Origin of the sequence: Capnocytophaga endodontalis (assembly GCF_002209445.1) — a bacterium.
Taxonomy (GTDB): Bacteria; Bacteroidota; Bacteroidia; order Flavobacteriales; family Flavobacteriaceae; genus Capnocytophaga; species Capnocytophaga periodontitidis.
Genome location: NZ_CP022022.1, coordinates 173014 through 230352 on the forward strand (window position 1 = coordinate 173014; position 57339 = coordinate 230352).

Consider the following 57339-nt stretch of genomic DNA (forward strand, 5'->3'; position numbering starts at 1 on the left):
GAAGCCTATAATCTCAACACTGGAACACGCACCTTGCCTACTGCAACCACTGCCCTATTTGGCATCTCATTTAGCTTTTAGTCGCAGCAGCCGTAGCACGGCAGGCAGTTTTTATACCTTAATAATTTTACAATGAAAAGAATCATAACCACAATAATATTCAGCGCACTGTTTTTCACCGCTTGCGAAAAATATACCGACCTCACCCCTAAAGGTGAAAAGATTATCAACACTGCTGAGGAATACTACGATTTGGTAGTACTCCCCACTAAAAATTACCCTCCTTTCGACTTCCGCACTTTAGTAGACGACAATTGGGTAAAAGAGAGCTCTATTGTCGGGAAAACTCCTGATAAGAATAGTATCAACTTCTATTACGACGAGACTGCTCCCCGCGCCGATTACATCGAATCCTCTCCCTTTTATAACAACGTATACAGCTATATCGGCAGATGGAATATGATTATCTCCACCGTTGATTATGCTAAAGACAATGGTTCACTAAAAGCACGTGCTAAAGCTGAATCCCGCTTGCTAAGAGCCTTTGACTACTTTATGTTAGTAAATGTCTATGCCAAAGGCTACAACCCTGCTACCGCCGCTACCGATGGCGGGGTGTGCCTAATGCGTGAATTTGACTTAGAAGCTCATCCCACCAAAGCTACCGTAAAAGAAGTGTACGACTTTATTCAGGAAGATATCGAGGCAGCCTTGCCTCTTTTGCAAGAACATCCTGTGAATATATATCACCCTTCCTTGGCTTTTGGCTATGCCTTGAAAGCTCGAGTACACCTCTTCCGAAGAGAATACCAGCAAGCATTAGCAGCCGCCCAAAAAAGTCTCTCGTACAACAACCAACTGATAGATATGGTAGCTTATGAGGCGCACCCTACCCCTATCACGGTAGATAAAAACCCCGAAGTGCTCAACTTAGCCTATATGAACGGACATACCGAGATGAATATCTGGTACATCTACCCTGTGAGTCCTGAGTTTTGCAACCTTTTTGATGCGACAAACGATATGCGCTTCAAGCTCTTCTTCAATAAGAACCACCGTTATAACGATAGGGGATCTGGCACTGCCAACTGGGATATGCTCTCTACCAAATTCTTCTACCCTACCGTAGGAATGAAAACAGGTGAAATGTACCTTACTATGGCTGAATGTCAAGCGCGTTTGGGCGACCTCAACGGGGCGATGCAAACCGTAAATACCCTCCGTAGCAAGCGCGTGAAAGGCAGTGGTGCTACCCTCGCAACCCCTGCTACTACCGAGGAGACCGTAAAACTCATCATCAACGAGCGCCGCCGAGAGCTCGCTATGGGCTTTAATCGCTTTTTCGATTTAAAACGATTGAACACCGAACCTGCTTATGCTAAAACCTTACAACGCACCTTTCCTTTGGTGAATACCACTGTACCCCAACGCACTTATACCTTGCGCCCTAATTCCCCTATGTACATTGTTCCCTTTCCTAAGGATGTAATGGAGAAGAACCTTTCACTCACACAAAATTATTAATATGAATCAAGAGTTGAAAATAATAATCTCTGATTAACAGAATGTTGTTACTTTTGCGTCGCATCTCACCCTTTGAAGGAAATCCGCGAAAGCGAAGGATGTGAGAGGAAGGATGATTTATTAATCAATAAGTTAATTCAAACCTTGATTGGTATTGTAAAAATATGGAATTAGTAATCTCCTAATTCCTACCTCCTAACACTTGCTAATTGACAAATTATTCGTACTTTTGCCCTCAATAATAAAAAATCTAATTTTATTACAATGACGGATAAAGACTTTTCAAGATACAACCTTATCGCTGGTTGGCTGGTGTTTGCTATTGCTTTAGTTACCTATAGCCTTACCGTAGAACCTACAGTAAGTTTTTGGGATTGTGGTGAGTATATCGCTACATCGGCAAGATTAGAAGTAGGTCACCCCCCTGGAGCCCCTTTCTTCCAGATGATGGGCGCTTTCATCGCTGCTTTTGCTCCTAATAGCGACAAAATAGCTCTAATGGTGAACTATATGTCGGTGCTATCGAGTGCTTTCACAGTGTTGTTCTTGTACTTTATCATCGTTAATCTCACTAAAAAAATTGCTCAGCGCGAAGCCACAACCCTTAGCCAATCTCAAACCATTGTAGTAATGGGCAGTGGTGTGGTAGGTGCTTTGGCTTATACTTTTTCCGATAGCTTCTGGTTCAACGCTGTAGAAACCGAAGTATACGGAATGGCAATGCTTTTTATATCGGTAATGTTTTGGTTGGGCATCAAGTGGACGGATAGTCTGCACGAACCTCGTGGTGACCGCTGGTTATTGCTTATCTCGTTACTGGTAGGACTTTCCTTTGGGGTGCATTTTATGGCACTTCTCACCATTCCTGCTATCGGAATGTTGTATTTCTTCAACAGCAACTACAAGAAAACCGCAGTGAATTTCATCCTCGCCAATGTAATTTCTATCGCTATACTATTGCTTATCTTCAAACTGATATTGCCCTACACATTGGCGTATTTCGGTTATTTAGAAGTCTTTTTCGTCAATAGCTTTGGAATGCCGTTCAACTCAGGAACTATTATCGCGGGGCTCTCAGTTATTGCTTTCTTCTACTTCTCTTTAAACTACGCTTACAAGAAAAACAAAGTGCGCTTACAAACAGGCATCTTGTGTTTGCTATTTATATTTATAGGCTTTTCATCTTGGTTGATGATTCCTATTCGCGCAAATGCCAATACAGTAATCAACGAGAATAGCCCTACCGATGCGCGCTTGCTCTTGGCGTACTACAACCTCGAACAATATCCCGAAACACATCTTTTCTACGGACCTATGTACACCGATAAGTACGCAGGTATCGACCCCGAACATCCTTATGAAGATGCTAAACCTAAATACGAACGCGACTATAAATTAGGCAAGTACGTGATTGTAAACAACTACAAGAACGCTCAAACTGCCTCTAATAGAGCGCAAATGGGCTTCTTGCCTCGTATGTGGAGTGCCCAACACGCAGCTAACTATATGAAGCTCACCGGCAATCCGCCTTTCAAAATTACTGAAGAGGCTTATGCCGACCCTCAAGCCTACCAGCTCTTGCAAAGTATCCAACAGCAAATGGCGGTACGCGCAATGCCTCCAGAGCGTTACGACCAGTTCCTAATGCAATTCCGCGATGAAGTAGAAGTGCAAAAACCTACTTTTTGGCAGAATATGAACTACCTCTTTAGCTATCAGTTTGGCTATATGTATTTCCGCTATTTGGCGTGGAACTTCATTGGTAGACAAGACGATGTGCAAGGAAAATTAGAAAACGACCACGGCAATTGGCTTTCAGGAATTTCAGCTATCGATAATGCACATCTCGGCTCTCAAAAAAACCTCCCTTCCGATGTGTTAAACAACAAAGCTCGCAATACTTATTACTTCCTGCCTTTCCTTTTAGGAATTTTAGGGTTGCTGTTTATGGCTATTAAAAGTGAACGCCAGACGTGGGTGATTATGGTGCTTTTCCTCTTCACTGGTTTAGCACTGAAAATCTATCTGAACGAGCGTCCGTTTGAGCCTCGCGAGCGCGATTACGCCTTGGTAGGTTCGTTCTATGCCTTTGCAATATGGATAGGTATGGGCGTGTATGCTCTTTTCGATTGGCTGAAAAAATACATCACGCCCAATATATTAGCTCCTGCAACCGTTGTCCTTTCCCTAATATCTGTGCCTGTGCTAATGGCTTACGAAAACTGGGATGACCACGACCGCTCTCAAAAATATTCGGCTGAATTTATTGGGAATGCTTACTTAGAATCGGTGGCAAAAGATAAAGATGCGATGATTTTCACCATTGGCGATAACGACACCTTCCTTTTGTGGTATGCTCAAGAAATCGAACATTATCGCACCGATGTACGCGTTATCAACACAAGTTTGTTGCAAACCGATTGGTATATCGACCAAATGAAGCGTCAGGCGTACAACAGTAGCCCCATCCCTGCACAAATAGAGCATAAAAACTACGCTTACGGCGTACGCGAGGGCATTTACTTCCGCAAACGCACCGAAAACCGTTGGAATATCAAAGATTTTGTGAATTGGATTACCAGCGACGACCCTAATACGCAAGAAACACGCGGTGAAGGTGAGTACAAGCAAACTTTCTACTACTATCCTACTAACAAAATACGCATACCTGTAAACAAAGAAAACGTACTGAAAAGCGGTATCGTAAAACCTGAAGATGCCGATAAAATAGTAGATTATATCGATATTACCCTGCCTAATGCTATCGACAAGGCGCGCATTGTGATGTTAGACATCTTAGCAAACAACGATTGGAAACGCCCTATTTACTTCACCGGAGGTAGTATGGACGCCACCGAGTACATCTGGATGAAAGACTATTTGCAACTCGATGGATTAGTGTACAAACTCGTGCCTATCAAAACCGAAATCGATAAAAATCACCCTTACGATATGGGGCGCATCGATACCGATTTGATGTGCAACATCGTGAAAAAATGGACGTGGGGCAATATGGGCAAACCTAATATCTATTTAGACCCCGAAACGCGCAAGAACAGCATCATTTTCCGCGGCAATATCGCTCGCCTTACCGAGAAGCTCATCGCCGAAGGCAAAAACGCCCAAGCCAAAGAAATGCTGGATATCGCTATGAAAAATATGCCAGTAGAGGCGTATGGCTACTATTTCACCCTCGACCCCTTTGTACAAGGCTATTTCAAAGTAGGACAACGCGAAACTGCCCGCAAACTCGCACAACAGATTTTCGCTAAATACCAAGAAGAACTGAACTACTATACCCACTTAGATGCCGAGGAACTCAACCTCAGCGTTGCCCGCATACAATACGCAATCGACCGCTATGGCGACCTCTTACAACTCATTGCTCCTTTGGACACCGAGTTCTTCCAAAAAGAATGGGCAGTATTCAAAGCCAAAGCAAGTCCGTTTATGAGCTCTAAAGAATTAGAAGAATATTTTAAAGAGCCAACAGAAGAAGAAAAAGCCGCAGCTGATAGTACGGTAGTTGAAGAAGAAGAATAGAAAAAACTGATAACAATGCGCTATTTCAGTTACATCATCACATTTTTCGCTCACCCTATATGGTTTCCTATCTATGGGGCGATGTTGGTGTTGTTTCAAATACCCTTTTCACCCACTATAGAAATCGTAAAATACACTTGGTTGTTGCTACTGCTCATCACTGTAGCCCTACCCACCCTTGTATACCTGATGCTTTTTGTGCTAAATTGGCTCGACGATCCTTTTGAGGTGCCCCTTGAAAAACAGAAGTGGTTGCGTTATGGCTATATAGCAATGCTGTTACTCACTGCCTTCAAGGTAACCCCTATGGATCATTATCCCATTTTGTATTTCTATATAATGAATTTGCTCATCAGCACCTTTGTCATCCTGCTGATGCACTATTTAAAATTTGTAGGCAATATGTTTGTAATGGGGGTAGGAGCGCTCACCGTTTTCAGCATATTGCTGGGAGTTATCTTTGAAATAGATATGACCTATATTGTCGCACTATTCATCTTTCTCAGTGGAGCCATCCTTTCAGCACAAGCCTATCTCTCAGGGCAACCTCTCTGGAAACTCATCATCAGCTGGCTCATAGGCGCCCTTCCTCAACTTTCACTTATAATATTGTTTAAAAACTTATTATTTGGAATGCAAGGGTAATTAATAAATAGATTTTATATGAAGATTTCTGTAGTTATCAACACTTATAATGCCGAAAAGCATTTAGCAACCGTACTTGAAACAGCCAAGTATTTTGATGAGGTTGTAGTGTGTGATATGCATAGCACTGATAGTACTATAGCAATAGCCAAACAATACGGCTGTAAGATAGTGTATTGTGAGCGTTATCCTTATGTAGAGCCCGCACGTAACTTTGCTATTGCACAAGCCCAAAACGAGTGGATATTAGTCATTGATGCCGATGAAACAATACCCGAAAAACTGAGAGAAGAACTCTACAAAATCACTAAAGACCCTAATTTAGGAGGTGTTTATATCGCATTTAAAAACTATTTTATCAATAAATATATGCGCTCCGCCTTCCCCGATTTCAAACTGCGATTTTTTAGAAAAGAAGGAGCCTATTGGCCAGAAGAAATACACTCAACAGTAAAAGTAAAAGGAAAGATAATCAAATTGCCCAAAAGCCGTAAGGATTTAGCTTCAGAACATTTAGCAAACGATTCGGTAGCAACCATTTTAAGTAAGAACAACAACTACAGTACCCAAGTAGCCGAGCGGCGCAAAGGCAAAAAAATAGGATGGATAAAACTATTGTTTTCACCTCTATTTTGGTTTATAAAATACTATTTTATTAAAAAAGGCTGTTTAGACGGTAAACGCGGCTTTATTTTTGCAGTACTCAAAGCACAATATAAATTCTCTTGTTTAGCAAAAATCTATGAATTTCAGCAACAAAAAAATCATCTTGGTAATGCCTCCTGATTTCGGGGTTTACAAAATGCTCGAAGACCATTTGAAAAAAATGAGCTTTAGTCAAGTTTCTGTGCTTGCTCCTACTTTCCGATACAAATTTAAAGACCGACTCTTAAACTTTATGCAAAAGAGCCTTTTTAAAAATCGAGCCTATAAAAAACAACTCATTGATATCTACTACAACATCGAAGTATCTAATACTCTTAGCTCTTTTGCTGAAGGTAGTGTGGATTATGCTATTGTAATACGCCCCGACAAACTAAATGCTGCAACTATATCCCGCTTGCACTCTGTGGCTAACAAAGTAATAGCTTATCAATGGGATGGTCTTGCTCGCTTCCCTAAGGTTTTTAAAGTAATTCCTCTTTTCAAACGTTTCTTTGTATTTGACCCCGAAGATTACAACCGTTATAAGTATCAGTACCCTAACTTATTGCTTTGTACAAATTTCTATTTTGATACCTCCGAAGAAAAAACTCTTGTAAATAAAAATGAAGTAATGTATGTAGGGGTATATATACAAAACCGCATAGATTCTTTGTTGAAAATAGTAAATAAATTGAGTGAATATACACAACTAAGTCTTAATATAAATCTGTTCAACAGAGGTAAAGACCCTCTTCATCACCCTTTTATCACATTTTTCTCTAAAGGAATAAGTTACACCCAATACTTAAACATCACTAAAAAAGCCGCTATATTATTAGATATAAAAACTATAGAACACAGCGGACTCTCATTTAGAATATTCGAAGCTATCAAATACGAGAAAAAACTCATTACCGATAACCCCAGTGTGAAACAATATGATTTCTATCACCCTAATAACTTTTATGTGTTTGAAAACGATAATTTTGAGGGGCTTACCGAGTTTCTAGAAAATGAATATGTACCTTTAGTTAAAAATATTAAAGAAATGTACAGCTTTGAAAATTGGGTAAAGTGTATATTGAGTTAGTTCTGCCAATACTTAAAGCGAGGAGCTAATAGTATAAAAATCATTAAAGGAACTAGTAGGTAACCACATTCAAAAGCGTGAAAAAGCACATCTGTGTTCATAATGGGTAAAGAAATGAGTAACAAATATTGTTTAAGAATATCTTTAGAGAAAATAATAGTTATCAACCATCCTATGAAAACCCCCAGCCCTACAAGTCCAGTGTCTATTATAATTGCTGCAAAATCATTGTGCACATAACCCAAAAAACCATCCATTATATATCGTTGGTAACCAGAACCATTACCTATCCATAAATTAGCTTCTTGAATTGCTTTAAAAACTCTACCATACATTTCATTGCGACCAGAATCAAAAAAGTAGGATGTGTGAGCAACTAAATACCATACCCCTATAATTGTTGTAAGTCCTACAAAAATAAACAGACTGTATTTCACAACTTTACTGAGATATTTCTCTATAAAAAGATACACAAAGAAAGCTACTACTATAAACCAACTAATAATAACTATTCGTGCTTGTACCATCAATGCAAAACAAAAAACTAATATGCCATAAGTTATAAGTTCTGGAGTGCTAATTAACTTCTTATCTTTTCTCCATAATAATCCTCCTAATCCTCCTATTGCTAAAATAATCCACGAAATAAAACTAAAATGCTTGAACTTAGACCAAAATAGTATTTCATAATAAGGAAAATAAGCTTTGTTTAAAGTTATAAAGTTAAAAAAGTGTTGATTCTTATCAGCACTAATAGCAAAAGAATAAAAGATTAGATTAGCTACTAACAAAAGTAAAAATCCTTTAAAACAAATAGTTATAAAACTCTCTTGCTGCTTTTTACTAACCGAGAAGCCTAATAGAACAATAGGAATAAGCAAAGAAAAGATAATGTTCTCACCTTCAAATAATGTTTTTACGCCATAATCAAAGTCTTTTGCCCAAAAAAGTCCTATGATTTTTATGAGTATAAAAAGTAAGAATAATAAGATAGAAAGGGAGGGTTTTATAAAATTACGATGAACAATTCCATATAAAGCACATAAGAAAAGTAATAAAATATCTAACCGAAAGGTGATTTTGTGCTTATATGTCCATAACAATACAATACCACTCCCTACAATGGTGATGATATTTCTGAGCCATTCTCCTCTCTCAAATAAAGAAGCGTGATGTAAGTATATCCAGCATAGTATTAGTGCTATGCTGTATAGAAAAACACTATAAAATAATGCTTTTTGAGTAGTTTCATTCCATATAGGAATGTTAATTTGTAAAAACAAAAAAGTTATTACTATAGGAAGTCCAGAAAGTAATAAAAAATAGTTATTTTTTAATAAGTTTTTCATTAGTTATTTATAGTTTTTTGATAGTATAACAAGCTATTTTCAACTGTTTTTTCAAAATTGTATTGTGTGTGAATAGTTTGTCGAGCATTTTTAGCTATAGTTTTGTTTAGCACATCATCTTGAAAAAGTTTTACTATATATTCATAATATTCATCCTCTTTCTTCGCTATAAAACCATCTTTAGTATGCGTTATAATATCTCTAAATGAAGGAATATCAGCAGCTACTACAGCTTTACCGAGTTCCATTGCTTCACAAAGAGCAAGTCCAAAAGTTTCTCCTTGCGAAGGAAAAATAAATGTATCTGCTTCTTGTAAGATTATTTTGAGTTCTTCGCCCTGTAGATGTCCGTGGTTGATTACATTTTTCTGTTCGCCTAAATTATTTTCCTTCAAGTAGTTTTCATAATTTTTTCCTACAATATGCAAGGTAGCAGTAGGAAATTTTTGAAGTATTCTTTTAAAGACATTTAAAGCTATGTCAAAACCTTTTTTTGTAGTTACCGAACCAAAGAAAAACAGAGAAAAAGGGAGTGTTTCAGAAAGGTTTTGTGCAGTGGTGGTTACCCCATTGGTGATGATTGTTCCTTTATTACCAAAAGTTTCTTCGTACATTCTTTGAGAATTTTTAGAAACACAAATTAGATGAGAAGCTTTCTTTAAAGCCTCAGTTTCTATCACTTCTACTCCTAAAGAAGCCTTATAACCAAAATATTTCTTCAATATTCTATAACAGCCGTGAGCTCTTACTACATAGGGAGTTTTTAGCTCATCTAAGAATAGAGAAGCTCCCTCCCAATCGTGAGTTTCTATCACATCGGGATAAATATCCTCTTTTTGTAAAAACTTTTGAAGTTGTTGTGTAAGATTTTTTATTTCTTTTTTTAAAAAATAGGCTTCTAACGAAGCTATCTTGAGTCGTTTTCCTAACGACCTAAAAAGCTCTTGTACAAAATGCTTTTTAAAGTAGTTTTTCTTTGTAAAATGAAGGTGTAAATTATCTTGGCGCTCATTTAAATCTACATTGTTATCACCAAAAACTATTACCTTATAACCCTTTTCTAAAAGAGCAGTTACATATTTTTTGTAAAAAGAACCTGTTCCTCCTGCTGCCGAAAGCTTAGGGTGTGCATATTCTCTTGTGAATATTAATATGGTTTTCATTATCTAATTTATTTAGTATTTCAACATCTACCCTGGTATCAAACTTCCGTGCAAAAAACTTTTCTTTTTGAGAGGTAAGTTCCTCAAAATCACCTTCCTTAAAAAGCACAGGTAATTCAACACCTTCTCTTTCCCAATTTACATAAGTAATTGAAGGTTTTATTTTTATATCTTTATAGGTTGTTTGTAAGTTTACAAGAACAGACTGAAAATAAATCTCATCGGGGCAAGAGGTATATTGAAAATAGTCATCTAATATCTGTCGGTTTTCTTGAATATAAGTTAGTAAAGTATAAAAAGTTTTTTCACAGAAAGCCCACCATTGGCTACCTGCATATTGTTGGATAAAAGGAGCTTTTCTTTCTTGAGCTCTATAAATAATCTTAAAGTTTTTCTTTGAAATTCTCCTTTTGAGCAAATGCCATAGAATAGTAATTTTTTGTCCAATAGAACTACGAAAAAAAGGAGGATAGCAATCACTATTACCTCTTCTTTCAGAGTGTAATATTTGATAATGTTTCAACTTATCTTTTACCATTTTGCTATTCCAATTTACTTCCAAAGGTAAAAAACTCATAAAGTCATATTCCTTATTTTTTTGCAAAAAAGCATCTAATTCTGTGATAGGTTTTATAGGATAATCTTGCCCACTCATCAAGATAAAAAAACCTTTACTATGTGCTTTTGCAGCAGCTTCCATTAAATAAATAGTAGCAATAACTATAGAAAAACCTCCCCATACACAACGCTCTCTTTGAGGTATAAATACAATATGTTCGCCTTGTAATTGTGATGTAAAAGGTTCTATAGGAGTTTTAGCATCTAAATGAATGAAAAACTTAGAGTTACCATCGTCTAAAGCCTTTATCATTCGAGTGAGTTGCTGTGGATTTTTATGGGCAAGTATCAAGTAATTTTTCTGCATAAATAAGGTAAAAGTTATTTGATTTGTAAATTATCTAACTTGTCTAAAATAGTTGTATCCACCTTGGTATCAAACTTCCGTGCAAAAAACTTTTCTTTTTGAGAGGTAAGTTCCTCAAAATCATCTTCCTTAAAAAGCACAGGTAATTCAACACCTTCTCTTTCCCAATTTACATAAGTAAGTGAGGGTTTTATTTTTATATCTTTATGGGTTGTTTGTAAGTTTACAAGAATAGACTGAAAATAAATCTCATCGGGGCAAGAGGTATATTGAAAATAGTCATCTAATATCTGTCGGTTTTCTTGAATATAAGTTAGTAAAGTATAAAAAGTTTTTTCACAGAAAGCCCACCATTGGCTACCTGCATATTGTTGGATAAAAGGAGCTTTTCTTTCTTGAGCTCTATAAATAATCTTAAAGTTTTTCTTTGAAATTCTCCTTTTGAGCAAATGCCATAGAATAGTAATTTTTTGCCCAATAGAACTACGAAAAAAAGGAGGGTAGCAATCACTATTACCTCTCCTTTCAGAATGTAATATTTGGTAATGTTTCAACTTATCTTTTACCATTTTGCTACTCCAATTTCCCCAAACTTCCAAAGGTAAAAAACTCATAAAATCATATTCCTTATTTTTTTGCAAAAAAGCATCTAATTCTGTGATAGGTTTTATAGGATAATCTTGCCCACTCATCAAGATAAAAAAACCTTTACTATGTGCTTTTGCAGCAGCTTCCATTAAATAAATAGTAGCAATAACTATAGAAAAACCTCCCCATACACAACGCTCTCTTTCAGGTATAAATACAATATGTTCGCCTTGTAATTGTGATGTAAAAGGTTCTATAGGAGTTTTAGCGTCTAAGTGAATAAAAAACTTAGAGTTACCATCGTCTAAAGCCTTTATCATTCGGCAAAGTTGTTCAGGATTTCTATGGGCAAGTATCAAGTAATTTTTCTGCATAAATAAGGTAAAAGTTATTTGATTTGTAAATTATCTAACTTGTCTAAAATAGTTGTATCCACCTTGGTATCAAACTTCCGTGCAAAAAACTTTTCTTTTTGAGAGGTAAGTTCCTCAAAATCATTTTCCTTAAAAAGCACAGGTAATTGCACCTCTTTACGTTCCCAATTTACATAAGTAAGTGAAGATTTTAGTTCTAACTTTCTATCCTCTTTCTTCAAATTCAACAATATTGAATGAAAATACACTTCGTCTGGAGAAGAGGTGTATTGGTAATACAATTCCAATTCTTTGCGATGTTTCTGTATATAAGAGAGTACATCGTAGAAAGTATTTTCAGAAAATGCCCAAAACTGACTACCGGCATACTGTTGAGCAAAAGGGGCTTCTCGCTGAGGGAGCTGGCATAATTTTTTAAAGTTTTGTAAGGAAAGCCTACCTTTGAGCAAATGCCATAGTGTCCTGCCTTTTTGAAATAAAGAACTACACGAGAAAGGAGCATAACAATTGCTATCGCCTCTTGTTTCGGAGTGAAGAATATGATAGTGAGCTAACTTATCCTTTACCATTTTGGGCTTCCACTTCTGCTCTAAGGGAAGATAATCTATAAAATCACAATGAGCGTTTTCTTCTAGAAAAGCATCTAACTGAGCAATAGGTTTAATGGGGTAATCCTGCCCACTCATCAAAATAAAAAAACCTTTGCTCTGCGCTTTGGCAGTAGCTTCCATCAAGTGAATAGTAGCAAGCACAATCGAAAAATCCCCCCATATACAACGCACTCTTTCAGGTATAAATATAATATGTTCATCTTGTAACTGTGCTGTAAAAGGCTCTATAGGAGTTTTAGCATCTAAGTGAATAAAAAACTTAGAGTTACCATTATCTAAAGCCTTTATCATTCGAGTGAGTTGCTGTGGATTTTTATGGGCAAGTATCAAGTAATTTTTCTGCATATAGCAAATGTAGATTTCTTAAGAACGCGCAAATATACAAAATAATCCTATATCTCGAAGTGTAAATCCCAAATTATTATTACCTTTGCCATCGTTATGTCAATGGCTAAATGCTAATTTTTAATGAAAAAATACCTTTTTGAACTCCTCCTACTCCTTTTCTCTGTTGCCATTCCTTTTGCCTTGGATATGAACTTGGCGGTCTATGGTATGTTGGCTACTTTCTTGCTGTTCTTGGCTCTCAGGCGACTGACCTATTGGCTATTTGCCCTCGTTTTTGGTTTTGTACTTATCACCTGCGTACTCTTCTTGCCTCAAATTATATGGTTTGGTCACCCTCCTGCCACAATGATTGGCGCTTTCTTTGAAACCGATTTTCAAGAGTCTAAAGAGTTTATGCAGCAATTGCCTTTCTATGCTTATGGGGTATCGGTGCTTACTTTAGTATTTGGCGGGTATATTCTTTATTTAGGCAAAAAGAAAACCTATCCTCGCAGCCGCAATCAAAAGTTTATTATTTTGGGAATGGCTGTAGTAGGCGTGCTTCTTACCCTCTACCGCCCTTGGGCAAAAATAAAAGAAGAAGGCAGTTTCCAATGGCAAAACACGCGTACAGCGCCTATAGCTTTCTACGCTTCTATATACCACAACGTGCAATACTACAAGCAGTTGCGCGCTGATCTCAACCAGAGTATCGAGGGCACTCCCTCGTGGCAAGTAGTGAGCGTTAACCCCAAGTACGCTAACTATGTGCTGGTAATAGGCGAGAGTGTACGCAAGGACTATATGTCGGCTTATGGATTCCCTGTAGAAAACTCCTCTTTTTTAAAATCTGCTAAGGGCACCCTTATTGATGGTTATACAGCTACTGCCCCTAATACCACCACAGCACTCTTGCGAATGTTCTTAAAGCAAAAGGACGGTGATTTCGCTTATGCCGATAATCTCATCTCTTTGGCAAAAGCTGCTGGTTTTGGCACCTATTGGATTTCCAATCAAGGGTCAGTAGGCGAGTGGGATACGCCTATTGCCAAAATAGCCTCTTTGTGCGACCACAAGGTTTTCACCAAAAAAGGCGATTATTCATCTATGAATATCTATGACACTGCTTTGCTGCCAGTGTTACAACGCTTTTTAGCCGAAAAAAGCACACGTCCGCGCCTATTTGTAGTGCATATTATGGGCTCACACACGTATTTCCCCGAACGCTTAGAGCACGCTATCCACTACGATTACTACAACCGCAACTTCTCTGCCTACCTGCAAACCATTGAACAGACCGATGCGTTCTTACAAAGTGTTTACAAACTCTTAGAAGCACAACACCTCCCCTTCTCTATGCTCTACTTCGCCGATCACGGACTAATGACTAAAGATCGCTCTTCTTCATTTTTTGCCACTCTCACTCACGGCGATACGCACCCTAACAAGGCTGTCTACCGCATTCCTTTTGCTTTGCTCAACAGCGATGACAGCGAGCATAAGGTAATAAAGGTAAACAAATCGGCATTTCATTTTCTCAAAGGCTATGCCCATTGGTTGGGGATAGAGGAACCCTCTCTTAGCGGATATGATTTCCTTTCTACGACTCCCGATACACTAAAAGTGTTCAACCAATATGAAAATGTACCTTTTGAAAGTTTAGAAGAAGATGAAGTAATTCGCAATTAACAATTTGCTAATTTGCTAATTTACTACTACCTTTGTCGCCATATTTCTAAACAGAACCAAAAATAACATTATTGTTTTATTGAGAATTATAATAAAAGTCTCTTTTTTGGATTGTCCCCCTTCGGGGGAACGGGGGCTTTTAATGAAATATTGAAACATTACTTAATTCAACTCTTGATTGGCTTTACTAAACCCTAAACAATGAACAAAACAGTTCTCATCACAGGCGCTACTTCGGGTATAGGCAAAGAAACTGCCCTGCTCCTTGCTTCCAAAGGCTTTTTGGTCTATGGTACAGCGCGCAATGTAGAAGGCAAAAACCTGCCTTTCCGCCTTTTGCCAATGGATGTGCGCAACGAAACCTCTATCAAAGAAGCGGTACAGCAAATCCTCACCGAAGTAGGTCGTATCGATATACTCATCAACAATGCAGGCGTGGGCATCACAGGAGCGGTAGAAGAACTCCCCGCCGAGCAACTACACAACGTTTTTGCTACCAATCTCTACGGCGCTATAGCAGTGATACAACAAGTGCTCCCCACTATGCGCACACAAGGTAGCGGACGCATCATCAACATTGCCTCTATTGCAGGTTATATGGGCTTGCCCTTTCGCGGAGCCTATTCCGCCAGCAAAGGCGCGCTTCTTTTGATGAGTGAAGCCTTACGTATGGAAGTAAAGCAGTTTGGTATTGAGGTAACCACCATTTCCCCAGGTGATTACGCCACCGATATTGCCTCTCGCCGTTACCACACCCCTGTAAACGAAAACTCTCCGTATGCCGAAGTCTATGCCAAACAACTCCAGCTGATGAATGAGCACGTAGATAGCGGTGGCGACCCCAAAGAAATGGCAGATAAAATACTGAAAGTCATCAATACCAAACACCCCAAAGTGCATTATAAACAAGGTAGTTTCTTGCAGAAGTTCTCCATTGTCCTCAAACGACTCTTACCGAGCAAATCCTACGAAAAAATGCTGATGAAACACTACTCATTAAATTAGCAAATTAGGTAATTAGCAAATTTTCCAATTTGTAACACTCACTTTGCCAAAGTTAAATATAATTCGTTTTCTTGACCTGATAACATCACAACTTGTTAATTATTAATCGTTAATTATTAATTGTCTTATGAAATTTTTTATCGACACGGCGAATCTATCGCAAATTCAAGAAGCCCAAGACTTGGGCGTGTTAGACGGCGTAACCACCAATCCGTCTCTAATGGCTAAAGAAGGCATCACCGGCAAAGCCGCGATCCTCAAACATTACACCGACATCTGTACGATTGTAGAAGGCGATGTCTCTGCCGAAGTGATTGCCACCGATTTCGAAGGCATTGTGCGTGAAGGCGAAGAGCTCGCTGCCCTTCACCCTCAAATCGTAGTGAAAGTACCGATGATTAAAGACGGTATCAAAGCTATTAAATACTTCACCGATAAGGGCATTCGCACCAACTGCACTCTCGTTTTCTCAGCAGGTCAGGCGCTTTTGGCAGCCAAAGCAGGCGCTACTTATGTATCGCCTTTCATCGGCAGACTCGATGATATCTCTGCCGACGGACTTTCTCTCATCGAAGAAATACGTCTCATCTACGACAACTATAATTTTGAGACACAAATCCTTGCAGCTTCTGTGCGCCATACTATGCACATCCTCGAATGTGCTAAAATAGGTGCCGATGTCATTACCGCCCCTCTTTCGGCCATTACCGGACTATTAAAACACCCCCTTACCGACAGTGGCTTAGCACAATTCTTAGCCGACGCCAAGAAATTGGGATAACAATATTAAAGCACTATGACTGCAAAAAGAAAAATCCAAGAGCTAAACGACCATTTGCAGGTGTTCCCCAAAGCGGAAGACATCTTTGTAAAAGAACAACCGTGGCTCAAAAATCATTTTTTGCCCCTGATGAGTATCGATTTAGCTGAAATCAATCCTGATTGGGCAGGGCAAAAGGTATATATGCTGTGTCCCCTTGAAGGGAATCAAAGTTGTATAGGAGGGAAAACCACTGAGTACCACAACGAATATACTGCGCCTAACTGGCTGGCTTTCCGCCTAACTGACGATAATAAGTTTGAGTTCCTCGGAGAGGAAGGATATTTTGAACGAACCACTATTCACCACTGGGATTTTGACTCCGAAGAAGAAAAGGAACTACAAGAAATGCAGGAAGGATATGAGAAAAACAAAGTTAATTTTGAGAAATATGGTTTATTAGTGAGTTTACAATATCCTGAATACAATGGGAAACCTAACTTTACTAAATTTTTAGATCATTTAGGTGGAGATATTCTGAGCGGAAATTGGCAAGGAGCTATTGATTATGACCAATATCCAAAGGCTTTTGATATGCAATTGGAGTATGAAAGACAACCCTCTCCTGACTGGATTAAGATTTCATACCAAGGAAATCCATTTTACTTTATTGCAGATACAGCAAGTTATGATTGGTGTAAGGGGCATATAGATGGTATCATTATGCTGTATGAACCTGTGAGCCGTATCGTGCTATTCACTTTTGATTATTCGTAACATCGCTTTTGCAGTATATGTAGGAAAGCCAGCGATAGCTGGGTATGTGAGGCAATTCGCCCTATCAATCAAACAGCTCATGTCTCCCTCGTCCGACTCGTCCGACAGGTCAGCCCCGTCTGAATTATCCAATAACAGCCCCTCGCTGGCGCGAGCTTGTAGCTCGTGTCTCTACCGTCCAATAACAATAATTATCACAAATGAAAAGATTATTTTTAACCTCATCGTTCAGTTCAGTAGCCAAATTATTTGAAGATTTTACAGGTGAACCCGTAAAAGGAAAGAAACTAGCATTTATTCCAACAGCAAGTTTGGTAGAAAAAGTGCGTTTTTATGTCGATGACGATAGAAAAGCCTTTGAAAAATTAGGTCTTATCATAGAAGAATTAGAAGTTTCTACCGCTACTACCGAAGAGGTAGCCCAAGCATTAGAGCGGAATGATTATATTTTTATTTCTGGAGGGAATACATTCTACCTAATGCAGGAACTAAAAAAGAAAGGAGCAGACAAGCTACTTATAGAACAAATTAATAACGGAAAATTGTACATAGGCACTTCGGCAGGTTCTGTTATTGCTTCACCTAATATTGAATTTGTTAGCGATATGGACGAACCCAAAAAAGCCCCTGAACTAACAGAATATTCGGGGTTGCATTTGGTAGATTTTTATTTATTACCTCATTATTTGAACTTTCCTTTTAAGGAATCTTCTCAAAAAGTAGTAAACGAATACTCACAGAAAATAGATCTAAGACCTATTTCCAACAATCAAGTAATTACCGTTTTAGGTAATGAAATAAAAACACTTGTTTTAGACGACGCCAAAAAATTAGGATAATTAACACAAATGAAAAAATTAACACAAATGAAAAAATTAACACAAATGAAAAGATTATTTTTAACCTCATCGTTCAGTTCAGTAGCCAAATTGTTTGAAGATTTTACAGGTGAACCCGTAAAAGGAAAGAAACTAGCATTTATTCCAACAGCAAGTTTGGTAGAAAAAGTGCGTTTTTATGTCGATGACGATAGAAAAGCCTTTGAAAAATTAGGTCTTATCATAGAAGAATTAGAAGTTTCTACCGCTACTACCGAAGAGGTAGCCCAAGCATTAGAGCGGAATGATTATATTTTTATTTCTGGAGGGAATACATTCTACCTAATGCAGGAACTAAAAAAGAAAGGAGCAGACAAGCTACTTATAGAACAAATTAATAACGGAAAATTGTACATAGGCACTTCGGCAGGTTCTGTTATTGCTTCACCTAATATTGAATTTGTTAGCGATATGGACGAACCCAAAAAAGCCCCTGAACTAACAGAATATTCGGGGTTGCATTTGGTAGATTTTTATTTATTACCTCATTATTTGAACTTTCCTTTTAAGGAATCTTCTCAAAAAGTAGTAAACGAATACTCACAGAAAATAGATCTAAGACCTATTTCCAACAATCAAGTAATTACCGTTTTAGGTAATGAAATAAAAACACTTGTTTTAGACGACGCCAAAAAATTAGGATAATTAACACAAATGAAAAAATTAACACAAATGAAAAAATTAACACAAATGAAAAAATTATTTTTAACCTCATCATTTAGTTCAGTAGCAAAATTATTTGAAGATTTTACAGGTGAACCCGTAAAAGGAAAGAAACTAGCATTTATTCCAACAGCAAGTTTGGTAGAAAAAGTGCGTTTTTATGTCGATGACGATAGAAAAGCCTTTGAAAAATTAGGTCTTATCATAGAAGAATTAGAAGTTTCTACCGCTACTACCGAAGAAATAGCTACAACATTAGAGCGAAATGATTATATTTTTATTTCTGGAGGAAATACTTTCTACCTAATGCAGGAACTAAAAAAGAAAGGAGCCGACAAACTACTTATTGAACAAATTAATAATGGAAAGTTGTACATAGGTACTTCAGCAGGTTCTGTCATTGCCTCTCCTACTGTTGAATTTGTTAGTGATATGGACGAAACAAAAAAAGCCCCTGAACTAACAGAATATTCGGGGTTGCATTTGGTAGATTTTTATTTATTACCTCATTATTTGAACTTTCCTTTTAAGGAATCTTCTCAAAAAGTAGTAAACGAATACTCACAGAAAATAGATCTAAGACCTATTTCCAACAATCAAGTAATTACCGTTTTAGGTAATGAAATAAAAACACTTGAAAAACCTAAACGAGCAACTAAAAAATAGTTTTAATGAAGCCCAACATTCTATTACAACAATTAGAAAATGCCCTCCCAAAGGGAATGCAAATCCCTTAGGAACTCTGCAAATTCTATCAGTGAATAGAGGATAACGGCTATTATGATTAGGAATTAGAAGTAGCAACCCCTCATAGTATGGCTGAAAAACCTAAAAAAGGAACTAAGAAATAGTTTCAATTTAAACACGTTTAATAAAATAATATAAGAAAAAATGAAAATTCCAGAAAAGTATTTTACATTAGCTAAAAAGTATAGCAACTCCGATGATAGTTGGGTAGCTGACAAAGATCAGTTTGGAAATCCAATAGAAACGGAACTAAACATATTCTACAAAACTGAAAAACAAATAATAAAACACAGTAAAGAACTTGTGGAAGACTTCCCCGCTGAAGAGGCTGAAGAATATGCCGACACAGAGCGTATTAATGAATACGATTTAGGGTATATTACCGATTTTTCTAAGATATTCATATTTGGCGTAGATGGTGCAGACTGTCAGTTTTGTATGGATTTTAGTGTAGGAGAGGAACCTCGTATTATCTTCTGGGATGATGCGGAGCTTACTTGGCGGGTGATTGCCAATACTATTGAAGATTTCTTTGCTCTTTTTCATAAAGAATAATCTCTTAAATTAGGAAAATGTCAAACATCTTATTACAACAATTAGAAAATGCCCTCCCAAAGGGAATGCAAATCCCTGAGGAACTCCGCAAATTCTATCAGTGGATAGAGGATAACGGCTATTATGATTAGGAATTAGAAGTAGCAACTCCTCATAGTATGTGCGATGAACCTATTGCAGACCCTTTTTTGAAGTGGTTTTTTGAAATGACAGAATAATCATAAAAAGAAAATGAACATTTATTTATCAGAAATAGCTCCTTTTTGTACCACCGATGCAGAAAAAGTATTGTGGCTACGGCTTAAAAAGATACAAAAATTCCGTATCAAGCGCCATAGTGATAGTTTTCTGTTGGAATCGTTGTTGGATAGCTTTCATATAGAAGAGAAATACGAACCCATAATGTATTATTATGAGGAGATCATCAAGTTACCATTAGATGAAGAGTTTCCGCTATGGGATACTTTTTGGGATATTTTATCCGTTTTTTATAATAATCCGCTGTGTACAGAGGCGCAAAAAGAAACTATTTTTGCACGCTATAAAGAGGTTACCCTATATACTTCCTCTTTTGAGGGGGCGCAAGATCTTTTTACTAACTTTTTTGCTAATATTCTTTCGTTGGAAGCGATAAAAGAACGCGAACAAGTACTAAAAAAAGCTGTAAAAGAGAATGATTTACTGCTCGAGTTTTCAATGCGTAATAGCTTGATACTCTGCGCTACAAGGGTAATTATTGTCAATAATGGTAAAGACACCGCCCTACAAGAGCAGATGCAAAACCTTGTAGCAGAGCAAACGGTAGCTTTGCGATCAGGAAAATTTGAAGAATATATATAACTAAATATAACAAACTTATGAACAACGAAACATTACCTACAACACATTTAGGGAGAGAGCTCCCAAAAGAGTATGTAAACAGTATTGAAAAGGGAGATTCCTTCCCCGAATGGCTCACGCTGTATCCTCATACAGAATACGAACACAGTACCGAGATTGAAGTATGGAGCAAAGAATTTCTCTTGTCGCACACTTATAGTGAATCTTTCTGCAATTATGCTTTCTTTACTCGTGATGACATTGATTTCTCGATGCTGCAAACCCGTGAAGAAGATTCTTTAACCCCTGAAGAACTCCAATCTGCCTTTGCTATAGGTTCTGTAAACGAAGGAATTGTGTTTATCAATCTCCACGATGGTTCGCTTTGGATTTGGTATCACGATATGTTTTGTGAGAAGATAGCTGAAAACTTTTCCGACTTCCAAAATCTTCTTACTGAAGAGTCTGTGAATAGAGATGAGTAAATGTAGCACAATAGCTTTGCGGTCAGGAAAATTTGAAGAATATATATAGCCAATATATAAACACAACAGAATGAGCAAACAACTCTATATCATAGCAGGTTGTAATGGCGCGGGAAAAACCACCGCTTCCTTTACCATTTTGCCCGAAGTACTCGACTGCAAAGAGTTTATCAATGCCGACGAGATCGCCAAGGGGCTATCTCCTTTCCAGCCCGAAAGTGTAGCTATGCAAGCCGGTAGAATAATGCTCGCTCGTATGGATGAACTATTGCAAAAAGGGGAAACTTTTGCCTTTGAAACTACTTTGGCTACTAAAAGTTATAAGCAAAAAATAGAATGGGCGCAAGCCAATGGCTATGAAGTTACCCTATTGTTCTTTTGGTTGGACTCGCCCAATATGGCTAAAAAACGGGTCGCTCAGCGCGTTGCCGAAGGAGGGCATAGCATTCCCTCAGAAACTATTGAAAGAAGGTATCATAACGGGATTGCCAATCTCTTTGCTATCTATATTGATATGGTAGATATTTGTTATATATTTGATAATTCAGAGGGAAGAAAGGAACTTATAGCTCAAAAGGAAAGGCATAAGGACATCGTAATTTATAACAACGACAAGTTTAACTTAATGAAAAATAATTATGAAAGATAAAATAACTAAGAAAGAGGGTCTAAAAGACAAACTTTTAAAAGGTTTAGACCTTGCTTATGAACGAATGATTGCCCAAAAACGCAAGAATAACCAAAAGATTGTGGTGCGTCGTGAGGGAAAAATCGTTACTATCACTCCATAGAATTTGCTAATTTACTAATTTGCTAATTGACAAATTAATTTTATGACCAAAGACATCAAAAACAGAAAAGGGGCTCAAAAGGCGGTAGATATCCCTGCTGAAGTGCTTTCGCTATTAAATGCGGGGCGTATAGAAACGGTAAACCTTACCGAGTGGCTGGCTGTAGATCATTCACAGTTGGTAAAATCTGTTTTTCCTGCTTTGGGGATTGATAAAAATATCATTGAAGAGTTGGTTTGCCAAATCAATCAGCAAAAGAAACCTTCTACAATGAATACAATTAAGCTCATAGGGGCATTGTTATACGAAAAATATGCAAATACTGACCTATACGAGCCTTTGTTTAAGCAAATCAGCACGCATTTATCCGATTCGGTGCGCTGTTATGCTTGTTATTTGGTGGCTTTACATACCAAAATCCCTTTAGAAGATAAGCTACACAAACTAAAACCTTTGATAGCCGATAGTCATTTTGGCGTTCGTGAGATTATTTGGATGGCATTACGCCCCGAAATGGCTGAGCATTTAGACTTTTCAATTGCTTTTCTCTCCCATTGGGCAGAAAGCGAAGATGAGAATATCCGCAGGTTTAGTACAGAAGCCTTGCGCCCGCGGGGTGTATGGTGTGCTCATATAGAAGCCTTGAAAGAAAAACCAGAACTGTATTTACCTATATTAGACAAATTGAAGTCTGATAAGGCAAAATATGTGCAAGATAGCGCAGGGAACTGGCTGAATGATGCCAGCAAAACCCGCCCTGATTTCGTAACAGCTCTTTGTGATCGTTGGGAACGCGAAAGCCCTACCAAAGAAACCAAGTATATTGTAAAAAAGGCGCTGAGAACGATTGCCTCTAAATAGTATAAAAACTTATTTTTTACCGAATGACCCGAGAAGAACTCATACAATTAGGGAACCAAATCATAGAAGAAACTGATGACGATCGCCAAGAGGAGCTAATGGAGCGCTTCGATCGCAATGTACCTCACCCCGAGGGCAGTTCGTTATTCTTCTATCCAGAAAACTACAACGCCCGCACTATGGATATTTCCTCCTACGACCCCACTGTCGAGGAAGTGATAGAAAAATGCTTGGCGTATCAACCGATTAGCTAAAACAAACAATGAACACAAACCAGTACAATCAACCCATAGGAGAGACATTACCTAATTTTTCAGTAGGAGAAACCCCTCATATAACCCTCTTACAGGGAAATTATTGTCGGTTGGAGCCTCTTTCGGTAGCCAAACATTTAGACGATTTGAGTAATTTCTATTTGGAAGCCAATGCCGTGATGCCCAATTGGACGTATTTATCTATAGCTCCTGCAAAGGACAAGGAGGAGTTGCGCGCTTTACTCACCAAGCAGGAAGCCTCTACCGACCCTTATTTTCTGACGATTGTAGATAAGCAAACGCAAAAGGCAGTGGGTACGCTCGCCCTAATGCGTATAGACCCTAAAAACAGAGTGATAGAAGTGGGGTGGGTGAACTATTCGCCGGCTTTACAGCGTACGCGTATGGCTACAGAAGCACAGTTTTTGTTGGCGAAATATGTGTTTGAAGTCCTTCAATACAGGCGTTACGAATGGAAATGTGACAGCCTTAATGCACCTTCACGCCGTGCTGCGGAACGCTTGGGCTTTGTATATGAGGGCACATTCAGGCAAGCAGTGGTTTACAAAGGGCGTTCGCGCGACACCGCTTGGTTTGCTATGATAGACAAGGAATGGGAAGCTAACAAACGTGCTCTTGAGCAATGGCTTTCTGAGGATAATTTTGACCAGCAGGGCAAGCAGAAAGAATCTTTGAAAGGGTTTAAGATATAATTTTTCAGGTGATTTTTGAATTGGGCACGAGCTACAAGCTTGCGCCAGCGGGGGGGTATTTAATTTAAAATAACAAAATAGTATGAATGACTATGTAAAAATATCAGGTTTTGAAAAGATTGAAGGTGTAGAAATACTATATTTACAAAAAACAGAGAAGTATGATTTTTTCAAAATAGTAAATGCACAAAAGCCTTTATTAGCGACAAAAGGGGGAGTCGTTGAAGATGGCTGTTTCATAATAACACCTGAAGGAGATATGTTTTTCTCTGTCCAATATCATTTGGATATAGAAGGATGGCGAAACCAACTAAAAAGAAGTGCTGAATTATTACATATATTGGTAGGTTGGATTGATAAGGAGTCTTTTATTCTATCAGATGGACGTTCTTACCTTCTAAGAGAGTGTAAGGTAACAACTGATTTTAAAAATCACCATAAAGGGTAATGTTCCAGATGTGTTGTTAAAACCCCAACAACTTACTAATCAATACAATACAAAAGAATTAAAGCTCTATTTCCCTTAACTCACCATAGAGATAAGCGTTTTTTAAGCCTATAAAGTGCTCTAAATAGTGCGAGGGGAATTTGAATTTTGAATTGGGCATGAGCTACAAGCTTGCGCCAGCGGGGTGAATATCAAAAAATAACACATTTTAATATTGAATAATTATGAGGTATATTACAGTTCCTATAAACAAAGAGGCTATGATTCGTCTTGATTACGATCAAAATATAGAAGGAGATTTAGTAGAAATAACGATAACAGAAAAGGAATTAGATTCTTTATGGAAATTGTTTCTAAAGATAAACTTACTATTGGGTATTCATATTGATGATTATGAGACAGAAGAAGTTACTGATTATAAGAAATTATTAGAGATGAAAGAGATTTTGATAGCTAATAATACAGACTACTTAACAGAAAAGATACTTCATTTGATAGAGTTAGCTATTGACTATAAAACAGGAATCTTTTTCTTTTTTTGAAATTATAAGCTAAGTGGTAATGTATCAGATGTGTTGTTAAAATTTCAATACCCTACTAATCAATACAATACAAAAGAATTGCCCTGCTATTTTTCTTTATACACCATAGAGACAAGCGTTTTAAAGGTAATAATGCGTTCTAAATAGTGCGAGGGGAATTATGAATTTTGAATTGGGCACAAGCTGCAAGCTTGTGCCAGCGGGGTGTTAAATAAAGGAACTCAAATAGCTATAACCAGTGAAAAGGCAGCTAAATTAATAAAATGTATAGATTAAATCATGAATAAAGTAAAAGAAGAACCTGTGAGTTATAGTACATATCAAGGAAAACATAAGAAATTTTATAGACAAATCTACTTTGAATATATTTGTTTATTAATTACTGATCTTTATAAGGAAACTGTACCTGATAATGAGTTTTGTAATGATTTTATTGAAAGACTTAATACTTTAGAAAATGACCCAAAACCTTATTATGCAATAGGATTTATTGAGCATTATGAGCCTTATAGTTGGGCTTGGTATATCATTGTAAATAAATATGAAGTAAGGAATCTTACTCAAGAAGAGAAAATTTTAGAACATAACTTATTTAATGATTTTTTGGAAAGGAAGAATATTAAATTTTGGAACATAGAGGATACAAAAAACTAACGATTAATGAGTTGTTAGCTAAAACCTATGTGTAAGTACAAGAGTCAATTCTTTAAAGAATATATTTGGTAATATTCCAGATGTGTTGTTAAAATTTCAATAATCTACTAATCAATACAATACAAAAAGAACTGCCCCACTAATTTCCTTTACTCTTCATAGAAATAAACGTTTTTTAACCCTATAATACGCTCTAAATAGTGCGAGGTGAATTCTGAATTTTGAATTCTGAATTGGGGGATAGGTGGGATTGGCGCACGGCATTCGCATTTAAGATAATAGGTTTATACTTTATTAATAAACTACAAAAATAGTAGAGAATATTAGATGTTTTCTCTTTAAAAAATCACTTTTGCGGATTTCCCCCTTCCTTTCGGAAAGTCCGCGAGAGCGGAGTATGTGAGGGGGAACGGGGGTTAGGCTTTTAAATGCAAACGCCGTGGGATTGACAATCTACAAATTGGCTAATTGACAAATTATTACTACCTTTGCCCCCTAAATAACTTTTCATTTTTCACTTTTCACTTATATGAATTGGATAACCGTAAAAGAATACGAAGATATTACGTATAAAAAATGTGATGGCGTAGCGCGTATCGCCTTCAATCGTCCTAAAGTGCGCAACGCTTTTCGTCCTAAAACCACTTCTGAACTCCTCGATGCCTTTAAAGATGCTTATGAAGATATCAACATAGGGGCAGTATTGCTCTCTGCCGAAGGACCTTCGCCTAAAGATGGTGTATGGAGCTTTTGTAGTGGCGGCGACCAAAAAGCGCGTGGTCATCAGGGGTATGTGGGCGACGATGGTTATCACCGCCTCAACATCCTCGAAGTGCAACGCCTCATCCGCTTTATGCCCAAAGTGGTGATTGCAGTAGTCCCTGGTTGGGCAGTGGGCGGCGGACACTCATTGCACGTGGTGTGCGACCTTACCCTTGCCAGCAAAGAACACGCAATCTTCAAGCAAACTGATGCCGATGTAACCAGTTTTGATGCCGGTTATGGGTCGGCTTATCTCGCTAAAATGGTGGGACAGAAGAAAGCCCGCGAAATCTTCTTCTTAGGGCGCAACTATTCAGCACAAGAGGCTTTCGAAATGGGAATGGTAAATGCGGTTGTCCCTCACGACGAGCTCGAAGCCACCGCTTTTGAGTGGGCGCAAGAGATAATGGCAAAATCGCCTACCTCTATCAAAATGCTGAAATTCGCTATGAACCTCACCGATGACGGTATGGTAGGGCAACAAGTATTCGCTGGTGAAGCCACCCGTTTGGCGTATATGACCGATGAAGCCAAAGAAGGACGCGATGCCTTCCTCGAAAAACGCAAACCTAACTTCGAAAAAAAATGGATTCCTTAACAATTTGCTAATTTCCAAATTTGCTAATTTGCTAATTCAAATATTATGACTGAAAAATTCACCCTAAAAGAAGATGCTCAAGGCAATAAAAATCCTATATTGCCAGAGGGAGTAAAAAACTACCTCATCGACATTGATGGCACGGTAGGCGAGGATATTCCTAACGAAGAACCTGAGCGTATGGCTACTGCCAAAGTATTCCCCGACGCCTTAGCACAAGTAAACAAATGGTATGACGAAGGTCACGTGATTTACTTTTTCACCTCGCGTACCGAAGCACACCGCGAAGTTACCGAGCAATGGCTCAAAAAGCACGGTTTTAAGTATCACGGCATCATCTTTGGCAAACCCCGCGGAGGCAACTATCATTGGATAGACAATCACATCGTAAAAGCCACGCGCTACAAAGGCAAATTCACCGATTTTGTCCTCAGAGAAGAAACCGTAGAAGTATTTGATGATGAGTCAATTAGCTAATGAGCCAATTAGCTAATTGTTTTTTTCGCTGGTCTTTAGCTGGCGCGAGCTTGTAGCTCGTGCCAAACCGACAAATTATTTTAAAATGAAAGAAACCGTTAAAAACAAGATTAAAAAATGGTTACTTGGTATAGATCGTCAAGAAACCTTACCCAATGATATTGTCGCACTGAACTTCAATATCTCCGAACCTTACGAATTGGAGCTCATAGGCTCTTCTTGGTATGATGATGAAGACCCCGATTGGGCTTGCGATGATGATTTTGTGCCCGATGACTGCTTTTTACCTTTAGAAGAAATCCCTGAAGAAGTACATTGGGAACAAGCCCTCTCGATGATTGCCGAAATCCTTAAAGAAATAGTAGCCGAAAACAGTATCAAACTTTTTAACGTACAACATATAGCCGTAGGTTTTGTAGATGGCGATTTAGTAATCGTAAAATAACCTACAGCTGATACAACTCATACCAAATTTGCTAATTTCCGAATTTGCTAATTTTCAAATTAGATTATTATGATTCCAACAATGGCAGAACTCTCGGCTCGTGGCGAAACCCCCGAAGTACTCTTCTGGGTAGGCTGTGCTGGTAGTTTTGACGACAGAGCTAAACGCATCATCAGAGCCTTTGCCCACCTCTTGCAAAAAGCAGGGGTGCGCTTTGCCGTACTCGGTACTGAAGAGAGTTGCACCGGCGACCCTGCCAAGCGCGCAGGCAACGAGTTCCTCTTCCAGATGCAGGCAATGATGAACATCGAGGTGCTCAATAACTATCAGGTGACCAAAATAGTAACCACCTGTCCGCATTGTTTCAACACTATCAAAAACGAATACCCTGCGCTGGGCGGGAATTACGAAGTAATGCACCACACTGAGTTACTCAAAACCCTTATCGATGAGGGCAGACTCACTATAGAAAGCGGTACATTCAAAGGCAAGCGCATCACTTTTCACGACCCCTGCTACCTCGGCAGAGCCAACAAAGTGTACAACGCCCCCCGCGAACTGCTCACCTCTTTAGAAGCCGATTTGGTAGAGATGAAAAAGTGCAAAGCCCGCGCAATGTGTTGTGGAGCAGGAGGCGCACAGCTCTTCAAAGAATCGGAAAAAGGAGATAAAGAAATCAATGTATTGCGCACTGAGCAAGCCCTCGACGTGCGTCCCGATATCATCGCCACCGCTTGTCCGTTTTGCAATACGATGATGACCGATGGCGTAAAAACCAAAGAAAAAGAAAACCAAATAAAAGTCTATGATGTAGCAGAATTGCTAATGATGAATAATGAATGAGGTATGTTAAACGCCCTCTAAAACGCAATCTATTTTTGTCTGACTATAATATCAAAAAAATGAAATATTTTCTAACCTTTTTTCTATGTACTTGTTGTGCTTTTAGCCTCAAAGCTCAAAAAGACCCTAAAGTTTTTGAAAAGGTGATAAAAGCCCTTTCTATACCTAAATCAAAAATAGATACCGACTTATACAACGAGAGAATATTGCCTTATGACAATAATACAATGGTAATGGTCTTCCCCGTCAAAAATGGAACTGAAGACGATGGTTGGATTGATGCTTACATCGTTCTTTTCAATATAAAAGAACAAAAAATAAGCTGTTTTTATAAAGGTTTAAGTGAATGGGTCTCTGATGCTTTTGTAATAAATGGCATTGCTATTGATACCGCAAAGTTTATCCTTTCAGAAGGTGAACGTGCTTTTGGTATTCGTGTGTTTACTCATAACCAAAGCCGACCTAACCCTGCTGGTGAGGAATATTTTAGTTTATTTCTGCCGAAAGGAAAAACACTCAAAAAGGTATTGAACAATTACATACTTAGTGCTTCAAGAGGTGACTTTAATTACTGCGAAGGCTATGAATACATATTTGATTCTATGTTCATAATGGAAACCGAAAAAACTAATGGCTATTTCAATATCAAAAATAGAGTTACCTTTACAACAAAAGTTAGTGATAGCGACTGTAAGGATGAAATCTCTGAAAAACGAGTAGAAATAAAATACCTAAAGTACAACGGAAAGGAATACGAAGGTGAAGAAATAAAATTAGATTGATTTTATAAAGATATGAAGAAATATATATTATATACACTACTATTGGGAATGAGCTCCTATGTTTTCGCTCAGCAAACGCCCACAGTGAAAGACACTATTACCAAAGCGGCAACCAAAACCGATACTACCGAAAAACCCGAAAAAACTCCCGAGCAAAAGCGCGCCGAAGAGTACGCTAAACTCATTAAAAAAAAGGGTATAGAACGCAACGGACTCTTTACTATCCGTAAGATTGAGGATAAATGGTACTTTGAAGTCCCCGATTCCCTCCTCAATCGCTATTTGCTATGCGTAACGCGCCTAAAAGCTGCCCCTCATAACTTCGGGCTCTATGCAGGCGAAAAAGTGAATGAACAAACCGTCTATTTCGAGCAGAAAGGCGAAAAAACACTCCTCTTGCGCTCGTTTCTCAACCTGCAAGAGGCTGGCACCGACGATAATATCTCGGTAGCAGTCGCCAATTCGAGCGCCAACCCTGTGGTGGCATCGTTCACCGTTATCGGGCGTAACCCCAAAACCAAAGCACAGCTCATCGACATCACCGATTTCTTCAAGCAAGACAACAGCATTACCTCTTTTTCATCGAATGCAAAAACCCAGATGAAAATAGGCGCTATCGCTAACGATCGCTCTTTTGTAGACGATATACGCCCTTATCCTATCAACGTAGAGGTCAATACTCTCAAAACCTTCAGCGCTTCACCCAGTAATATTCCGTCGGCAAACAAGGTGGGGGCTATTACCTTAGAGCTGAATATCTCTATGGTGCTTTTACCCAAAACACCTATGCAAAAACGCCTTTTCGACCCTCGTGTGGGCTTTTTCGCTACCCGATACATCAAGTTCAGCGACCAGCAACAGCGCACCGAAACTGAATATTACATCCACCGTTTCCGCTTAGAACCTCGCAAAGAAGACGTCAAAAAATATCTCAGTGGTCAGTTAGTACGCCCCAAAAAGCAAATCGTGTTCTATATCGACCCTGCTACGCCTAAACAATGGCAAAAATACCTCATTTTGGGCGTAAACGATTGGAATGTTGCTTTTGAACAAGCGGGATTCAAAGAGGCTATTGTCGCAAAACCTTGGCCTAACGACCCTTCAATGAGCTTAGAAGATGCACGCTTCAACGTAATTCGCTACCTCCCTTCCGAAAAAAGTAATGCCTACGGTCCTAACATCGCCGACCCTCGCAGTGGTGAAATTATAGAATGCCACGTGGGTTGGTATCACAACGTGATGAAACTCCTCAATCAGTGGTATATGATTCAAGCAGGTGCTGTGGATAAACGCGCTCGTACTATGGAGTTCAACGAGGAACTAATGGGCGACCTCGTGCGCTTTGTCTCCTCTCACGAAATAGGACACTGCTTAGGTTTGCGCCACAATATGGGCGCCAGCAGTCAAACGCCTGTCGAAAAACTCCGCGATAAAAAATGGGTAGAAGCCAATGGACATACCGCTTCTATTATGGACTATGCGCGTTTTAACTATGTGGCACAGCCCGAAGACAATATCAGTAGCAAAGGACTCTATCCGCGCATAGGCATCTACGACAAATGGGCAATCGAATGGGGATATCGCTATTACGGCAACAAATATAAAGACGAGTATGCCGAACAAGAATCTCTTGCCGAAATGGTTACCCAAAAACTCAAAGCCAATCCGCGATTGTGGTTCGGAGGAGAAGGCAAAGATGAAGACCCTCGTGCACAAACCGAAGACCTTTCGGACAACGTGATGAAAGCCAATACTTACGGGTTGAAAAACCTCCGCTATATCGTGCAACACCTCCCCGAATGGACTAAACAGCCTAACGATAAATACGAACATCTCGACGAAATGCAAACCGCTGCCTATATGCAGTATTTCCGCTATTTAAAGCACGTGCTCAAGCACATTGGCAATAGATACGTGGGCATCATCGGTGAGAAAGAAGTTTATAAAGAAGTGCCAAAAGAGAAGGTAAAAGAAGCTATTAACTATTTAGATAAAGAACTTTTTGAAGCGCCTTTGTGGTTATATCCTCAGGAAATAGTAGAGAAAACAGGGGCAACCCCCGATAAGAACATCATCAGTATGCAAAACCTTACCTTGAGTGTGCTTTTAGGAGAGTCAACCCTCTATAACCTTTATAACCAATCACTCACCTCCAAAAATCCTTATCCGTTAAACGAATATCTGCAAGATGTATTCAAAGCGGTATGGAAACCCCTCAACAGCCCCGATGCGCGCCAAAACACTTATCGCCGTGGTATCGAACGCTTGTACCTCTCTCAAATCGATAGGCTCATCAATGCGCCTGCCGACGCTAAAAACAGCAAAGCTGCGAGCATACAGCAAGTATCCGATGTGCGCCTTTTTGCCTTGCAACATTTGAACACTATCGAGGCTTTCGCCAAACAAGCTCTTGCTAAAGAACCTGCTTCATCTATTAACCATCTACACTACCAAGAAATTATAAAGGAAATAGAACGTATTAAAGACCCTAAAAAATAGTGTTAGAACCCGAAGAACTCAAAGACTCAAAACCCGACCTACTGTTTATCCTCATTATGGGACTCCTATCGATGCTCACCCCGCTGGCTATCGATATGTACCTCCCTGCCTTTGTGAAGATTGCTAACGATTTGAACGTATCCGAAGAGATGATTTCTCAAACCTTAGCGCTCTTTACCCTTGGTTTTGCTTTCGGGCAACTCTTCTGGGGCCCTCTTTCCGATAGTTATGGGCGCAAACCTATCATTCTCATTGGGATTATCACCTCAGCATTGGTGTCGTTAGTGATTACGCAAATTCACCATATCCATCACTTTTATATACTGCGCTTTGTACAAGGCTTTTTTGGGGCATCGCCGGCGGTAGTAACGGGTGCGCTCTTGCGCGACCTTTTCGCCAAAAATGAGTTCGCACGCCAAATGTCAATGATTATGATTGTCACGATGATTGCCCCGCTTATTGCCCCCGTATTGGGCGGTCACCTCACCGACTGGTTTCATTGGCATATCATCTTCTACGTGCTGATGGTTTTAGGACTATTGGCAGCACTTTTAGTGAGTTATAAAATCCCTGAAACGCTTCCTAAACTCAAGCGCGCACCTTTGAAAATAGGCAACACCTTGCGTATTTACGGCAAGCTCCTCAGCAACAAAAAGGTATTGGGGTATATTTTCTGCAATTCGCTTTCCTATTCAGGAATGTTTTGCTTTATCACCACGGGCTCTATTGTGTACACCAAACTCTTTGGGGTAGCCCCTCAACACTTTGGGTATTTTTTCCTTCTCAATGTAATTGTAATGATGACAGCAACCTCACTCAATGGCAAATTCGTCACCAAAATAGGCGTAGAAAAATCCTTGCGGTTGGGGCTAACTATCCAACTCATTGCAGGAGCGTGGCTGGTGATATGCGGTATTTTCCATTTGGGATTGTGGGCTACCGTGGCAGGCGTTTCAATGTTTGTAGGTTTGGTATCGGTAGTGTCCAGCAGTGCCAATGCCGCCATTTTGGATATGTACCCCGAAGTAGCAGGTACCGCCAATTCACTCACAGGAATGTTGCGTTTTGGTATCGGTTCAGTAGTAGGGGCAGTGCTCTCGCTTTTCGCCATCACCTCCGAGCGCCCAATGGTATTTGCAATGGCAATATGCATAGGAGTAGGCGCCCTCAGCTACTTGCTGTTAGTCGCCCCTCGCACCATTAGCAAATAACTATACCGTTTCTCTGCCTCTCTAAGACTCTCCAAAACAAAAATCTCACCTCTGCGCTTGCTTTCATAATAATTCACCATTGACAACTAACAATCTGATAGTTCAATAAACATCATAGCTCAATGTTTACCTTATAGCCATCATCAATCAGTATAAAATTAGTGTTGTGTTTCTTTGCAAGGGCTAAAAACTGTGCATTATCATCTAAAACACTTTCCTTTGTACACCAATCATCATCTAAACGGTTTTCTATGGCATTTGCATATTTCTTTATATCATCAAAGTGGGTTTTAATATAGTTTTCACTCATTACAAGACAATAACATTTAATATCCTCGAGATATTTTTTTGTAAAATCTTTCTCCCAGTCAAAAGGAATATATACTCCTTCAATGATAAGATTTTGTTTGTTTTCTATGGCTGTCTTAATCATTTCACGAATAATAGGCCACATATAATCTGTAAGTGCTTTATCATTTTCTAAGGTAAGTTTAGTATAACCACTGCGAATTAATCCCATTTTTAAGTGATCTATTGATAGATATGGGTATTTATATTTTTCCAATAGCTTTTGAGCTAAAAAAGTCTTACCTGTGTGTGAAGCTCCAGTAATTATAACAATCATTTTTAATAGTCAAAAAGAAATAGTTTGTGAATTTATCAAACGGAAATTGAGATCTTATAATATTAAATAATTCATACAAATTATCATTATAATGTTTTATTTCCCCTACCAAGTGATCAAAGTTTTTTATTCCTCGTTGTGCTACAACTTATTGCCATTATAGGACGTTAGCCAGATATCAGTATGAAAATTTTGGTTTTTATCAACTTCAACATAATTAACTTCTCCCGTATTTGCATTGACCCAAATGCCCGTACAATTAAAAATACCGATTTTATGAATATATGTTACGGTTGAAAATATATAATAATCATCATAAACATAGAATAATGGGTATCCTTCTGTCGATTTAAGCTTTATCTTATCTTGATTTTTGGCAGCATAACCTAAATGTATTTGGTAAGCATCTTCTAACTTTATATTTTTCGTAGCTTCCCACGCTTGAAATTCTTGTGAATACTGATTGTAAGGTATCGCTTTATTTTTATCTATTTGCGTTGTAAGGCTCTTGTAGTTTTTGCAACCCAACAAAAGCAATGCTAATACTAAATATTTGATATGATTCTTCATTATGATGTTATTTCATTTTCTTTATAATGCTAATCAAGGTTTAAAATAAATTTTCAAAGAGTAATGCAGTAGCTATTTTTCCAAAGATATGGACAAAAAGTCCTTTGCTAGAGCGCACTTTTCCAGCATATTGTATTTGAGTCTTTTCATTCAACCAATTAAAGAACGATTCAATAGGTTGTCTTATAGATGAAACAGCCTTATTATACAAAGATTCAAAAGCAAAATCTCTCTGTTTTAATACTTCTGACTTGTTCTTTTTCATTTTTATAGGTGTTATCATTTCACTATTATTTGATTTCAAAACTTCATTAACAGCAGCACTTTGATAAATCTTGTCAGCAATAAAACAAGTATCTGTTAGCTCTTGCCAATTTTCTTTGAAAACACTTAAATCATTTTCACTAGCTTTGGTAACAATATAATCTTTCAAATAAGGAAGAGTACCTTTTTGATAAGCACCTAAGGCGTGTAGTTTCACACCATAATACCACATTTTTTTCGAGGAACAATAGCTTTTATCAGTAAAATCACGAGCTACTTTTCCTTTGCCATTTCCTTTACAAGTAACAATAGGACAAGAGTCTAAAATATTGATAGACATTTCTCTTTGCTCTGACATTCCTATTAAAATTTGTTCAATAGATATATGCTTAAAGACTTCGCTAAGTCTGTTTAAACGATTATTAAAGGCTTGATAAGAAGGTATTTTAGGGAACCAATCAAGCCAGTAATCTTTGATGAAATTATACATTTCTTTTATTTTGTACTTGTGTTCAACACCAGTGCAAAATAGATAAATTGTAATAACTTCTTGATCTGTAAATACAGGTTTGTTGTTATTGCTAAATCGCTGACAAAAATATTGTAAATAATTATCGTATTTTTGACATATTGTTAAATATATTTTTACTAATTTTGTCGCCGTAGTCTGATTTATCATTTATATCTGATTTTTTTTTGACACCACAAAGATAGTGATTTATCAGACTACTTTTATTTTTTCTACTTTTTCAACTCTTGATTCGCATTTATAAAAAAAGATAATAGGTGATAACTCAGATTATAGCGACAAAATTAGTAAAAATATATTTAACAGTATGAGAGATGTATGATAATTCTTTATTAAAGAAAATTGACAAAAGCTAACAGACACCTATTTTATTGCTGATAAGATTTATCGGTGAAATTGCTGTCCCTACAATTATTAGGCACAATTATTGTGCATTTATTAAAAATGATTACCTTTGCACTTTCTTTCAATAATTTAAATAGTTTGTTATGGACTCAGCCGTACAATACATAAAAGATTTTCAAGGCAATGATATATTAGCTGTCCTCCCTATTGAAGAGTATCGCTTCTTGCGTGAAAGAGCTATTGAGGATGAGGAAGAAGAAATTCCTGAAGCACACAAACACATCTCAAATCTATAACAACTAACATCCTAACGACTAAACATAACACCTAAACGATGGAACTGATTAAAATACACGATAAAACCTTTGAGCCCTACGTCTCAGCCGAGCAGCTCAACCAAATTGCCGAACGTATGGCAAGCGAGGTCTATCAAGACCTACAAGAGTCGTGTCCCGTATTCATTGCCGTGCTCAACGGCTCTTTTATGTTTGCCGCCGATTTTGTAAGACACTACAAAGGCGAATGTGAAATATCTTTCGTGAAAATGGCGTCTTATGAGGGCACCCAGTCCACTGGCAAAATACACCAACTCATCGGGCTTTCTACCCCTGTGGAAGGTCGCGATGTAGTAATTTTGGAGGATATTATCGACACTGGTAATACCTTAGAAGAAATTTACCGACTGTTTGAAAACCAAAAGGTAAAATCTTTCCGCATCGCTACCCTTTTCTTCAAACCCGATGCCTATAAAAAAGACCTCAAAATAGACTATGTTGGCAAACCTATCCCTAACCGCTTTATCGTAGGATACGGCTTAGATTTCGACGAGATAGGGCGCAACCTACCCCAAGTATATCAATTAAACACTTCATTAACGATGACAAATTTAGTACTTTTCGGCAAACCAGGGGCTGGCAAAGGCACCCAAGCCGCATTTTTGAAAGACAAATACAACTTAGTACACATCTCTACCGGAGATATTTTCCGCTATAATATTAAAAACCAAACAAAACTCGGCAAACTCGCCCAATCGTATATGGATAAAGGCGACCTCGTACCCGATGAAGTAACCATACAAATGCTACAAGAAGAAGTTGAAAAGAACCCTAATGCTGAAGGCTTTATTTTCGACGGATTCCCTCGTACCATCGCACAAGCCGAAGCGCTCGACGCTTTCTTAACTTCTAAAGGAATGCGCATTCACGGCACCCTCGCCTTAGAAGCTGATGATGAGGTGCTCATCAAACGATTGTTGGAACGCGGTAAAGTGAGCGGTCGCACCGATGACCAAGACGAAGAAAAAATTCGCAACCGTTTCACCGAATACAACGAAAAAACTGCCCCCCTTATCGCTTTCTATCAAGCACAAGGCAAATACCACCCTATCAATGGTATTGGTACTATCGAAGAAATTACCACCCGCCTCTCCGACACTATCGATAAACTCAAAGCTGAATAATCTACAATGACCGAAGGCAATTTCACCGACTACGTAAAGATATACGCCGCCTCTGGCAAAGGAGGCGCCGGCTCTATGCACCTACACCGCGAAAAATTCGTACCCAAAGGAGGTCCTGATGGAGGCGATGGCGGTCGCGGAGGGCATATCATCTTGCGTGGCAATAAACACCTTTGGACACTCATACACTTCAAGTTCCAACAGCACTTCCGCGCCGAACACGGTGAAGCAGGAGGTGCTAATCGCAGTTTTGGTGCCGACGGTAAAGATATCACTTTAGAAGTCCCCTTAGGAACCATTGTTAAAGATGCTGAAACCGAAGAAGTACTCTTTGAAATTACTGAAGACGGACAAGAGGTCATCGCTTTGCGCGGTGGCAAAGGGGGATTAGGTAACTGGCATTTCCGCACAGCTACTAACCAAACCCCACGCTACGCCCAACCAGGTCTCCCTGGTGAAGAACGCGAGTTGCTTTTAGAGTTAAAAGTGTTAGCCGATGTAGGTTTTGTAGGCTTCCCCAATGCAGGCAAATCTACACTGCTATCGGTAATTACTTCTGCTAAGCCAAAAATAGGCGATTATCCATTCACAACCCTCAAACCCAACTTGGGTATTGTGCAGAACCGCGATTACCAATCGTTTGTAGTAGCCGATATCCCTGGTATTATAGAGGGTGCTGCCGAGGGTAAAGGTTTAGGGCATTACTTCTTGCGACATATAGAGCGCAACTCGGTATTGCTATTCCTCATTCCTGCCGATAGCCCCGATATAGTAGCCGAATACCATATCTTGCTCAACGAACTCAAAGAATACAACCCTGAACTATTAGATAAAGACCGCCTCATAGCCATTTCAAAAGCAGATATGCTCGACGACGAGCTCACTGAAGCCATTCGTCAAGAAGTAGCCGCAGGATTGGGCGATACACCTTTCTTGTTCATCTCATCAGTAGCAGGCAAAGGCATCCAACAACTCAAAGACAAACTTTGGGAAATGATACAATAATTATTTTGTGCTTTTACCATTAAATAAAAAAGTTTTTTTATGGAAACACTTGTATTAGAAGAAGCAACTGTAGCTCAAAAGAAGTTGAACCCACTTTTTAAAGAAGAAATCCCTACAAAATACGAAATGACAGCAGCTGAAGAAAATGCTGTTTTAAGAGGTCTTAACGACAAAAAATTAGGGAAGGTTTATTCACAAGAAGAAGTAGAACAAGAAATGGAAGCTCTGTTATGGTCATAAAATGGTCTGAACAAGCAAAAATAGAGCTGAAAGAAATACTTTTGTATTGGAAAAACCACAATAAAAGTAATTCATATTCTATAAAATTGAATGCAGAAGTACAGAGAGTTGCTAAAAATTTAGCTAAATTTCCTTATCTATGGACAGAAGTAGAAGGATATGAAAATATTCGGAGAGCATTAGTTTTTCATAACTATTCAATTTTCTATTTAATTGAGAAGGATAGTATTACCATCTTATCATTTTGGGATAACAGAAGAAATCCTAATGATGTAGAACTTCTTTAATTTTGCATAAGAAACAACAAAACTGCCCAGCAATGAGGCAGTTTTTTATTGACAAAAAACAGACTATTTTAAGAATATAATCTATTAATAATCAATAATTTCACACCATTAAAGCTAGTTGATTTAGTTAAAAAAATGTCAGAAGTTTTATTTGATAGACTCTTTAAAAACTTGTACTTTTGCCAAAAATTACTTTATGCAAGAACAAAAAACTATAACAGTAAAAGATTGTAAAAAAGCCTATAATCATTTGGTAGAAAATGGTTATTTTTCAGAAAAACACATTTACGATCTCTATATTGATCATAGAGATAAAGAAGTAATAGAAGTTCTGTATCAAATGGGGTACAAAGGAGAACTCTTAGCATTAGGAGATTTTTATCCTGAATATGGTGCTTTTTACTACGTTATTGACTTAGAAAGAATAAGTCCAATAGAAGCAAAAAAAATAATAGACAACTACATTGCAAATTGGGCTAATAATTCTTTCAAAGAATAATTTTTCAAAAAATATTCTTGAATTCTTGCTTATTCCTAAAAAAGCACTACCTTTGTCCCAAATTAAACAACATTTAAGAACATTTTAAAAAGATATAACATAAAAAACGACATATAGCGTTTCGCTTACAATTTTCCTATTATAGAAATACGACCAATTTTTCTGAAAATATCAAAAGGAAAAGAGTAGTGGAAATGCCTGCGGTTAAGCGTGGGCATTCCTTTTACCTTTTGATATTGCCTTTGGTCGGGCTTCTATAATGGGTGGCAAGGAATGGCTCACGTTTTTTATTAAGTACAGTAATCAACTTTTAATAAATAAAACCGTATGTCAGTATTAGAATTACACCCAGAATTAACCGAATATGTAGGTGAAAAATATGGTAAATGGATAATTCCATTTATTTTAAGACGCCCAAGGCTACTTTCTATAGGAGAAAGTCATTATCTTCCTGAAGATAAATCCTATAGTGAAAAGAATTGGTATGAAAAATCTTCTGAAGCTTTAGGACTTTCCGAAGATGAAAAAGATTTTACTACAACAAGTAAAATCATTAACAATGATGTTATAAATTCTTCTGTAGCTAATCCTTCTCATAGTATATACAGAGCTGTAGGAAATGCTTATAGTAAAAAGGGCTATAAGGAAGGTCTTAAAAATATAGTTTTTACCAACTACTTTAAACGTCCAGCTGAGAAAAAAGGAGGTAGTATAAATAATACTAAACTTGATAATGATGTTGCTTTTGATGAACTTATGGCACTCATTAAAAGGAGAAAACCTGATATTATTTCTTTTCAAACTAAAAAAGGTGCTGAAAGTTTTAGAAAAACAGCAATAGAAAGGAATAATATTGAGGCTATAAAAATAGCTGAAAAAGCAGTTGTAACTTCACATCCTGCCTCTCCTCATCATCATAAGGATAAAGAAATTCTTCCTAAAGCATTAAGAAACTTCTATAGAAAAGCTATCTGTTTTGCTTTTTTAAAAATGTCTATAATCCTTATTTTTCTACTTCTCGTTTTTCTACTATTTAGAAACTGTTCTTTTGAATCTCAACAAGAATCTACTGCTCAAACAGTCGTAGAAACTAAAGTAACTGAACCGACAAAAGAAGAGTGGAAAGCAGAGAATACATTAGCCGAAAAAAGCTCTTTAAACAGTTGTGAAACGCTTACTAATGCTGCTAATTTCAGAGATGAATGGGAGAAAAACCTTGAAAATGCTAAAACTAATAAGGCAAAACAAATTGTTATTCCTTCTGTAGGAGTACTTTTTGATTTAGGTTCATCTCTGCTAAGTGTAAAAAGTAAGGAACTAATACAGCAATTTGCAAATGCTTATCCCCAGACTAATAAAGAAGCAACTGTACTAATAGAAACCTACACTTGTGATATAGGAACAGATGAAAATAATATAGTTCTTTCAAATGATAGAGCTAAAACTTTAAAAGCTACTTTAGAAAGTATGGGTATCACATCTATTGAAGTAAAAAGTTATGGAGAAAGTACTTACAATAGTCTAAGTTGTAAAAACAAAGAAGAACATAGACGAGGTAACATTTCTATTAAATAACTTTCTTAAACAGAATCTCCCCTTGCAACAAAAATTGCAAGGGGAGTTTTTTATATGAAATAAGCTTTTCATCTATTGAAGTATAACGTTAAAATAAGAATTACCAATGAAGTAAAGAAACCTATGAGCCATTGAATAAAGATACGATTCATTTTTGAAAAGCCTTCTTTAAGTTCATTTTGCAAGTCAGTTCTTAATATTGTCATATCATTGCGTATTTCAGCAATATCTTGTTTAAGTTCTGAACGGACATTAGCTATTTCAGTACGTACTTCTGCTATTTCAGTACGTACTTCTGCTATATCTTGTTTGAGTTCTGAACGTACATTAGTTATTTCGGCACGTAATTCCGTTATATCTTGTTTAAGTTCTGAACGCACGTTAGCTATTTCAGTACGTAATTCCGCAATATCTTGTTTGAGTTCTGAACGGACATTAGTTATTTCGGCACGTAATTCAGCTATATCTTGTTTGAGTTCTGAATGGACATTCTTAACCTCTGTTCTTACATTGGCTATATCCATTCTTATTTCAGCTACTTCTTGATGAAATTCTGTTTTACTTACTAAATTATCAAAATTCTCATTCAAGCGTTCATTAGTGAATTTAGTAATATAATTAGCTAAAGCTGTAGCTCCTTCTTTTCCTATTTTTTCACTTACGGTATCGTATAATTGTATGAGTTCTGTAGTCATAATTAAAGTTGTTTTATTGTCTTACGTTGCAAAAGTAGGTATTTTTTTCTGAAACTACAAAAAATAATTAAATGAGGACTGATTTTAGAGTCAATAAGCGCGTTCTTTATTGCCTTCGTAGAAATTGATAAAGGCGCGATTTACAACGCGATTACCGCCATCGGTAGGGTAATCACCGGTGAAATACCAATCACCGAGGTTCTCGGGGCAGGCTTTATGCAAACTGTCTACCGTTTGGAATATCACTTCCACTTCTGAGGTAAAGTCCTTTGGCAAGAGCAAATCTCTTATTTTATCCGAAATTTCTTCATCGGTGAAAGGGGCATACACTTCTTTTACGTAATTCACTACCTTGTCATCACTTAGAGCTACTTGGGTGAGACACTTTTCATATACTTCTTTTATAATGTGATACGTACCGCGTTCTTTATGCAAAGCTAAAGCCGCTTGAAAGGCTACCAAATCTTCTAAACGTGCCATATCAATACCATAACAATCGGGATAGCGGATTTGAGGAGCTGAAGACACTATTATTATCTTCTTGGGCTCTAAACGCCCTAATATACTAAGAATACTCTTCTTGAGGGTTGTTCCGCGCACGATACTATCGTCTATAATCACCAAATTATCGCCTTTTTGTACTGAGCCATAGGTAATATCGTATACGTGCGCCACGAGGTCATCGCGGCTGCTATCTTCGGTGATGAAAGTGCGCAGTTTCACATCTTTGATAGCTACTTTCTCAGTACGTACTTTTTGAGATAGAATTGCAGGAATTTCGGATTTTTCGGCTACTGCCAACTGTTTGGCTTTCTGCTCATTGAGGTACTGTTCTGCTTCTTCTATAAGTCCTAAGTAAGAGGTTTCGGCAGTGTTAGGGATATAGGCAAAAACTGTATCTTTTAGATTATGGTTTATCGCTTGAGCGACACGAGGGAAGAGCAATTTGCCCAACATTTTGCGTTCGCGGTAGATATCGCGGTCGCTGCCACGAGAAAAGTAGATACGTTCAAACGAACAGGCCTTGCGTACTGTGGGGGTGAGAATTTCCTTGATAGCTGTCTCTCCACTTTTTTTGATGATAATCGCATTACCAGGGGGGAGTTCGCGTATATTTTCGTATTTTACATTGAAAACGGTTTGTATAGCAGGGCGTTCGGAGGCTACTACCACCACTTCTTCATCTTGATAGTAGAAAGCAGGGCGTATACCTGCGGGGTCGCGAAGCACAAAAGCATCGCCGTTGCCTATCATTCCTTCCATTGCATAACCACCATCCCAATATTTGGCAGCGCGTTTGAGGATGCGCTCTATATTCAATCGTTCGGCGATGAAAGGAGAGGCTTCTTGTTTGGTATAACCTTCTTCTTTGAGTTTGCGATAGAGTTCTTCTACCTCATCATCTAAAAAATGACCTATACCCTCCATTACAATCACAGTATCGGTTTTGTCTTTAGGGTGTTGCCCGAGGCGTACGAGGTTTTGGAAGAGCTCGTTTACGTTGGTCATATTGAAGTTGCCCGCCATAATGAGATTGCGGTACATCCAATTGTTTTCACGCAGGAAAGGGTGCACATTCTCGATGCTATTTTTGCCAAAAGTGCCATAGCGCACGTGCCCCATAATCACTTCGCCTATGTAAGGAAGTTCTCGTTTTTGGAGGCTTACATCGTCTTTCAGTTCGGGGTTGTTTTTAAACCCCTCGTTGATGCGCTGGTTGATGCGAGTGAAGATGTCTTGCACGGGTTGCGCCTCGTTGGAGCGTATCCTACTGATGTAGCGTTCACCAGGTTGCATATCTAATTTGATACTTGCAAGCCCTGCTCCATCTTGTCCGCGGTTGTGTTGTTTTTCGAGCATCAGGTACATTTTATTGATGCCATAGAAGGCTGTACCGTATTTTTCTTTATAAAAATCAAGAGGTTTGAGCAGGCGGATTAGGGCAATCCCGCACTCGTGTTTGATTGTGTCGCTCATTATTAAAATTGATATACTACTTCTAATTTATGGTTGCCGAGAGCGCGTTTGGCTTTCTCTAAGTCTTCAGTAAATCCTAAGATATAACCTCCTCCCCCTGATCCGCAGAGTTTTAGGAAATAATCACCCGTATCGATACCTTGTTTCCAAAGGGTGTGGAACTCTTTAGGTATCATCGGTTTGAAGTGATTGAGTACAACCCCCGATAGGCTTTTGATATTGGCAAAAAGTGATTTGAAACGCCCTTTGAGGAAATCGTCGATACAAGCATCGGTATATTTGATAAATTCCTCTTTGAGCATTTTTTGGAAGGCTTCATTCTTCATATTCTCCATAAAGATACGCACCATTGGAGCAGTTTCGCCTATCACACCACTATCGAGCAAAAAAACAGCACCTTTGCCATTAGGAGTTTGGGAGGGAATGCCAGTAGGCTCGATGTGGTCGTGTGAATTGATGAGTATGGGCAAGCTGAGATAACTATTGAGGGGGTCTAAGCCAGAGGAAGTGCCGTGGAAGAAGGATTCCATACGTCCGAAAATCGCTTTGAGTTGTAGTAGTTTTTCACGAGTGAGATTATCCATCGCACTGATGGGGTCGATAGCGTATTCGCTGTAAATGGCAGCTACCAAAGCTCCGCTGCTGCCTACCCCATAGCCTTGTGGAATACTGCTATCAAAGTACATACCGGCAGCGATATCGGCATTGAGTTTTTCTATATTAAAGCGGACGATAGGATTTTCTTCTTCGGTAATCGTTTGTAGATAAGAAGCAAATTCGCGAAGTGCTTCGTTTGATTTTTTGGCAGTAGTTTCTTTACCATCCTGTACATCGGATAGCATTTTTAGAGTCCCTTTATAGAAGTTATAAGGGATAGCGAGTCCTTTAGAATTTTTAATAATACCATACTCACCAAAGAGGAGTATTTTAGAATAAAAAGGTTTCATTTTTCAGTGAAAAGTGAATAGTGAAAAGTTGTTATAGTATTTAAAGAGAGTGCAAAGATATATATTTTTAGGATATGCTGGTTGTTTTTGAGGGAGAAAAGTTTTTTGTAATATTAGGTTTTTACAAAGGTTTTTGAGAACAGCTACGGAAAAACTTAACTAGCACTATATTTTCTTCCTCTATAATATCATAATAAAGTGAAAACTTTCCCTTTAGAAAATGTCGCTGATACAATTTCACACTTTCTATAAATTTAGTCAAAAAATAAGGATTTTCTGCTATAGCCAACTCTACTTGTTTTAACTCACTTATAATTTTATTGGAATAAACATTGCTATAATTGTGTTTATCCCAAAAATCAAGAGTATTTTCTAAGTTTTTAATAGCCTCTTCAGTCCATCGTATTTCCATATTTAGCTCTTAATCTTTGGTGTAGTTCGACACTGCTAATAGTTTTTCCTTCTTTAGCTTGTTGATGAGAGATTTCTATACTTTTCAATTCTTCTTCTGAAAAATGTACCTCTTCTTCAGTTTCTGAATACAAAGTAGCAAGATGCATTAAATCATTATATTCACTAATAGGCAGCACCACTGACAATGGTACTCCTTGATAATCTGTTAAAAACTGATGTTGTAATGTGTTCATTTAATTTTTTATTTTAGGCTACACAACCGCAAAGGTACAAATAATTTGCTAATTTCCAAATTTGCTAATTTGCTAATTTCCTCTTATCTTTGCCGTGATTTTAGAGAATTTCTTTAAAGTTGTTTATCTTTCTCACTGATTATGAATGTAAAAGACCGTATCAAAAAATTTATAGATCACGAGCGGCTCTCTATTTCGGCTTTTGAAAAGACGATAGAGGTCTCTAACGGCTATGTGAATAGTATTTCCAAAAATATAGGGATTGACAAGCTCAATACGCTGGTAGAGAAGTATCCTCAGCTGAGTTTGGAATGGCTGATTACGGGCAAAGGTGAGATGCTCAAACCTGCTTTACCTTTGACTAAAACTAATAAATTGTTGATGCCTAAAGTAGTAGTGGTTGACGATGCCGATAACGAGCGTATTCCGTTAGTGCCTATACGCGCACAAGCGGGTTACCTCACTGGTTACGACGATGTTACTTTTATCGAATCACTACCTACTTACAGCTTGCCAAATATGACCAATGGCACTTATAGGATGTTTCAGGTAAAAGGACTCTCAATGTACCCTACCCTGCAGGACAGCAGTTATGTGGTAGGGCGCTTTGTAGATGATTGGCTCGCACTGAGCAGCAATAGGGTGTGCGTGGTAGTAACACAAAACGATGGGATTATCGTAAAACGCGTTACTAATACCCTTGAAAAATACGGAACACTCTATTGTAAATCCGACAATCGGGATTTTCCACATCTATCGGTAGCAGCAGAGGATATCAAAGAGATTTGGGAATGCAAGATGCACCTTTCGTTTGAGTTTCTCGACCCTGTTACTAACTATCAGAAAATAGCCTCATTAGAAGCCGATGTAGCACATCTCAAAGAAGAAGTACAGCATCTGCGGATTATTGATATTCAAGGTGACAGGTAACAGACAAAGCCTGCGAGTTGGTGTAGCTGGGTATGTGAGTAACAATTTGTGTGGATGTTTGCAAAACACCCCTACATAAAATGATTACAATTTTATCTCTTTGATTTCTCCTTGGAAAATAACTTTAAAGGAAAGGCTTTTCCAGTGTTTGGGCAGGCGGGGGGTAAAGTGTAATTTTCCGCTCTTTACACGCATACCGGCAAATCCTTCGACGATGCTGAGCCAAGTACCTGCCATTGAGGTGATGTGTAATCCCTCGTGAACTTCTTTATTGTAGTCGTCTAAATCGAGGCGGGCGGTGCGGAGATAGAGTGTATAAGCCTCATCGGTTTTACCTAAGGCAGAAGCCAATACACTGTGTACACAAGGTGATAAAGAGGACTCGTGTACCGTGAAAGGTTCGTAAAACTCGTAGTGCCTTTGGAGTTCTTCTTTGCTAAAATGGTCTTCAAAGAAATAGAAACCTTGTAGTGTGTCGGCTTGCTTGATGTAAGGTGAACGGAGGATTCTATCCCACGACCAATGTTGGTTGAGCGGGCGCTCCCCAGCAGGAATAGCACTCACAGGTTTGAGGTCTTTATCCAAAAATCCGTCTTGTTGCAAATATACTCCATACTTTTCGCTATAAGGGAAATAGATATTTTGGGCTATATGTAGCCATTGTTGTGTTTCTTCTTTTGTAATACCTTCTTTTTGCAATGTTATTACCTGCTCAGCAGCATAGCGCAGACACCAAGAGGCGAGGTAATTTGTATAAAAATTGTTGTTTATATTGTTTTCGTACTCATTAGGGCCTGTAACGCCTAAGATTACATATTTTTGTTTCTCTTTAGAAAAAGAGACTCTCTGTGCCCAAAAACGCGCAATAGCAATAAGCACTTCTATTCCATAGTCTTTGAGGTAGGACTCATCACCGGTATAGCGGGTATAGTTATAAATTGCAAAGGCAATCGCCCCATTGCGGTGGATTTCTTCAAAGGTGATTTCCCACTCGTTATGGCACTCTTCGCCGTTCATCGTTACCATAGGATATAGCGCTGCACCACCCGTAAAACCGAGCTTTTTGGCATTTTCAATCGCTTTATCCAGCTGATTGTAGCGGTACATCAGTAGGTTGCGGGCTACTTCAGCGCCTTTGGTCGCCATATAAAAAGGCAGGCAATAGGCTTCGGTATCCCAATAGGTGCTACCGCCATACTTTTCGCCCGTAAAGCCCTTAGGTCCTATATTGAGGTGTGCATATTTGCCAGAATAGGTTTGGTTGAGTTGGAAGATATTAAAGCGGATGCCTTGTTGGGCTTTTTCATCACCTTCAATCACAATATCCGAGGTTTCCCAAATAGCAGCCCAATCCTTTTTTTGCATCTTTAGTAGAAAATCAAAAGCATTAGGCCTTTCGGTTAAAGTATAACCTATATACTTCTCACGCTCATACATTGTTAGACCATTAGGCGAGACCCTAAATTCTTCTCCTTTGCTTATAATATACCCACCAAACTTATCCAAACGAATAGTTTTTCCTGCTGGCACTGACACTTCATATTGTAACCCCACATAGTTATCTTTTTTATTTTCTTTAGAAGGAGAAAAAAAATGTGGTTGATCTCCTAATAAACGAAGTGTATTATGCATAAAAGTATGCACTTTAAACCTTGTTTTTTTAGTTTCGGCAGTGATATAAGCATAATAATTCTGCACTACTCCTACATCCAAAGTATTCCAAAAACGCTCATCCCAATTGGCATCACTATTTTTGATACCGCTATCTAAGTAACTTTCTATTTCTATAGTAGTCTCGGTAGTGAGGGGGGTGATTTCGTAGCGCAGAGCACCGAGTTCATCGTAGCGCAAGGAGAGGAAACGCAAGACTTTTACTTGTATTTCTTGCTGATTGGGGAGCATAGCAGTGAATGAACGCTCATACCAACCTTCTTTCATATTGAGTTGGCGGCGGAAGTTTTTCACTTCGAGGCAAGTGTTCAAATCTAATAATTTCCCGTTGATTTTGATGTGTAACCCTATCCAACTGGGGGCGTTGAGCACTTTGGCAAAGTACTCGGGATAGCCGTTTTTCCACCAGCCTACTCGGGTTTTATCGGGGTAATAGACCCCACCGATGTAACTACCTTGCAGGGTGTCGCCCGTGTAATCTTCTTCAAAGTTGGCACGCATTCCCATAGCCCCATTACCGAGGCTGAAAATACTTTCGTGTTTGGTAATATCGGCTTTATTAAAGCCCTCAATGATGATGTTCCAAGTGTTCATTTTTTATTTAGGTTTCAGGGGTTAGGGAATAGGGTTTTTGGAGAATTGAAATCTATTTTTTATAGTTGAACAAAAATAGGTTACCAATAAGAGATGCTGTCTAAAAAGTTTTATTTGCGTGGGCGTTTGCAAAACGCCCGTACATAACATACCCTAAAAGTAATTGATTATCAAATTTATAGACTTTATAAAGTTTTTGACTTTGACAAATCTTATGACGGAAAAGAAACTTTACCAAAGTTTATTCTCAAGATATAAAAGGCGGTGGTTTTAGTTTTTTTCTTCTTTACTAAGAAATTCCTTCTGTGTGTAAACTCTTCCTGTTTTGCTATTCATATAATAGATAAGATCACTTGCACTAGGGGGTTCTCCTCCTGAAGGATCAGTTTCTGCTTCTCCGCCTTTATATTTTAATCCTATTATATAATAATCGTTTTCAGTAGTAGTATCTCGTGGTTTTCCGTAGCTAATATTAAAACTTAACTCAGCATTTAGAGGGTCGCCTACAAAAAATCCTTTTCCCGTTTTTAAATTGATAACTCCTTGCTTTTCTATGAACTTTAAAACATCAGCAGGTTTTATCTTCCCATATCTATTTTCTTCATTAACCTGAGTTAATTTGCCGTATTTATCATAATACTCCGATATGCCGATTGGTAAATACTGACCTAAAAAAGTCTTTTTTTCTTTGATATAACCATCAATATAAAACTCTTTTAATACAGTAATATAGGGAGGTTTCCCTATAATCTCACGAATATACCCTCCAAGGAACTTATCAGAAGCATCTCCTCCTTCATACCAATTCATTGATACAACCATATCTCCGTTAGGCTTTACATACACGCCTTCTGAAACCTTTTTTACTTTTTCAAACAGTTCAAAATCAAACTTTTCTCTTATTGTATCTTTATTTTTTAAGTTTAAGAACGTTTGTAATTCTTTATTTTCTTTTTCCTCTTTTGCAATATTTATTACTGAATCTTCTTTTATTTGTTTTCTATTCTCACAAGAAATCAATAACAAGAAAAATAATATAAACTTTACCATACATCTTTAATATTTATAGTTAAACAAAAATAGGTTACGAATAAATAGAGGTGCTGTCTAAAAAGTTTTATTTGCGTAGGCGTTTGCAAAACGCCCGTACATAACATACTCTAAAAGCGATTGATTATCAGATTTTTAAGACTTTGTCAAAATCCAAGGAGTTTGGAAAAGTGTAGCGACGCAAATGCGATTTCGAGGCTTTTTGGAGAGCCACATTGATTATTTTTTAATTATCCTATTATCATTCCGGCGATAGTGGCTGACATTAGGGAGGCTAACGAACCGCCAAGTACTGCTTTGAGTCCGAATTCTGAAAGGGTTTTGCGTTGGTTAGGAGCTAAAGCGCCTATACCGCCTATCTGGATACCTATAGAGGCAAAATTGGCAAAACCACAGAGCATATAGGTAGCTATCATTATTGATTTGTTGTACATCAAGTGAGGCTGACTCGCCATATCTTTGAGGATACCTAATTGAGTGTAGGCTACAAACTCTGAAGAAGCGAGTTTTACCCCGAGCAATTGCCCCATTAGCATCACATCTTCTTTGGCAATCCCGATGAGCCACATCACGGGGGAGAAAATTGTACCGAGAATCATCTCAAGTGAAAGTCCTTCTTTATAAGGGGTATTAGCAGCAATAAGTCCATTGAGATCCCCAGCATAGCCCATCCAGTGGAGAATATAGTTGATCATCGCAATCATCGCAACGAATACGAGGAGCATAGCAGCTACGTTGGCAGCAAGTTTGAGTCCTTCGGTAGTACCATTGGCGATAGCATCGAGTACGTTAGAACCTACATTTTCCATTGATACGTGAGAATCGTTAGAGAATTGTTCGGTTTGTGGACAGAGGATTTTGGAAACTACAATAGCTCCAGGAGCAGCCATTACTGAGGCGGCTAACAAGTGACGAGCGAAGAGCAAGCGCATTTCGGGGTCATCACCGCCGAGGTATTGTATATAAGCCGCCATTACCCCACCGGCTACAGTAGCCATACCGCCTATCATCACGAGGAGGATTTCGGAGCGGGTCATTTTAGAGAGGTAAGCCTTAATCATCAAAGGGGCTTCGGTTTGACCGAGGAAGATATTACCTGTAACCGAAAGACTTTCGGCTCCTGAAATATTGAGGAGTTTAGAGAGTGCCCACGCCATTCCGCGTACTACTATTTGGATAATTCCCAAGTAAAACAAGAGAGAGGTGAGCGCTGAAAAGAAGATAATAGTAGGTAACACTTGGAATACGAATATATACCCAAAAGTATTGGTATCAAGCAGGTTACCCAATAGAAACTGGCTACCAGCTTTGGTGAAATCCAATATCAACACGAACACACTACCAGCAAAATCAAAAGCTTTTTGAATGAAGCCTACTTTGAGGACACCTATAGCGAGCAGTAGTTGTATAGTTAAGCCAATACCTACAGTGCGCCAATTGATAGCGCGGCGGTTACTGCTAAATAGAAATGCTATAAAGAGAATCACTACCATTCCTAACACCCCACGTCCAAAGCTTTCCATTGTAAATCCTTCACTGGGGATTACTTTCATAATTGTTTCTTCCATCTATTATTGTTTTTAAAAGGTATTATCACGTTTTGAAATTTCGTCTCTCACTTGAGCAGCCATTTCGTAATCTTCGTTTTCCACACATTCACTGAGCATTTTTTTAAGTTCGCTAAGTGAATATTTGGAATATCGATTGCGGGATTCATCGTCGGCGACATCGTCTAACGACGGGCTCACGGGTTGTTTTTTGTTGTCTTCGTTAGGCAAAGGGATGTAGATACCTGCGCGTTCTACAATTTCTTTATAGGTATAGATAGGTGCGTTGAAGCGCAATGCGATAGCAATAGCATCGCTGGTACGGGCATCGATAGTGCGTTCTTTGTTATTTTGCGCACAGAGCATATTAGAATAAAAAATGCCTTCCTCTAATTTGTAAATCACTACGCGTCGCACTTGGATACTGAAAGTATCGGCTAAATTTTTGAAGAGGTCGTGTGTGAGGGGGCGCGGTGGGATGATGTTTCTCTCTAACTCTAAAGCAATAGCTTGCGCCTCGAAGGTGCCTATGACGATAGGCAGCTTCAAATCGGACTCTAATTCGTGCATTATCAGCACAAAAGCGTCGTTTTGAGAATGGTTATATGATATTCTTTTGACAAAGAGGCGTACTAAATCCATTGGTAGGTTAGCGTAAGAACTTTTTAATTGGGGGGTAAAGGTAAGATAAAAAAAGAGAACTACAAAAGTTTTGTTAAAATATTTTTTGAAACGACACGAAAAAGGCTATGCAAAGTATCGCATAGCCTTTGTTTTAGTGTAATTTTGTTTTACATTTGTTTGGTAAGAGTATATTCTTTTACCATTTTAGGTTCTTTACCATCTTCACCTACTTGTACAATATTATCGCCTTTGGTAATATAGAAAGATTTGTGATTATCAGCTTTAGAAACGAGTGTAAAACCTTTATCAGTGCGTTCTACTTTACCTTCTTCTTTAGATTCGAAGTTTTTGCTTGCACAGTTTTCTTGTTTTACATAGGTGTCATCGGCATAGAGATGGATAACGGTAGCCATTCCGCCGCAATCGGCAGCAGGAAGCGTACCTACATAAGTAGCTAACAATTGAGGAGTTACCATTTCTTCTACTTTTTCAGCAGTATTCTCCATCATAGTAGCAGTTTCACTTGCTACAGTGTTAGCAGTTTGTGAAGGATTGTTTTGACAGGAGGCGAGCAAAAGCACAGCAGCTCCTAATGTAAAGATGTGTTTTTTCATAAAATATAATGTTTAATACGTTACTTATTCAAAAAATGTACCAATGTTACAACAAATTCGCTGCCTTTGCCTACTTGGGAGGTAAAAGAAATGCTACCATTGTACGAGAGCACGATATTCTTTACCATTGCTAAGCCTAAGCCACTACCGCTGGTTTTGGTAGTGAATTTGGGTTCAAATATTTTTTCTTTATCGGCATCGGCGATACCTATACCGTTATCTTTTACGGTGAGAGTAATATCTTTTTCACTTTTAGTAAGCGTTACTTCTATTGCGGGGAAAGGTTCATTTTCGGTAGCTTGGAGAGCATTTTTCACCAAATTGGTAACTACACGACCGAGCTGGTCTTTATCGAATACACTTATAATCTCATCGTGAGAATGGGTGAAGTGAATTTCATCAGAATTAAAAATATCTAAAGTGCGTTTGATAACAGACACAAAATCGAATTCCTCATCGTTTTTAGCAGGCATATTGGTAAGTGCCGAGAAGGCAGTAGAAATATTACTCAATATGTCTATCTGTTGGATGAGTGATTCGCAAAACTCGTTGGTTTGTTCAGTAGTTTGAGGTTCGCGGCTCGCTTTGCGCTGATAACTCTGTACCGAAAGACGCATAGGAGTCAGTGGATTTTTGATTTCGTGCGCTACTTGTTTTGCCATATCGCGCCACGCTTGTTCGCGTTCCGATTGTGCCAAAAGAGCTTTACTATTCTCAATCTCGTCAATCATTCCGTTATAGGCATTTACCAATTCAGTAATTTCAGCAGGTGCTGATTTGAGGAGGATTTTTTCATTCTGCGATAGCAAGCGCGTTTTCTCTAATCGGTTTTCAATGGTTTTGAGTGATTTGGTGATGTACTTAGAGATAAAGTAAGCTACCGTGAGTGCGACCACCAAGAGTGAGAAATAGACAATTGCCAAATTGTAGAGCGAGCCCTCTAAAGCGCGCTCGTTGAAAGTATCGTTCTCAAAATAAGGAATATTGAGAATAGCGATAGGCTTGAACTGCAAATCGGTGATATAACTATAGGAAGTTTGATAACCGCGCCCTGCAAACTCGTGGTGTTCTACCAAGCGTTTGTTGAGGGTTGCTGAGAGCTGATGTAGTACTGCAGGTGGAATGAAAAACGCATCTTGATCGGGGGATAGAGAGGCTTTAGAGCTTTTGAGCAACACTCCATCGAGGTCATAGAGGGCAAAATTCAGGTTTTGAATATTGGCAATGCTATAGATATCTTCACGGAAAATAAGGGGAATATAAGGAGTTTCGACAGGGAAAGTGGTTTGCGAAAACACGTACTGTATTTGCATTTTTATTTGGTTTTCCTTGTCGACAAGACGTTCGTCGTGATATTCCAACGCTTGTTTTTTGTATTGGCTGACCATCACTAAGGCTAAGATAGCAAAAGACACCAGCACGAGGAGGGTCATACTGAGGAATATCTGGAAGCGAAGGCTGTTTTTCTTGAACATAGCGTTCCCCTATTAGAGATTATTTTAAGCCAACCACGAAAGCAGCAGGATAGGATTTTTTAATCTCTATCAAGTTTTTTTCGGCTTCTAAGCGTGTTCGGAAGCTACCGATGCGCACTTTGTAATTAGGTGACTCGAAAGTGAGCAAGGCAGGATATTGTTTGTATTTATTTTTAGCATCGAGTAAGGCTTTGTTTGCCTCGGTGATGTTACCGTTGTAGATTTGCACTTGGAAAGCACTTTCGCTGCGGGCTACTTCTTTTTTGTACTCCATAGCATCGGCGATATTGCTCTCTTGGTTGATAGTTACTTGTGCATAAGTAGCGGCTGTGAGCAATAAAGCAGCGGTGATAAATATATTTTTCATCTTTGTTAAAAAAGTTTTACTTATTAATTACCTGAACGGAATTGTCGTTCCAATTCACGATTACACGTTCGTTGTTGATAGCATCGACCTGCTTGCCGCTGTAATCGGGCTGGATAGGCAGTTGACGGCTAAAGCGTCTATCGATAAGCACTAAGAGTTCTATTTGAGAGGGGCGACCAAAGCTTTGTATGGCACTGAGTGCTGCACGGATACTTCTGCCGGTATAGAGCACATCGTCGATGAATACCACACGTTTGTTTTCCACGATGAAATCGATAGCGGTAGAGTTAGCCTCTAAGGGTTTGCCCGTACGGCGAAAATCGTCACGGAAGAAAGTGATATCCAAGAGTCCTAAAGAAATATTAGGCACGTGGTATTCCTCGGTAAGGAGCTTTACCAAACGCTGGGCTAAGTGAGTGCCGCGAGGCTGTATACCAATGAAAACTGTATCGGAAAAATTGTTGTGGTTTTCAATCAGTTCACAAGCGAGGCGGTGGAGCATCACTTGGAGTTCCTTTTCACCGATAATTTGCTTAGTATAAGTGTTATCGATAGTCATTATACGTGTTTAAAAGGTAAGGGTATTCAAATTCTTCTGTGCATCGGCATTACCTGCGGCGGCAGCTTTTTGGAAAAAGACTTTAGCATTGTTTCTATCACCCAACATATAATAACAAGAGGCGCGATAGTTATTCAACACAGGGTCTATAGCGATGCCGAGTTGTTCCATTTGGGCAATATCGTTGATAGCGCGTTGATACTGCTGGGTGTTGTAGTAGCTAATAGCGCGGTATTTAAGTCCGTCGATATGAGCGGGTACTTTTTCTAAGAATTTAGTAAAGACAGGGATAGCCTCGGCATATCGTTGTTGCAAATAGAGTTGCATAGCCTCGCTGTAGAGGGGAGCAAATTGTTCTACTTGCATACGCGAAATAATTTTGTTGCGATTGTTGATGATTTCCTGATTGGTAGGCAAATACACAAAAGCAGTATCTAACACGGCGCGTGCTTCAGCAATTTGGTTATTTTTCTCCAATAGGTATGCCAAAGAGTTCCAAGCTTGTACTTCACCGCGATTGGCCAAGCGAGCATCTCTATCAACATCGACGTGGAAGATGCTTTTCAAACGTTTTTTCCACTTAGGTTCTTCTTTTTGTATGCTATCTTTTTCTAAACTCAAAAACTGTTTGAGCAATTTGATAGATTCTTGTTCTTTACCCAGATTGTTCAGTGCAAAAGTTTCCAAATTCAAACTACCGTAGAAATTAGGTTTGATCATTCGGGCTTTGTGAGCGTATTTGTAGATACTATCTAATTTCTTTTCGGGTTCCATAAAGTAGGATACTGCCATAAAATACTCAGGGCGAGCATCGTAAGGATGATAGTGGATAGAGGAAAGGATTTTGCGAGCCTCATCAAACTTTTGTTCATCGATGAGGTAGCGCGCTTTTTCCACATCTACAGGTTCGGCAACAGCGGTGAGGTTAGGGATACGAGGATAGTTACGTATGAGGTAATCGGCAGGAGATTTAGGAGAGCGTACCCCTTGTTGTTCTTCTTTTACCATTCGTTGTATTTTAGAGGAATCGAAGTACATTCTTTCAACAATCACTCCTAATACCATTGCCACTACAGCTATAGCACCTATAAAGCCAATAGCAAGTGTAGGAAGTTTGCGTTCTTTGCTGTTTTTTCCAAAGTACAACACTGCTAAACCAACTGCTATCCCTACATAGATGGCAAAGAGTGCTTGGATTTCAGGGCGATCCTGAGGGAAGTTGAAGAAAGCATCGAACGAATAGGCAAAAAGCCCAAAGAGTGGCAAGAAAAACCACTGTTCTTGTTCAGAATTCTTATTTTTATAAGTGGCTTTGAAGAAGTAGAAAGCCGCTAAGAGGAAGATAGCCACAAACGCCAAACCTCCTAAAATACCCACTTCGGCAGTGAGTTCTAAGAAGTCGTTGTGGTTTTTATACATATAGATATAATGCGGGCTATAAGAGTTTTCGTACTGCAAGAAGCGCACTTTCCAGTTACCGATACCCACACCGAGTAATGGGTCGTTAGGAATCATATCGGTAGCAGTGATTACCCAAGCGGTTTTACGCAAGTTGTTACTTTGGTTTTCTTGGTTCGCCACCTCAGCCAAACGGGCACCGAAACTAGTGCTTTGTCGTACTTCTTGAGGGTATAAATAATTCTGTACAAATGAGAAAATACCGAAAGCAATAACTACCAATCCTACGTGTATCAGCACTTTTACTCCTGTTTCACGACGTTTGAGGATGAAAAAATCGATTGCACCATAGATCACAAAAATCACCACAGTGAGGATTGTAGCCAAATAGAAGGTACGGGTACTCATAAAGAAGACCGCCAAAGTACCTAAAGTAAGTCCGACAGCTCCAATGAGACGCAAATAGTTTTCTCGGCGGAAGTAGAACAGCCATACTGCAAAAGGTATCTTGATGAATATAGCTGAAGCTAAAATGTTTTTATTAGAATATGAACCTTTGATAGCCAAATCGGTAGCAGTGCCTTTGATGACCCCTTTAATACCGTCCATCGCTACTAAGAAGTCATAGCAAAGCAGAATCGTCATCGCTAAAGCTAAGACAACAATTCCTTCTTTGTAGTAAATTACCAAAGCGGAGACCATCCACGCGGCAGAGAAAGCGGTGAATATTTTGAAGAAGTGAAGGATAGCTTCTTCAGTATTGATAGCCTTGGAAAAAGAGAGCAATGCCATTACCATTATGAGGCTATAGGCAATCCCTATTTTATTGGTAAAGAAGCCAAAAAGCACCTGAGTGCGTTCTCTAAATTCTTTGATAAAAAACACGAGAGCAACCACTACTAAGTTGAGGATTGCAAAGGTGTAGAATTTAGTAGCGTTAGAGTCGAACGCCATCCAGTTAGGGGTGATTACCGTTACATAGCCATAGGCGATGAGCAAGAAAGTTGCTAACCATTTGATAGGGGTGTTTTGGGGTTGTGCTGCAACGGCAGCAGTAGAGGTTTTCTTGTTATTGGGTTTCATATTTCAATTAACAATTAACGATTTATAATTAACAATTGTGATAAGATTATTTTTTTACTTTTTCATATCAGAAATTCTATTAAATATTTGCTGTGCTTTTATTTCTTGTTTAGCATTAACGATTGCTATAATAATCACTTCCGAAAATTCTTCTAAAGCAATATAATGAATGCCAAAATGAAATTTTTTAGTAAAGAAAACACGAACTTCTCCATATCTTTTAGAAGCTACGAAGGGAAAATCCTTTAATGTTTCTATATAATCAACTATTTCATTATAAGCTTCGAGCCCTAAGTCTTCTCTAAAAACATTATAGAAATCTATAACATCATTCAATTCTTTCTCTGCTCGAGGATGAAAAATCAAACTAAATGACATACTTCTGCATTATTTTCTTTTTTACTTCTTCAAAAGGGATCCCAATAGAGGGATTTTCTTTTATTTCGATAACTCTTTTATCCAATTCTTTTTTAAAGGAATCAGATAAAAAAGGTTGTTCATACTCAAATTCTACCCCCATTTTTTCAAATAAAGAGGTCAATTCGGCTGTTTGCATTTCGTTTTTAGGATAAACTAATAAGCACATATTTTTATAATTAATAATTGTGATATTTCTTATATTAAGTTTGTTTTTAGAGGGCGTTTGCAAAACGCCCCTACTTTTAGGTTACTTGAATCATCTCGTAGGCTAAACCAGTGCTTTTTACGACTGCTTCAGTGC

At 38.4% G+C, this 57339-nt stretch carries 64 protein-coding genes (2 of these 64 cut by a window edge); 39 read left to right on the plus strand and 25 right to left on the minus strand.

The window, feature by feature from the left end:
- The 6 genes from CBG49_RS00760 to CBG49_RS00785 form a co-directional block, all read left to right on the plus strand.
- Positions 1–81 carry the end of a SusC/RagA family TonB-linked outer membrane protein gene (locus tag CBG49_RS00760; RefSeq protein WP_335582332.1) on the plus strand. The gene continues 2955 nt to the left of window position 1, outside the view, so 81 of the gene's 3036 nt are visible here — the last part of the coding sequence; its start codon lies beyond the left edge, outside the window; its stop codon occupies positions 79–81.
- A 51-nt stretch (positions 82–132) separates the two neighbouring features.
- A complete protein-coding gene (locus tag CBG49_RS00765) occupies positions 133–1524 on the plus strand; it encodes a RagB/SusD family nutrient uptake outer membrane protein (RefSeq protein ID WP_088592953.1) in 1392 nt (463 codons plus the stop codon).
- A gap of 264 nt (positions 1525–1788) precedes the next feature.
- Positions 1789–5067 (plus strand): glycosyltransferase family 117 protein, encoded by a 3279-nt coding sequence (locus CBG49_RS00770; RefSeq protein WP_088592954.1) that lies wholly within the window; start codon positions 1789–1791, stop codon positions 5065–5067.
- A 15-nt stretch (positions 5068–5082) separates the two neighbouring features.
- Positions 5083–5712: a hypothetical protein gene (locus CBG49_RS00775; protein ID WP_009750706.1), complete on the plus strand. Its 630-nt coding sequence runs from the start codon at positions 5083–5085 to the stop codon at positions 5710–5712.
- An 18-nt stretch (positions 5713–5730) separates the two neighbouring features.
- On the plus strand, positions 5731–6498 hold the full coding sequence (locus CBG49_RS00780; RefSeq protein WP_088592955.1) for a glycosyltransferase family 2 protein: 768 nt from the start codon (positions 5731–5733) through the stop codon (positions 6496–6498).
- A complete protein-coding gene (locus tag CBG49_RS00785; protein ID WP_088592956.1) occupies positions 6455–7447 on the plus strand; it encodes a WaaS/CpsH family glycosyltransferase in 993 nt (330 codons plus the stop codon). Before CBG49_RS00780 ends, CBG49_RS00785 begins: the two co-directional genes overlap by 44 nt.
- On the opposite strand, the gene CBG49_RS00790 is transcribed toward CBG49_RS00785, so the two are convergent.
- Genes CBG49_RS00790 through CBG49_RS00810 form a run of 5 tightly spaced genes read right to left on the minus strand, consistent with a single transcriptional unit; the run spans position 7444 to position 12802 of the window.
- Positions 7444–8796, minus strand: a complete 1353-nt coding sequence (locus CBG49_RS00790; protein ID WP_088592957.1) for a hypothetical protein — start codon at positions 8794–8796, stop codon at positions 7444–7446. The genes CBG49_RS00785 and CBG49_RS00790 overlap by 4 nt on opposite strands.
- Entirely contained in the window at positions 8796–9959 is a 1164-nt protein-coding gene (locus CBG49_RS00795; protein ID WP_088592958.1) for a glycosyltransferase family 4 protein, read from the minus strand. Before CBG49_RS00795 ends, CBG49_RS00790 begins: the two co-directional genes overlap by 1 nt.
- Positions 9916–10884, minus strand: a complete 969-nt coding sequence (locus tag CBG49_RS00800) for a beta-1,6-N-acetylglucosaminyltransferase (RefSeq protein WP_088592959.1) — start codon at positions 10882–10884, stop codon at positions 9916–9918. The genes CBG49_RS00795 and CBG49_RS00800 overlap by 44 nt, the downstream gene beginning before the upstream one ends.
- A 14-nt stretch (positions 10885–10898) precedes the next feature.
- Positions 10899–11846 carry a beta-1,6-N-acetylglucosaminyltransferase gene (locus CBG49_RS00805; protein ID WP_088592960.1) on the minus strand — a complete coding sequence of 316 codons (948 nt, stop codon included), beginning with the start codon at positions 11844–11846 and terminating at the stop codon, positions 10899–10901.
- Positions 11847–11860: 14 nt separating this feature from the next.
- On the minus strand, positions 11861–12802 hold the full coding sequence (locus CBG49_RS00810) for a beta-1,6-N-acetylglucosaminyltransferase (protein ID WP_088592961.1): 942 nt from the start codon (positions 12800–12802) through the stop codon (positions 11861–11863).
- A gap of 123 nt (positions 12803–12925) precedes the next feature.
- Here CBG49_RS00810 and CBG49_RS00815 point away from each other — a divergent pair, with 123 nt between their 5' ends.
- The 25 genes from CBG49_RS00815 to CBG49_RS00930 all read left to right on the plus strand — a co-directional run bounded on the left by CBG49_RS00815 (position 12926) and on the right by CBG49_RS00930 (position 33042).
- Positions 12926–14473 carry a phosphoethanolamine transferase gene (locus CBG49_RS00815; protein WP_088592962.1) on the plus strand — a complete coding sequence of 516 codons (1548 nt, stop codon included), beginning with the start codon at positions 12926–12928 and terminating at the stop codon, positions 14471–14473.
- 201 nt (positions 14474–14674) lie between these two features.
- Complete coding sequence (locus CBG49_RS00820) at positions 14675–15478, plus strand: SDR family oxidoreductase (protein ID WP_088592963.1); 804 nt, start codon at positions 14675–14677, stop codon at positions 15476–15478.
- Positions 15479–15605: 127 nt separating this feature from the next.
- Positions 15606–16259: a fructose-6-phosphate aldolase gene (gene fsa / locus CBG49_RS00825; protein ID WP_002682363.1), complete on the plus strand. Its 654-nt coding sequence runs from the start codon at positions 15606–15608 to the stop codon at positions 16257–16259.
- Between the two features lie 15 nt (positions 16260–16274).
- Complete coding sequence (locus CBG49_RS00830) at positions 16275–17015, plus strand: hypothetical protein (RefSeq protein ID WP_088592964.1); 741 nt, start codon at positions 16275–16277, stop codon at positions 17013–17015.
- A 200-nt stretch (positions 17016–17215) separates the two neighbouring features.
- A complete protein-coding gene (locus CBG49_RS00835) occupies positions 17216–17854 on the plus strand; it encodes a peptidase E (RefSeq protein ID WP_088592965.1) in 639 nt (212 codons plus the stop codon).
- A 45-nt stretch (positions 17855–17899) separates the two neighbouring features.
- Complete coding sequence (locus tag CBG49_RS00840; protein WP_088592965.1) at positions 17900–18538, plus strand: peptidase E; 639 nt, start codon at positions 17900–17902, stop codon at positions 18536–18538.
- A gap of 45 nt (positions 18539–18583) precedes the next feature.
- Complete coding sequence (locus CBG49_RS00845) at positions 18584–19222, plus strand: Type 1 glutamine amidotransferase-like domain-containing protein (RefSeq protein ID WP_088595229.1); 639 nt, start codon at positions 18584–18586, stop codon at positions 19220–19222.
- A gap of 225 nt (positions 19223–19447) precedes the next feature.
- Positions 19448–19858 carry an SMI1/KNR4 family protein gene (locus tag CBG49_RS00850; RefSeq protein ID WP_088592966.1) on the plus strand — a complete coding sequence of 137 codons (411 nt, stop codon included), beginning with the start codon at positions 19448–19450 and terminating at the stop codon, positions 19856–19858.
- A 231-nt stretch (positions 19859–20089) separates the two neighbouring features.
- Complete coding sequence (locus CBG49_RS00855) at positions 20090–20698, plus strand: hypothetical protein (protein WP_088592967.1); 609 nt, start codon at positions 20090–20092, stop codon at positions 20696–20698.
- A gap of 17 nt (positions 20699–20715) precedes the next feature.
- A complete protein-coding gene (locus tag CBG49_RS00860; RefSeq protein WP_088592968.1) occupies positions 20716–21162 on the plus strand; it encodes a hypothetical protein in 447 nt (148 codons plus the stop codon).
- Positions 21163–21232: 70 nt separating this feature from the next.
- Positions 21233–21811 carry a zeta toxin family protein gene (locus tag CBG49_RS00865; protein ID WP_088592969.1) on the plus strand — a complete coding sequence of 193 codons (579 nt, stop codon included), beginning with the start codon at positions 21233–21235 and terminating at the stop codon, positions 21809–21811.
- Positions 21801–21953, plus strand: a complete 153-nt coding sequence (locus CBG49_RS15830) for a hypothetical protein (protein ID WP_167372064.1) — start codon at positions 21801–21803, stop codon at positions 21951–21953. Before CBG49_RS00865 ends, CBG49_RS15830 begins: the two co-directional genes overlap by 11 nt.
- Before the next feature lie 42 nt (positions 21954–21995).
- Positions 21996–22814, plus strand: coding sequence for a DNA alkylation repair protein (locus tag CBG49_RS00870; RefSeq protein ID WP_088592970.1), 819 nt, complete (start codon positions 21996–21998; stop codon positions 22812–22814).
- Positions 22815–22837: 23 nt separating this feature from the next.
- Positions 22838–23068 carry a bacteriocin immunity protein gene (locus tag CBG49_RS00875; RefSeq protein WP_088592971.1) on the plus strand — a complete coding sequence of 77 codons (231 nt, stop codon included), beginning with the start codon at positions 22838–22840 and terminating at the stop codon, positions 23066–23068.
- Positions 23069–23076: 8 nt separating this feature from the next.
- The gene (locus CBG49_RS00880; protein ID WP_088592972.1) at positions 23077–23781 is read left to right on the plus strand and encodes a GNAT family N-acetyltransferase; all 705 of its coding nucleotides are present in this window, start codon (positions 23077–23079) and stop codon (positions 23779–23781) included.
- 82 nt (positions 23782–23863) lie between these two features.
- Positions 23864–24229 (plus strand): hypothetical protein, encoded by a 366-nt coding sequence (locus tag CBG49_RS00885; protein WP_088592973.1) that lies wholly within the window; start codon positions 23864–23866, stop codon positions 24227–24229.
- A 224-nt stretch (positions 24230–24453) separates the two neighbouring features.
- On the plus strand, positions 24454–24771 hold the full coding sequence (locus CBG49_RS00890; protein WP_088592974.1) for a hypothetical protein: 318 nt from the start codon (positions 24454–24456) through the stop codon (positions 24769–24771).
- A gap of 279 nt (positions 24772–25050) precedes the next feature.
- On the plus strand, positions 25051–25425 hold the full coding sequence (locus CBG49_RS00895) for a hypothetical protein (protein WP_088592975.1): 375 nt from the start codon (positions 25051–25053) through the stop codon (positions 25423–25425).
- 529 nt (positions 25426–25954) lie between these two features.
- Positions 25955–26785 (plus strand): 1,4-dihydroxy-2-naphthoyl-CoA synthase, encoded by an 831-nt coding sequence (locus tag CBG49_RS00900; RefSeq protein WP_088592976.1) that lies wholly within the window; start codon positions 25955–25957, stop codon positions 26783–26785.
- Positions 26786–26830: 45 nt separating this feature from the next.
- Positions 26831–27262, plus strand: a complete 432-nt coding sequence (locus CBG49_RS00905) for an LNS2 domain-containing protein (RefSeq protein WP_088592977.1) — start codon at positions 26831–26833, stop codon at positions 27260–27262.
- Between the two features lie 85 nt (positions 27263–27347).
- Complete coding sequence (locus CBG49_RS00910) at positions 27348–27707, plus strand: hypothetical protein (protein WP_088592978.1); 360 nt, start codon at positions 27348–27350, stop codon at positions 27705–27707.
- A 69-nt stretch (positions 27708–27776) separates the two neighbouring features.
- Positions 27777–28550, plus strand: a complete 774-nt coding sequence (locus CBG49_RS00915; RefSeq protein WP_088592979.1) for a (Fe-S)-binding protein — start codon at positions 27777–27779, stop codon at positions 28548–28550.
- A gap of 59 nt (positions 28551–28609) precedes the next feature.
- Complete coding sequence (locus CBG49_RS00920) at positions 28610–29332, plus strand: PA3715 family protein (RefSeq protein WP_034555136.1); 723 nt, start codon at positions 28610–28612, stop codon at positions 29330–29332.
- Between the two features lie 12 nt (positions 29333–29344).
- A complete protein-coding gene (locus CBG49_RS00925; protein WP_088592980.1) occupies positions 29345–31831 on the plus strand; it encodes a zinc-dependent metalloprotease in 2487 nt (828 codons plus the stop codon).
- A complete protein-coding gene (locus CBG49_RS00930) occupies positions 31831–33042 on the plus strand; it encodes a Bcr/CflA family multidrug efflux MFS transporter (RefSeq protein WP_088592981.1) in 1212 nt (403 codons plus the stop codon). Before CBG49_RS00925 ends, CBG49_RS00930 begins: the two co-directional genes overlap by 1 nt.
- Positions 33043–33154: 112 nt before the next feature.
- Here the strand turns inward: CBG49_RS00930 and CBG49_RS00935 are convergent, their stop codons facing one another.
- The 3 genes from CBG49_RS00935 to CBG49_RS00945 all read right to left on the minus strand — a co-directional run bounded on the left by CBG49_RS00935 (position 33155) and on the right by CBG49_RS00945 (position 35180).
- A complete protein-coding gene (locus tag CBG49_RS00935; protein WP_088592982.1) occupies positions 33155–33667 on the minus strand; it encodes a P-loop NTPase family protein in 513 nt (170 codons plus the stop codon).
- A 141-nt stretch (positions 33668–33808) separates the two neighbouring features.
- Positions 33809–34237, minus strand: coding sequence for a hypothetical protein (locus CBG49_RS00940; protein WP_088592983.1), 429 nt, complete (start codon positions 34235–34237; stop codon positions 33809–33811).
- Between the two features lie 40 nt (positions 34238–34277).
- Positions 34278–35180 carry a transposase gene (locus tag CBG49_RS00945; RefSeq protein ID WP_088592837.1) on the minus strand — a complete coding sequence of 301 codons (903 nt, stop codon included), beginning with the start codon at positions 35178–35180 and terminating at the stop codon, positions 34278–34280.
- Between the two features lie 338 nt (positions 35181–35518).
- Between CBG49_RS00945 and CBG49_RS00950 the strand changes: the two genes are divergently transcribed.
- The 7 genes from CBG49_RS00950 to CBG49_RS00980 all read left to right on the plus strand — a co-directional run bounded on the left by CBG49_RS00950 (position 35519) and on the right by CBG49_RS00980 (position 40440).
- Positions 35519–35671 carry a hypothetical protein gene (locus CBG49_RS00950; RefSeq protein WP_227002925.1) on the plus strand — a complete coding sequence of 51 codons (153 nt, stop codon included), beginning with the start codon at positions 35519–35521 and terminating at the stop codon, positions 35669–35671.
- A gap of 38 nt (positions 35672–35709) precedes the next feature.
- The gene (locus tag CBG49_RS00955; RefSeq protein ID WP_088592984.1) at positions 35710–36834 is read left to right on the plus strand and encodes an adenylate kinase; all 1125 of its coding nucleotides are present in this window, start codon (positions 35710–35712) and stop codon (positions 36832–36834) included.
- A gap of 6 nt (positions 36835–36840) precedes the next feature.
- Positions 36841–37839: a GTPase ObgE gene (gene obgE / locus CBG49_RS00960; RefSeq protein WP_088592985.1), complete on the plus strand. Its 999-nt coding sequence runs from the start codon at positions 36841–36843 to the stop codon at positions 37837–37839.
- 39 nt (positions 37840–37878) lie between these two features.
- Positions 37879–38079 carry a hypothetical protein gene (locus CBG49_RS00965; protein WP_088592986.1) on the plus strand — a complete coding sequence of 67 codons (201 nt, stop codon included), beginning with the start codon at positions 37879–37881 and terminating at the stop codon, positions 38077–38079.
- Positions 38070–38366: a type II toxin-antitoxin system RelE/ParE family toxin gene (locus tag CBG49_RS00970; RefSeq protein WP_088592987.1), complete on the plus strand. Its 297-nt coding sequence runs from the start codon at positions 38070–38072 to the stop codon at positions 38364–38366. The genes CBG49_RS00965 and CBG49_RS00970 overlap by 10 nt, the downstream gene beginning before the upstream one ends.
- Positions 38367–38562: 196 nt before the next feature.
- Complete coding sequence (locus CBG49_RS00975; RefSeq protein WP_088592988.1) at positions 38563–38865, plus strand: hypothetical protein; 303 nt, start codon at positions 38563–38565, stop codon at positions 38863–38865.
- 327 nt (positions 38866–39192) lie between these two features.
- On the plus strand, positions 39193–40440 hold the full coding sequence (locus CBG49_RS00980) for an OmpA family protein (RefSeq protein ID WP_088592989.1): 1248 nt from the start codon (positions 39193–39195) through the stop codon (positions 40438–40440).
- A 68-nt stretch (positions 40441–40508) separates the two neighbouring features.
- Here the strand turns inward: CBG49_RS00980 and CBG49_RS00985 are convergent, their stop codons facing one another.
- The 5 genes from CBG49_RS00985 to CBG49_RS01005 form a co-directional block, all read right to left on the minus strand.
- Positions 40509–41135 (minus strand): coiled-coil domain-containing protein, encoded by a 627-nt coding sequence (locus CBG49_RS00985; RefSeq protein WP_088592990.1) that lies wholly within the window; start codon positions 41133–41135, stop codon positions 40509–40511.
- Between the two features lie 90 nt (positions 41136–41225).
- Positions 41226–43112: an amidophosphoribosyltransferase gene (locus tag CBG49_RS00990; RefSeq protein ID WP_088592991.1), complete on the minus strand. Its 1887-nt coding sequence runs from the start codon at positions 43110–43112 to the stop codon at positions 41226–41228.
- A gap of 2 nt (positions 43113–43114) precedes the next feature.
- Positions 43115–44059, minus strand: a complete 945-nt coding sequence (locus CBG49_RS00995; protein ID WP_088592992.1) for a mevalonate kinase family protein — start codon at positions 44057–44059, stop codon at positions 43115–43117.
- Between the two features lie 121 nt (positions 44060–44180).
- Positions 44181–44471, minus strand: a complete 291-nt coding sequence (locus CBG49_RS01000) for a type II toxin-antitoxin system RelE/ParE family toxin (protein WP_088592993.1) — start codon at positions 44469–44471, stop codon at positions 44181–44183.
- On the minus strand, positions 44452–44706 hold the full coding sequence (locus CBG49_RS01005) for a hypothetical protein (RefSeq protein WP_088592994.1): 255 nt from the start codon (positions 44704–44706) through the stop codon (positions 44452–44454). Before CBG49_RS01005 ends, CBG49_RS01000 begins: the two co-directional genes overlap by 20 nt.
- A 141-nt stretch (positions 44707–44847) precedes the next feature.
- Here CBG49_RS01005 and CBG49_RS01010 point away from each other — a divergent pair, with 141 nt between their 5' ends.
- Complete coding sequence (locus CBG49_RS01010) at positions 44848–45636, plus strand: S24 family peptidase (protein ID WP_088592995.1); 789 nt, start codon at positions 44848–44850, stop codon at positions 45634–45636.
- Positions 45637–45720: 84 nt separating this feature from the next.
- Here the strand turns inward: CBG49_RS01010 and CBG49_RS01015 are convergent, their stop codons facing one another.
- From CBG49_RS01015 to recF, 12 genes are all read right to left on the minus strand, one after another.
- The gene (locus CBG49_RS01015; protein ID WP_088592996.1) at positions 45721–47901 is read right to left on the minus strand and encodes a family 65 glycosyl hydrolase domain-containing protein; all 2181 of its coding nucleotides are present in this window, start codon (positions 47899–47901) and stop codon (positions 45721–45723) included.
- A 270-nt stretch (positions 47902–48171) separates the two neighbouring features.
- Positions 48172–48951: a hypothetical protein gene (locus tag CBG49_RS01020; RefSeq protein ID WP_009412721.1), complete on the minus strand. Its 780-nt coding sequence runs from the start codon at positions 48949–48951 to the stop codon at positions 48172–48174.
- A gap of 230 nt (positions 48952–49181) precedes the next feature.
- On the minus strand, positions 49182–50519 hold the full coding sequence (locus CBG49_RS01025) for a NupC/NupG family nucleoside CNT transporter (RefSeq protein ID WP_088592997.1): 1338 nt from the start codon (positions 50517–50519) through the stop codon (positions 49182–49184).
- 12 nt (positions 50520–50531) lie between these two features.
- The gene (locus CBG49_RS01030; protein ID WP_088592998.1) at positions 50532–51140 is read right to left on the minus strand and encodes a bifunctional nuclease family protein; all 609 of its coding nucleotides are present in this window, start codon (positions 51138–51140) and stop codon (positions 50532–50534) included.
- Between the two features lie 149 nt (positions 51141–51289).
- Complete coding sequence (locus tag CBG49_RS01035) at positions 51290–51736, minus strand: copper resistance protein NlpE N-terminal domain-containing protein (protein ID WP_088592999.1); 447 nt, start codon at positions 51734–51736, stop codon at positions 51290–51292.
- A gap of 20 nt (positions 51737–51756) precedes the next feature.
- Positions 51757–53211: a sensor histidine kinase gene (locus CBG49_RS01040; RefSeq protein WP_088593000.1), complete on the minus strand. Its 1455-nt coding sequence runs from the start codon at positions 53209–53211 to the stop codon at positions 51757–51759.
- Between the two features lie 19 nt (positions 53212–53230).
- On the minus strand, positions 53231–53578 hold the full coding sequence (locus tag CBG49_RS01045; RefSeq protein ID WP_009412727.1) for an SPOR domain-containing protein: 348 nt from the start codon (positions 53576–53578) through the stop codon (positions 53231–53233).
- 16 nt (positions 53579–53594) lie between these two features.
- Complete coding sequence (gene pyrR, locus CBG49_RS01050) at positions 53595–54137, minus strand: bifunctional pyr operon transcriptional regulator/uracil phosphoribosyltransferase PyrR (protein ID WP_088593001.1); 543 nt, start codon at positions 54135–54137, stop codon at positions 53595–53597.
- 9 nt (positions 54138–54146) lie between these two features.
- Positions 54147–56618, minus strand: a complete 2472-nt coding sequence (locus CBG49_RS01055; RefSeq protein WP_088593002.1) for an O-antigen ligase family protein — start codon at positions 56616–56618, stop codon at positions 54147–54149.
- A gap of 54 nt (positions 56619–56672) precedes the next feature.
- Positions 56673–56996: a type II toxin-antitoxin system RelE/ParE family toxin gene (locus tag CBG49_RS01060; RefSeq protein ID WP_088593003.1), complete on the minus strand. Its 324-nt coding sequence runs from the start codon at positions 56994–56996 to the stop codon at positions 56673–56675.
- On the minus strand, positions 56986–57174 hold the full coding sequence (locus CBG49_RS01065; RefSeq protein WP_227002926.1) for an addiction module protein: 189 nt from the start codon (positions 57172–57174) through the stop codon (positions 56986–56988). The genes CBG49_RS01060 and CBG49_RS01065 overlap by 11 nt, the downstream gene beginning before the upstream one ends.
- A 106-nt stretch (positions 57175–57280) precedes the next feature.
- Positions 57281–57339 carry the end of a DNA replication/repair protein RecF gene (gene recF / locus CBG49_RS01070; RefSeq protein WP_088593005.1) on the minus strand. 1024 nt of this gene lie beyond the right edge of the window, so the window shows 59 of its 1083 coding nt (coding positions 1025–1083); its start codon lies off the right edge, out of view — the gene reads right to left on this strand; its stop codon occupies positions 57281–57283.

Bases quoted from the DNA above. Each gene is read 5' to 3' on its own strand.
- CBG49_RS00765 (WP_088592953.1), top strand. From the start codon at position 133: ATGAAAAGAATCATAACCACAATAATATTCAGCGCACTGTTTTTCACC.
- CBG49_RS00770 (WP_088592954.1), top strand. From the start codon at position 1,789: ATGACGGATAAAGACTTTTCAAGATACAACCTTATCGCTGGTTGGCTG.
- CBG49_RS00775 (WP_009750706.1), top strand. From the start codon at position 5,083: ATGCGCTATTTCAGTTACATCATCACATTTTTCGCTCACCCTATATGG.
- CBG49_RS00780 (WP_088592955.1), top strand. From the start codon at position 5,731: ATGAAGATTTCTGTAGTTATCAACACTTATAATGCCGAAAAGCATTTA.
- CBG49_RS00785 (WP_088592956.1), top strand. From the start codon at position 6,455: ATGAATTTCAGCAACAAAAAAATCATCTTGGTAATGCCTCCTGATTTC.
- CBG49_RS00790 (WP_088592957.1), bottom strand. From the start codon at position 8,796: ATGAAAAACTTATTAAAAAATAACTATTTTTTATTACTTTCTGGACTT.
- CBG49_RS00795 (WP_088592958.1), bottom strand. From the start codon at position 9,959: ATGAAAACCATATTAATATTCACAAGAGAATATGCACACCCTAAGCTT.
- CBG49_RS00800 (WP_088592959.1), bottom strand. From the start codon at position 10,884: ATGCAGAAAAATTACTTGATACTTGCCCATAAAAATCCACAGCAACTC.
- CBG49_RS00805 (WP_088592960.1), bottom strand. From the start codon at position 11,846: ATGCAGAAAAATTACTTGATACTTGCCCATAGAAATCCTGAACAACTT.
- CBG49_RS00810 (WP_088592961.1), bottom strand. From the start codon at position 12,802: ATGCAGAAAAATTACTTGATACTTGCCCATAAAAATCCACAGCAACTC.
- CBG49_RS00815 (WP_088592962.1), top strand. From the start codon at position 12,926: ATGAAAAAATACCTTTTTGAACTCCTCCTACTCCTTTTCTCTGTTGCC.
- CBG49_RS00820 (WP_088592963.1), top strand. From the start codon at position 14,675: ATGAACAAAACAGTTCTCATCACAGGCGCTACTTCGGGTATAGGCAAA.
- fsa (WP_002682363.1), top strand. From the start codon at position 15,606: ATGAAATTTTTTATCGACACGGCGAATCTATCGCAAATTCAAGAAGCC.
- CBG49_RS00830 (WP_088592964.1), top strand. From the start codon at position 16,275: ATGACTGCAAAAAGAAAAATCCAAGAGCTAAACGACCATTTGCAGGTG.
- CBG49_RS00835 (WP_088592965.1), top strand. From the start codon at position 17,216: ATGAAAAGATTATTTTTAACCTCATCGTTCAGTTCAGTAGCCAAATTA.
- CBG49_RS00840 (WP_088592965.1), top strand. From the start codon at position 17,900: ATGAAAAGATTATTTTTAACCTCATCGTTCAGTTCAGTAGCCAAATTG.
- CBG49_RS00845 (WP_088595229.1), top strand. From the start codon at position 18,584: ATGAAAAAATTATTTTTAACCTCATCATTTAGTTCAGTAGCAAAATTA.
- CBG49_RS00850 (WP_088592966.1), top strand. From the start codon at position 19,448: ATGAAAATTCCAGAAAAGTATTTTACATTAGCTAAAAAGTATAGCAAC.
- CBG49_RS00855 (WP_088592967.1), top strand. From the start codon at position 20,090: ATGAACATTTATTTATCAGAAATAGCTCCTTTTTGTACCACCGATGCA.
- CBG49_RS00860 (WP_088592968.1), top strand. From the start codon at position 20,716: ATGAACAACGAAACATTACCTACAACACATTTAGGGAGAGAGCTCCCA.
- CBG49_RS00865 (WP_088592969.1), top strand. From the start codon at position 21,233: ATGAGCAAACAACTCTATATCATAGCAGGTTGTAATGGCGCGGGAAAA.
- CBG49_RS15830 (WP_167372064.1), top strand. From the start codon at position 21,801: ATGAAAGATAAAATAACTAAGAAAGAGGGTCTAAAAGACAAACTTTTA.
- CBG49_RS00870 (WP_088592970.1), top strand. From the start codon at position 21,996: ATGACCAAAGACATCAAAAACAGAAAAGGGGCTCAAAAGGCGGTAGAT.
- CBG49_RS00875 (WP_088592971.1), top strand. From the start codon at position 22,838: ATGACCCGAGAAGAACTCATACAATTAGGGAACCAAATCATAGAAGAA.
- CBG49_RS00880 (WP_088592972.1), top strand. From the start codon at position 23,077: ATGAACACAAACCAGTACAATCAACCCATAGGAGAGACATTACCTAAT.
- CBG49_RS00885 (WP_088592973.1), top strand. From the start codon at position 23,864: ATGAATGACTATGTAAAAATATCAGGTTTTGAAAAGATTGAAGGTGTA.
- CBG49_RS00890 (WP_088592974.1), top strand. From the start codon at position 24,454: ATGAGGTATATTACAGTTCCTATAAACAAAGAGGCTATGATTCGTCTT.
- CBG49_RS00895 (WP_088592975.1), top strand. From the start codon at position 25,051: ATGAATAAAGTAAAAGAAGAACCTGTGAGTTATAGTACATATCAAGGA.
- CBG49_RS00900 (WP_088592976.1), top strand. From the start codon at position 25,955: ATGAATTGGATAACCGTAAAAGAATACGAAGATATTACGTATAAAAAA.
- CBG49_RS00905 (WP_088592977.1), top strand. From the start codon at position 26,831: ATGACTGAAAAATTCACCCTAAAAGAAGATGCTCAAGGCAATAAAAAT.
- CBG49_RS00910 (WP_088592978.1), top strand. From the start codon at position 27,348: ATGAAAGAAACCGTTAAAAACAAGATTAAAAAATGGTTACTTGGTATA.
- CBG49_RS00915 (WP_088592979.1), top strand. From the start codon at position 27,777: ATGATTCCAACAATGGCAGAACTCTCGGCTCGTGGCGAAACCCCCGAA.
- CBG49_RS00920 (WP_034555136.1), top strand. From the start codon at position 28,610: ATGAAATATTTTCTAACCTTTTTTCTATGTACTTGTTGTGCTTTTAGC.
- CBG49_RS00925 (WP_088592980.1), top strand. From the start codon at position 29,345: ATGAAGAAATATATATTATATACACTACTATTGGGAATGAGCTCCTAT.
- CBG49_RS00935 (WP_088592982.1), bottom strand. From the start codon at position 33,667: ATGATTGTTATAATTACTGGAGCTTCACACACAGGTAAGACTTTTTTA.
- CBG49_RS00940 (WP_088592983.1), bottom strand. From the start codon at position 34,237: ATGAAGAATCATATCAAATATTTAGTATTAGCATTGCTTTTGTTGGGT.
- CBG49_RS00945 (WP_088592837.1), bottom strand. From the start codon at position 35,180: ATGATAAATCAGACTACGGCGACAAAATTAGTAAAAATATATTTAACA.
- CBG49_RS00950 (WP_227002925.1), top strand. From the start codon at position 35,519: ATGGACTCAGCCGTACAATACATAAAAGATTTTCAAGGCAATGATATA.
- CBG49_RS00955 (WP_088592984.1), top strand. From the start codon at position 35,710: ATGGAACTGATTAAAATACACGATAAAACCTTTGAGCCCTACGTCTCA.
- obgE (WP_088592985.1), top strand. From the start codon at position 36,841: ATGACCGAAGGCAATTTCACCGACTACGTAAAGATATACGCCGCCTCT.
- CBG49_RS00965 (WP_088592986.1), top strand. From the start codon at position 37,879: ATGGAAACACTTGTATTAGAAGAAGCAACTGTAGCTCAAAAGAAGTTG.
- CBG49_RS00970 (WP_088592987.1), top strand. From the start codon at position 38,070: ATGGTCATAAAATGGTCTGAACAAGCAAAAATAGAGCTGAAAGAAATA.
- CBG49_RS00975 (WP_088592988.1), top strand. From the start codon at position 38,563: ATGCAAGAACAAAAAACTATAACAGTAAAAGATTGTAAAAAAGCCTAT.
- CBG49_RS00980 (WP_088592989.1), top strand. From the start codon at position 39,193: ATGTCAGTATTAGAATTACACCCAGAATTAACCGAATATGTAGGTGAA.
- CBG49_RS00985 (WP_088592990.1), bottom strand. From the start codon at position 41,135: ATGACTACAGAACTCATACAATTATACGATACCGTAAGTGAAAAAATA.
- CBG49_RS00990 (WP_088592991.1), bottom strand. From the start codon at position 43,112: ATGAGCGACACAATCAAACACGAGTGCGGGATTGCCCTAATCCGCCTG.
- CBG49_RS00995 (WP_088592992.1), bottom strand. From the start codon at position 44,059: ATGAAACCTTTTTATTCTAAAATACTCCTCTTTGGTGAGTATGGTATT.
- CBG49_RS01000 (WP_088592993.1), bottom strand. From the start codon at position 44,471: ATGGAAATACGATGGACTGAAGAGGCTATTAAAAACTTAGAAAATACT.
- CBG49_RS01005 (WP_088592994.1), bottom strand. From the start codon at position 44,706: ATGAACACATTACAACATCAGTTTTTAACAGATTATCAAGGAGTACCA.
- CBG49_RS01010 (WP_088592995.1), top strand. From the start codon at position 44,848: ATGAATGTAAAAGACCGTATCAAAAAATTTATAGATCACGAGCGGCTC.
- CBG49_RS01015 (WP_088592996.1), bottom strand. From the start codon at position 47,901: ATGAACACTTGGAACATCATCATTGAGGGCTTTAATAAAGCCGATATT.
- CBG49_RS01020 (WP_009412721.1), bottom strand. From the start codon at position 48,951: ATGGTAAAGTTTATATTATTTTTCTTGTTATTGATTTCTTGTGAGAAT.
- CBG49_RS01025 (WP_088592997.1), bottom strand. From the start codon at position 50,519: ATGGAAGAAACAATTATGAAAGTAATCCCCAGTGAAGGATTTACAATG.
- CBG49_RS01030 (WP_088592998.1), bottom strand. From the start codon at position 51,140: ATGGATTTAGTACGCCTCTTTGTCAAAAGAATATCATATAACCATTCT.
- CBG49_RS01035 (WP_088592999.1), bottom strand. From the start codon at position 51,736: ATGAAAAAACACATCTTTACATTAGGAGCTGCTGTGCTTTTGCTCGCC.
- CBG49_RS01040 (WP_088593000.1), bottom strand. From the start codon at position 53,211: ATGTTCAAGAAAAACAGCCTTCGCTTCCAGATATTCCTCAGTATGACC.
- CBG49_RS01045 (WP_009412727.1), bottom strand. From the start codon at position 53,578: ATGAAAAATATATTTATCACCGCTGCTTTATTGCTCACAGCCGCTACT.
- pyrR (WP_088593001.1), bottom strand. From the start codon at position 54,137: ATGACTATCGATAACACTTATACTAAGCAAATTATCGGTGAAAAGGAA.
- CBG49_RS01055 (WP_088593002.1), bottom strand. From the start codon at position 56,618: ATGAAACCCAATAACAAGAAAACCTCTACTGCTGCCGTTGCAGCACAA.
- CBG49_RS01060 (WP_088593003.1), bottom strand. From the start codon at position 56,996: ATGTCATTTAGTTTGATTTTTCATCCTCGAGCAGAGAAAGAATTGAAT.
- CBG49_RS01065 (WP_227002926.1), bottom strand. From the start codon at position 57,174: ATGCAAACAGCCGAATTGACCTCTTTATTTGAAAAAATGGGGGTAGAA.